This window comes from Winogradskyella eximia (genome assembly GCF_003386165.1).
GTDB lineage: Bacteria > Bacteroidota > Bacteroidia > Flavobacteriales > Flavobacteriaceae > Winogradskyella > Winogradskyella eximia.
In genome coordinates, this window is record NZ_QRDV01000007.1 from 1 (window position 1) to 57671 (window position 57671).

Consider the following 57671-nt stretch of genomic DNA (forward strand, 5'->3'; position numbering starts at 1 on the left):
AACGCAACTAAATGTTTTTGTTTCGGGGTGCAAATATAAAACCCTTTTCTTATCCCACAACACCTTTTTTACTTTTATTTTAATCTTTTTTGTAAAACCTTAATTCCGTGAGATTTAACAACCTTAAAAAGACATTGTTTTATTCTACCTCTAGCCTATACTAGATTTTAATACGGAAAATGCTTTTTAATTACACCATACCTCTCTAAGTTATATCTGCATTAGTGGTAGTAGCGGCATCCTTTTTTCTATATCTATACATTATGATATAATAAAGACATAGTATATAAGATAACATATTCTCCCCTTAAGTGAACTTAATAAAAAAAGATATAGTGGATGACACGACGCTTTTGCTTATAAAAAGCAAAAGCGGAATGCCCTAAAATGACAATACAATATTTATAGAAACTTCACTTTGTCTATTCCTTATATAGGTATATCTTTGTAGGCTAAAATTTATACTATATATAATGATACAAATTACTCTACCAGATGGTTCGGTTAGATCTTTTGAAAAAGATGTAACTCCTTATGAAGTGGCTGTAGACATTAGCGCAGGATTTGCCCGTAATGTTATTTCAGCAAAATTCAATGATACAGTTGTTGAAACCACCACTCCACTAACCACTGATGGTAGTCTTACCTTATATACTTTTAAAGATGATGCAGGAAAAAAAGCTTTTTGGCATTCTTCTGCCCATGTGTTGGCACAAGCTTTAGAAGAATTATACCCAAATGTAAAGTTATGGGTTGGCCCAGCTATTGATAATGGTTTTTATTATGATGTTGATTTAGGTGAAGAAGGCACTATTTCTGAAAAGGATTTTAAATCTATAGAAAATAAAATGATAGAAATAGCTAGAGGTAAACACGACTTTAAAATGCGTGATGTTTCTAAAGCTGAAGCCTTATCATATTACAAAGGAAAGAATGACTACAAAGTTGATTTAATAGAAAACCTTGAAGACGGTACGATTAGTTTCTGTGATCACTCTACTTTTACCGATCTTTGTCGTGGTGGCCATATACCAAATACAGGTATTATAAAAGCAGTTAAAATTTTAAGTGTTGCTGGAGCTTATTATAAAGGTGACGAAAAAAACAAACAATTAACTAGAGTTTATGGTATTTCATTCCCTAAACAAAAAGACCTAACAGAATATCTTCATCTTTTAGAAGAAGCTAAAAAAAGAGATCATAGAAAACTAGGAAAAGAACTTGAGCTTTTTACCTTTTCTCAAAAAGTAGGTCAAGGTTTACCTCTTTGGTTGCCAAAAGGTGCTGCGTTACGTGAACGTTTAGAGAATTTTTTAAAGGCTGCACAAAAGAAAGCCGGATACGAAATGGTAGTAACTCCACACATTGGAAGTAAAGAGTTATATGTTACTTCTGGTCACTATGCTAAATATGGAGAGGATAGTTTTCAACCCATAACTACACCTGCAGAAGGAGAGGAGTTTTTATTAAAACCTATGAACTGTCCTCATCATTGTGAAATATATAACAGTAAACCGTTTTCTTATAAAGAGCTACCTAAACGTTTTGCTGAATTTGGTACTGTATATAGATATGAACAAAGTGGAGAACTACATGGATTAACAAGAGTAAGAGGTTTTACACAAGATGATGCCCATATTTTTTGTACACCTGACCAATTAGACAAAGAATTTAAGGATGTTATAGACTTAGTGCTTTATGTTTTTGGATCTTTAGGATTTGAGAATTTTACAGCACAAGTTTCATTAAGAGATCCTGAAAATCCGGATAAGTATATTGGAAGCGATGAAAATTGGGAAAAAGCAGAAAAGGCTATTTTAGACGCAGCTAAAGATAAAAACTTAAACTATGTCGTTGAAACTGGAGAAGCTGCATTTTATGGTCCAAAATTAGATTTCATGGTAAAAGATGCGCTTGGAAGACAATGGCAACTTGGAACTATTCAGGTGGATTATAACTTACCTGAACGTTTTGATCTGACTTACAAAGGTAGTGATAACGAGATGCATAGACCAGTTATGATTCATCGTGCACCTTTTGGGAGCATGGAACGTTTTATAGCAATATTATTAGAACACACAGGTGGAAACTTCCCGCTTTGGTTAATGCCAGAGCAAGCAATTATTCTCTCAATAAGTGAGAAATATGAAAAATACGCCGAAAAAGTTTTAAATGTGCTAGAAAATGACGAAATTCGCGCCCTTACAGACAATAGAAATGAAACTGTGGGTAAGAAAATTCGCGAAGCTGAAATGCAAAAGTTTCCGTTTATGATTATTGTCGGTGAGCAAGAAGAAAAGGATAATACAATAACTGTACGCGAACATGGTGGTGAAGACCTAGGTACAATTAAAGTAGAAGACTTTGTGAAAATCGTAAATGATAGAATAAGTAAAAGTTTAAAGACTTTTAAATAAGATAAAAATTAAGTTTAATTTAAATTACAGAAGCCATAGCAATACGTAGAAACAGAAAGAATTATACAAGACGTGTATCTCAAGAAGATAAACACCGTATAAATTCTAAAATCAGATCTGAAGAAGTAAGACTTGTCGGAGATAATGTCGAAATAGGTGTTTATCCTGTTAAACAAGCTTTATCCATTGCCGATGAACAAGGTTTAGATCTTGTAGAGATATCGCCAAATGCGACGCCTCCTGTTTGTAAAGTTATGGATTATAAAAAATTCCTTTACGAACAGAAGAAAAGAGAAAAAGTGTTAAAATCTAAAGCAACTAAAGTAGTTGTTAAAGAAATTCGTTTCGGTCCTCAAACAGATGATCACGATTACGAATTTAAAAAGAAACACGCTGAAAAATTCTTACAAGACGGAGCGAAGTTAAAAGCTTTCGTATTCTTTAAAGGAAGATCCATTGTATTTAAAGAACAAGGTCAAATTTTATTATTAAAATTAGCCCAAGATCTTGAAGAATATGGAAAGGTAGAACAAATGCCTAAACTTGAAGGAAAGCGAATGATTATGTTCATCGCACCTAAGAAGAAGTAATACAATGCTGATATTCAGCAAGAAGATAATAAGCGAAACGTAAATTTAAAAGAGGAGAAAATGCCTAAAATGAAAACAAAATCGAGTGCTAAGAAACGTTTCAAACTAACTGGCACTGGTAAGATTAAAAGAAAGCACGCTTTTAAGAGTCACATATTGACTAAAAAATCTAAAAAGCGTAAGCTTGCATTAACTCATGATGCTTTAGTACATAAAGCAGATGAGAACAATATTAAAACAATGTTACGTTTAAAGTAATACGGTTTTAATCGGTTAAAACAATTTATAAACCCTGGAGTTAGGCAAAACAATTTAGCAAGTGTCAATTATTGACCGCCTACTACAAAAAAACAATTAAAAGAAATGCCAAGATCAGTAAATTCAGTTGCAAAAAGAGCCAGAAGAAAAAAGGTTCTTAAGCAAGCAAAAGGTTACTTCGGAAGACGTAAAAACGTTTGGACAGTAGCAAAGAATGCGGTTGACAAAGCGATGCAATATTCGTATAGAGACCGTAGAAATAAAAAGAGAACATTCCGTTCGTTATGGATTATGCGTATAAACGCAGGTGCAAGACAGCATGGAATGAGCTATTCAAAATTTATGGGAGGATTAAAAGCTAACAATATTGAGTTAAACCGTAAGGTACTTGCAGATTTAGCAATGAATCACCCAGAAGCTTTTGAAGCTATCATAAACAAAGTTAAGTAAGGCTTTTAGCCAAATTAATAACAACATTTCGCTTATAAAATCCGGTTCATTAATTTGAATCGGATTTTTTATGTTTAATAAAAAAACTAAACCGTTTACATAAGCACCTGTAAATACAAAGTTCCATTTTTATTTTTAACTTACACTTCAAATAAAACAAATTCCATGAAGCGTATTCAACTCATCGTAACCCTCATTCTACTTGTTACTTTTAACTCTAATAGTCAAGAAAAAGATAAAGCCAAACCTTGGGATGTCTCTAATCCCATAGGTGATTGGAATTTTAAAAACCTCAAACTATCAACTGACGAAGGTACTTGGATGAATCTCGATGTAAGTCCTGATGGAACATCTATTGTTTTTGATTTACTAGGCGATATCTACATCATGGACAGCAATGGTGGTAAAGCGAAAATACTAAGAGAAGGTTTGCCCTTTGAAATTCAACCACGATTTAGTCCTGATGGTAAACACATTTCATTTACTAGTGATGCTGGTGGTGGTGACAATATATGGGTCATGAATACTGACGGTTCTGATGTCAAGCAAGTCACAAAAGAAAATTTTAGATTATTAAACAATGCTATTTGGACACCAGATGGCGATTATCTTATTGCCCGAAAGCATTTTACCTCTGGTCGCTCTTTAGGAGCTGGCGAACTATGGCTATATCATAAAACTGGTGGTAGCGGTTTACAGCTTACTAAAAAAAAGAATGATCAGCAGGATGTGAACGAACCGACTATATCACCAGATGGAAAGTATTTATACTACAGTGAAGATGTTTATCCTGGAGGTGTTTTTCAATACAACAAAGACCCAAACAGTCAAATTTATGTGATCAATCGCTACGAGATAAAAACTGGTAAAACTACAAGAATCACCGGAGGTCCAGGTGGTGCGGCACGTCCTCAAATTTCTAGAGACGGAACAAAACTAGCTTTTGTAAAACGTATTCGAACTAAAACTGTTTTATACATTCACGATTTGGAAACAGGAGAAGAATGGCCTGTTTATGACCAACTTAATAAAGACCAACAAGAAGCTTGGGCTATTTTTGGAGTGTACACCAACTTCAATTGGATGCCTAATAATGAAGACATCGTAATTTGGTCTGGCGGAAAAATTAATAAAATCAATATCAATTCGCTTAACGTATCCGACATTCCGTTTGAAGCTAATGCAACTATTAAGATTGCTAAAGCGGTTGAATTTGATACTCCTGTAGCACCTGATACCTTTGACGCTAAAGTGATTCGTCATGCGACCACGTCTCCTGATGGAAAATCAATTGTCTTTAATGCTCTTGGATATTTACACATCCAAAAAATACCGAATGGAAAAGCGACACGTTTAACTACGGGAACTGATTTTGAATTTGAACCGACCTTCTCACCTGATGGAAATACCATTACTTATGTGACTTGGAATGATCAAAACCTAGGTGCTATTTATTCAATTCCTTCAACTGGTGGTACTGCTACAAAACTGACTTCAAAAAAAGGCATTTATAGAAATCCGTCGTATTCACATAAAGGTAAACATATTGTCTACAGAAAAGAAGGAGGAAACAACGAACAAGGTCGAACGTTTTCAAAAAAGCCAGGTTTGTATTTAATGAATAGTGATGGGACAAACACCAAATTTGTAAACAAAGAAGGAGATTTCCCAATGTTTAATGCTGATGATACACGAATTTTTCACCAAAATGGCGGACAATTTTTTGGGGCTTTAACTAAAGAATTAAAAAGTGTTGATCTTAATGGTTTTGACGAACGCACACTCGTAAAATCAAAACATGGTAATATTTTGGTACCAAGTCCTGATAGCAACTGGATTGCTTTTGTTCATTTACATAAAGTGTATTTAGCACCAATGCCTAAGTCTGGACATACTTTAGACTTAACTGATAAAAGTAAATATGTTCCAATTACGCAACTTTCAAAAGATGCAGGTATCAATTTACATTGGTCTAAAGACAGCAAAACATTGCATTGGACATTAGGCAATCAATATTTTTCAGCTAAAGCTTCCGAAGATGCTAAACTTGTTGAAAAAGGTATAAAAATAAATTTAGAAGCTAAAACCGATAAACCTTCAGGAAGAATTTTTTTAAAAGGAGCACGACTGATTACTATGGAAGGTGATGAAGTCATAGAAAATGGCACCATCGTTATTAATGAGAATATAATTGAATCTATTGGAAATACTTCAGACATCACAATTCCTTCCGATGCAAAAGTCTATGATGTTTCAGGAAAAACAATAATGCCAGGCATGGTAGATGCTCATGCACATATAGGTGGCTTTAGATATGGATTAACCACACAAAAACACTGGCAATTTTACGCCAATTTAGCTTATGGTGTGACGACGTCTCATGATCCATCTGCGCATTCCGAAACTATTTTTGCGCTTTCAGAATTACAAAAAACTGGAGAACTTGTTGGACCACGCCTCTACTCTACAGGATTTATTCTTTATGGAGCTGATGGAGATTTTAAAGCAGTAATAAACAATCTTGAAGATGCGCGTTCATCTATTAGAAGAACCAAAGCTTTCGGTGCCTTATCGGTTAAAAGTTATAATCAACCAAGACGAGAGCAGCGACAACAAGTATTACAAGCCGCTAGAGAGGAAGGTATTTTTGTTGTTCCAGAAGGAGGCTCAACATTTTACCACAATATAACCATGGTAATGGATGGCCATACTGGTGTAGAACACAATATTCCTGTGGCACCTGTTTATAAAGATGTTTTAGAACTTTGGGGAAATAGTAATGTGGGTTATACACCAACACTTATTGTAAATTATGGAGGTATGAATAGTGAAGTCTATTGGTACCAAAAAACTAATGTTTGGGAAAATGAAAAGCTTTTAAAGTATACTCCAAGAGGCATTATCGATTCACGTTCTAGACATCGTGTTATGGTTCCGGATGAAGAATATGAGAACGGACATATTTTGGTTTCTAAAACCACTAAAGCACTTAGTGATGCAGGCGTAAAAGTCAACCTTGGTGCACATGGTCAGTTACAAGGTCTTGGAGCGCACTGGGAATTATGGTCACTTCAACAAGGAGGCATGGCCAATCATGACGTCTTAAAAGCTGCCACTATAAATGGAGCTAATTATATAGGTGCAGGTAATGATATTGGTTCGCTGAAAAAAGGAAAATTAGCCGATTTGATAGTAATGGATAAAAATCCTTTAGAAGACATTAGAAATTCTGAAAGTATTATTTACACCATGATTAATGGTCGATTATACGATACTGAAACCATGAATGAACTTGGAAATCACCCAAAGGAACGTACCAAATTCTACTGGGAAAATAATAAATATAACCAAGCGTTTCCGTGGCATGAGGAATCTCAAAGTTTTACTCGAGAAACCTGCGGTTGCCATGTAGGCGCTCACTAAAAATAAAAACCGATTCATAATGGAATCGGTTTTTTATTTTACTTAATTTGAATAAAATTTTTAATAATACAATATGAAGGACGTTAAAATGGTAGTTACAGATATGGATGGTACCTTACTAAACTCTAATCACGATGTGAGTTCCAAATTCTTTGAGCTATTTAAAGACCTAAAACAACAAAATATTCAATTTGTTGCCGCAAGTGGACGGCCTTATTATAGCATTGTAAAAAAACTTCAACCTATAAAAAATGATATTATAATCATTGCAGAAAATGGTGGTTTAGTTATTCAAAATGAAAACGTACTGCTTTCTAATCAGCTAAATCCAAATAGAGTATTAGAACTTTATACCTTGGTTTCAACGATTCCAGACACCTACCCTATTTTCTGTACGCAACATCAAGCATTCATTCTTAGAGCTTCAGATGATTTGGTAAAGACGTTTTCTGAATATTACTCAGATTATACCATTATTGATTCCTTTGAAGACATCACAGATGATGTCATTAAAATAGCTTTGTATCACACCACAAATTCTGAAAAACATATATTTCCCTTTGTGAAACACCTAAAACCAGAACTCAATGTTGTGGTTTCTGGAAATCATTGGGTCGATATTTCTGAAGCGATTACTAATAAAGGAAATGCGCTAAGCTTTCTACAAAAACAACTCAACATTAGTCCTTCTGAAACTATGGTCTTTGGAGATTATAATAATGATTTAGAAATGTTGACATGCGCCAAATATAGTTACTCAATGGCAAATGCACATCCTAATGTTAAAAATCTGGCTAATTTTGAAACAGAATCTAATGATAATAATGGTGTAGAATTGGTTTTAGAACAACTAATTACCGAAAGCCGTAAGCACTAATTGCCTACCGCCTGCTCTATTTCTATGCTCACAGAGATAAATACCTTGCCAAATCCCGAGATTTAATTGACCATTTGTGATAGGAATTTGAATAGAAGTTCCCATTAATGATGCTTTTATATGTGCAGGCATATCATCAGAACCTTCATAAGTATGTTGATAATAAGCCTGATTTTCTGGAACCATTTTATTTATGTGGCTTTCAAAATCTATCCTAACCGTTGGATCTGCATTCTCATTTATAGTTAAACTCGCAGATGTATGTTTAATAAACACTTGTAATTGCCCTACATTAATTTGGTTTAACTCTGGAAGCGCAAGTAAAATATCTGAAGTAATCAGATGGAAACCTCGTGAAAACGCTTGTAGTTTTATCTCTTTTTGAAAAAAAATCATATGGCTATAACATTTTTTTATTTAGATTCCTCTGTAATTTCATCAATAGCAGATTTAAATTCTTTCCAACTGATAAGGTCATCACCATCTTTATCGTAGCCTTCGATTAATTTTGAAGAGACCATACCACGAATAAATCCGGTAATTTCAGCATCCTTTAATAGTTTTACGATTTCAGCTTTATTGAGTTTACCATCACCATCCTTATCAAAAAAAGCAAAAGCATCTTCAGGGGTTTCAAAGTGATTAGTAATTAAGATTTGAATTTTGTGGAGTATGGTTTCTTTTGATAACATTTGTTTTGAGAGTTTTATTAAATAAGTAATACTACACGTTTAAGTTAATAAAAAAAGGTCACTTTAAAGCGACCTTATAGTTAATGATTATAGTTCTAACGTTTTGATTATCCTTATTAAAATTAAAAGTATTTAATATTGATTCACTAAATAAATTTTATATTATGTTTTCTGCTTTTTCTTTTTAGCTGCAGGAAACAATACATTATTCAATATCAATCGGTATCCTGGAGATGTAGGATGTAAATCTAATTCTGTTTTTGGATCACCTACGCGATGTGTATAATCTTCAGGATCATGACCACCATAAAAGGTAAAAAAGCCTTTTCCCTTTATACCATGAATATATTTAGCTTCTCCATTCGTTTTATTTTCACCCATAACTAAAACATTCGATTTTATTTGGTCTCTTGTAAATGACGTTGTTTGTCCCATAAATCCTTTAACTAATGCCGTATGATTTTGGGTTAACATAGACGGAATTGGATCCCATTTTGCAGAATATTCCATTAAAGAAAAATAATCTGTTGTCTTAGGGATTTTACGTTTCTGAGTCATATCTATTGATGAAAACTCATAAACATTTGGACTTCTCTCCAAAATATAGTCTTTAAATGCGAAGGTTTTAGAATAATCAATTTTATTCTGATACGCAGCATCACTACCATCACCATCAAACATTGGTTCACAAATATCTACACCTTCTGCAGACAAGGCTATATCAAAACTATCAGTTGCCGAACACATGGCAAACATAAATCCTCCACCAACTACATAATCTCGTATTTTAAGGGCTACATCTAATTTTTCATCTGACACTTTATTATAACCCAATCGTTTTGCTAAATCTTCTGCACTCTTCTTTTCTTCAATATACCAAGCTGCAGAACGATACGCTCTATAAAATTTTCCGTATTGACCTGTAAAATCTTCATGATGTAAGTGCAACCAATCATAGAGTAACAATTCATCTTTTAAAACTTCTTCATCATAAATGGTTTCATAAGGAATTTCAGCATATGTTAAAACCATGGTTACTGCATCGTCCCAAGGTTGCTTACCATTAGGTGTATAAACTGCAATTTTTGGTGCTTTTTCTAATACAACAGCTTCTTGGTTTACTGAAGGACTAGCAATGTCTTCTAGTATTTGAGCGGCTTTAGCATCTGAAATTACTTCAAAAGATACTCCTCTAATCTGACATTCGCGCTGAATAATTTCGGCATCTGGCAATAAGAAAGAACCTCCTCTGTAATTGAGTAACCATTTTACTTTAAGTTCTCGCTCTAAAGTCCAAAATGTAACTCCATAAGCTTTAAGATGATTTTTTTGTGTATCAGCATCCATTGGAATAAGGATATAGGATGCATAGGTATTCGCACTTAAGAATAGTGTGAAAATTATAAAAAATATTTTTTTCAAGGTCATAAATTTAGAACGAAATATAACCAATTTTTAGTCTGTATAGACTTAATTTAATATTCTTTTAAGACCAATTGGTTAGAATAAAATATAGAAATGTTTATCTAAACTACATTCTAGCTTTTAATAATTAAGACTAAAACTTAATCTAATTGCGTCTCATTTCCAGAAAGTAAACTAGCTATAATTTTGGTCCCTTGAAACTGTTCTAAAATAATTTTGATAAAAACCGTTATCGGAATTGCCATTATTAATCCTGGAATTCCCCAAAGAAAACCCCAAAACATCAACATTACTAAAACTGCAATAACGTTAATGGAGAACGATTTCCCCATAAAAATTGGTTCTAAAATAGCACCAAAAGTAACTTGAACCATAGAGATTGCAAAAATAAAGAAGAATAGCGTACTCGTTGGATCTAACTCTACAAAAGCAAAAATAGACAACAAAATAACAGAAACAAATGAGCCTACCATTTGTACAAAATTAATGGCAAAGGCAAATAATCCCCAAAAAATAGGAAAACTTACATCGAAAAACACACACATTAAACCAGTAAATAGACCTGTTAATGCACTCACCAAAACCTTTACCTTAATGAATTTAATTAAGTCTTTCTCAATCTTCATAAAGGTCTTAACAGATGTGTGCTTTCGCTTAAGTAAAGTACTATTTAATAATTTATGAACGTTAATAGACTCTGCCAACCAAAGTACTACAAAGAACACTGTCATTAATAAAGTAGTTAAAAACGAATTTAGAAAACCTATAGTTGATCCAAGATTTTCTTTCTGAAAGAACTGTCCTATAAAACTATGTTCTTGTTCAAATTCAATACCAAAATTATCAAGTAAATAGACCTTAAGATCAGCTAATTTTAGTTCAGCTTTAGCTAAAAATTCGGTATTATTTGCGAGTATTTGTCGGCTAGACAATTGTACCAATTCTATACCTATTTTTAAACCAATTGCAACCAACAATAAAACAATAATGATACTGAAAATTTTGGGTATGTTTCTACGTCCTAACCATCGCATTAAAGGTAAAAACAACAAAGCGATAAACATTGAAAAAATCAATGGAATAAATATAAAAGACAAGATCTTTAGTAGGTAGAAGACTAAAGGAACTACAATAATTAACAACAAAACGTTTGTTGTACGTCGTTGGTCTAACATGAGGTAAATTTGGTTTTAAACAGTACGTTTACAAAGATAAGTTAAAATTCAGTTCTTTATTCTTTAAAAAGCTATTAAAAAGGTACACCATCGTCTTCTGGCCCTCCAAAAGCATCTGATGGAGATGGGAAACTATTTGGTTGAAATGTATTGTCATTAGGAGATTCATTCATTTTAGAATGGAATTCTCCAAAAGGTGTATCAAAATCGTCTAAATTATCAAACTTACCTAAGTGACCGATGAACTTTAATCTAATATTTTCTAGTCCACCATTTCTATGCTTTGCAACAATAAACTCACCTTGTCCTGCAGTTGGTGAGCGTTCTTCATCATCCCATTCGTCAATTTTATAATATTCTGGTCTATAAATAAATGATACAATATCGGCATCTTGCTCAATCGCACCAGATTCACGTAAATCTGATAAAAGTGGCCTTTTACTTCCTCCACGCGTTTCAACAGCACGCGATAATTGTGATAATGCAATTACAGGAATACTTAATTCTTTTGCCAAAGCCTTAAGGTTACGAGAAATCATGGAAATTTCTTGTTCACGATTACCACCTTTTTGACTTCCACCTGCTGTCATTAATTGCAAATAATCAATCATTATCATCTTAATACCATATTGAGATGCTAAACGACGTGCTTTTGCTCTTAAATCGAAAATGGATAATGAAGGAGTATCATCAATAAATAAAGGTGCCGTTTCTAATGTTTTTACTTTAACATTAAGTTGCTCCCACTCGTGTTTTTCAAGTTTACCTGTTCTAAGTTTTTCTGAAGACAACCCAGTTTCACTAGAAATTAAACGTGTTATTAATTGCACTGAGGACATTTCTAATGAAAAGAAAGCTACAGGAGTATTACTATTTACAGCAACATTACGAGCCATTGTTAACGTAAATGCGGTTTTACCCATACCAGGACGTGCAGCCACAATTACTAAATCACTAGGTTGCCAACCAGACGTTAACTTATCTAATTTATCAAAACCAGAAGGAATTCCACTCATTCCTTCTTTATTAGAAATCTCTTCAATTTTCTTTTTAGCCTGAATAACTAAACTCTGAGCAGATTCTGTAGATTTCTTTACGTTACCTTGAGTAACTTCATACAATTTAGCTTCAGCTGTATCTAATAAATCAAAAACATCTCTAGTTTCATCATAAGCTTCTTCAATAATTTCGTTTGAAATTTTAATTAAACTACGTTGAATATATTTTTGAAGAATTATACGTGCATGAAACTCAATATGCGCAGAAGAAGACACACGTTGCGTTAAAGAAATCAGATAAAAATCGCCTCCAATTAAATCTAATTTTTGATCTTTCTTTAATTGACTAGAAACGGTTAATAAGTCTACAGGCTCTGAGTTTTCAAACAACTTAAAAATAGCCTCAAAGATATGTTTGTGAGCCTCTTTGTAAAATGCATCCGGACTTAAAATATCAATAACTTCGTCTACACCCTTTTTATCAATCATCATAGCACCCAACACAACCTCTTCTAAATCAGGTGCTTGAGGTGGTATTTTACCTTTTTCTAGGCTAATAATTGTGCCTTTATCTACTTTGTAGCCTTGTATTGGATTAGGTTGTTTCATAAGTAACAAAAGTAGTTAAATAGTGTTGAGAAAATAGCCTTGATTGATTTACAATCTTAACATGTCTTCAACAATTTAACTGTTAATAACTTGATTTTATTGTTAATAGTGCCAAAAAAAACCGAAGTTAAAACTTCAGTTTTTTTTAGTTCCTTATGTTTAGTGGATTTAATCTTTGTAGACTCCCATTTGATCGTATTTTTCCATACGTTGGTTCACTAAATCTTTTGGTGATAAGTTTTTAAGCTCTTCATAAGACTTCTCAATAGCATCTTTTACAGCTGAAAATGTTTTTTCTCTATCTGTATGTGCACCACCAAGAGGTTCTTTTATAATTTGATCCACAAGTTTCATGCGTTTCATATCTTTTGCTGTTAACTTTAAAGCTTCAGCAGCCTGTTCTTTATACTCCCAGCTTCTCCATAAAATAGATGAACACGATTCTGGTGAAATTACAGAATACCATGTATTTTCTAACATCATTACACGGTCTCCTACTCCAATACCTAATGCTCCACCAGATGCTCCTTCACCAATAATGATGGTAATAATTGGAACTTTAAGACGTGCCATTTCTAAAATGTTTCTGGCAATAGCTTCTCCTTGTCCTCGTTCTTCTGCTTCTAAACCAGGATATGCACCTGGTGTATCTATTAAAGTAACAACAGGTATTCCGAATTTCTCAGCAGATTTCATTAAACGTAACGCTTTACGATAACCTTCTGGATTAGACATTCCGAAATTTCGGTATTGTCTTGTTTTGGTATTAAAACCTTTTTGTTGACCAATAAACATATACGATTGGTCACCTATTTTACCTAAACCACCAATCATGGCTTTATCGTCCTTTACATTTCTATCTCCATGTAGTTCTAAAAAAGTATCTCCACAGAGTGCTTTAATATGATCTAATGTATAAGGTCTGTTTGGGTGTCTAGACAGCTGAACACGTTGCCAAGCTGTAAGATTTTTATAGATATTCTTTTTAGTTTCAGCTAACTTTTTATCTATCTGTTTACAGGTTTCAGTAACATCTACATCACTTTCTTTTCCTATAATCTGACATTTATCTAGCTGCTCTTCTAATTCTTTTATTGGTAATTCAAACTCTAAATATTCCATACAATTTGAAGTTGTTTTTTGTTTAGTTAGTTTACAAACCTACGGCTTCTAAATTTATTTCTAATCACTAAATTTACAGTAAGTTTTCTTATTGCGGATACAAAAATACAGATTATATAAGAAAATATAAAGACTTTAATCTGTTATACTTTTAGTTTGCCTTTCCTAATCTTATAATTTTTAAAAACTGCATCAAATAAAACTGTGATTAACACAAGAATAGCTCCTATATAAAATTGAGGAGACATCTTTTCTGTTTCTGGAAATAAAAATAAAGCTATTGCAATTCCGTATAGCGGCTCTAAGTTATAACTTAAAATAACCGTAAATGGACTTATATAACGCATTACATCTACAGAACCAATAAATGCATATGCTGTACAGATAGATGCTAAAATGAATAAATACATCCAATCTGAATTTGATAATGTAAAGAACTCCGCATTGAATGTTTTACCTGACAATAAAATAAAAACCGTTAAAAAAAGCACTCCACTTATAAACTCGTAAAACGAAATAACCGTGGCATTATGTTTCTCAATAAAACGACCATTAATAACTGCAAATAAAGTAGAAAATAAAGCTGAAAACAGTCCCAAAATAATGCCGTTAACATAACCCATCTCGCTACTGGTGATTAAAACCACTCCAAATACTACTATAATACCAAAGATAATTTCGTAGCCTAAAATACGTCGTTTAAAAAATAAAGGCTCAATGAACGAAGCAAAAAAGGCACCTGAAGAAAACATTGCCAAAGCTATAGAAACGTTAGCTTGATTGATAGCTTCAAAAAAGGTAATCCAATGTAGCGCTATAATAACGCCTGCTGCTGAAAACTGCAAAAATGTTTTTTTTGAAATTTTTATGTTAATCCTTACAATTTTTATGTAAACAAACATTAAAATTCCAGCGATAGCCATTCTATACCACACCAACTCAAGAGCACCAATAGTAATTAACTCACCTAATATAGCGGTGAAGCCAGCAATTAAAACTAGAAAGTGTAAATGTAAGTAATGCTTTAGTTTAGCGTTTGGCATTTTGTAATAAGTATACCGCTAAAATACCAAATAATACATTAGGAAACCATACGGCTACAACTGCAGGAAGACTAGACTGACCAGCCATAACTCCAAACACCTTATCAAAGAATACATAAATCATGGCAATAGAAATTCCTAAAGCGAGATTAACACCCATACCACCACGTCGTTTTACAGAAGATACTGCAACAGCTATAATTGTAAGAATAAAAATAGATGTTGGTAAACTCCATTTTTTTAGTTTCACAACTTCATAACGACCAATATTTTTTGAGCCTTTTCTTTTTTCGGAAGCAATAAAATCTAGAAGCTCACCATAGGGTTTGGTTTCTGCAGCATACTCTACAGGAGTTAAATCTTCGAGTTCAAATGGTAAATCCATTTGTATACGGTTTTCTTTTTCTACAGTTTCAACACCATTGTCAAAAGAGCGCTTTATATAACGCGTAAGTTGGTAGGCGCTATCTTTATCTATAAAGCGAATATTATCAGCTAAAATTTTATACTTCAGCTCATTACCTTCAAAATGTTCGTAAGTAAAGTTTTGACCCGAATTAGTTTTGGGACTAAAACTACTTACATAAATATAATCATTGTCATTAATTTGCTGATATACATCTCTTGTTTGCTGAACGCTTTTATTCTTTCTTAAATACTTAAACTTGAATTCATTAAAGCCCTGACTAGCAATTGGTGCTAAATACATACCCAAAAACATAGCAAAACTAGCAACAATAGTTGCACCTATTATATAAGGTCTTAAAAAGCGAGTAAATGAAACACCAGAACTTAAAAAAGCAACAATCTCAGTATTATTTGCCAATTTAGACGTAAACCATATCACTGACAGAAATAAAAATAACGGAAATAACAAATTGGCAAAATAAACGGTGAAATTTAAATAGTAAAAAGCGACCTCTCCAAATGGTGCATCATTTTCTATTATTCTACCTACTTTTTCTGCTAAATCTACAGTAATTCCGATAGGAACAAACAGCAATAACATCATTAAGAATGTAAACAAATACCGTTTTAATATGTACCAATCTAGGATTTTCAATTTTCTTATTTAGTTATTTATTCCTAAAGTTCAGCTAAGGAAATATTTAGTTATTTAATCTTTCAAATTCAATTACAAACGCTACAAACGGTTATCCATTTGTTTTACCATTTTCTCTTTCCAAGCTCTAAAGTCACCTGCAATAATGTGTTTTCTTGCCTCTCTTGTTAACCAAAGATAAAATCCAAGATTATGAATAGTAGCTATTTGTTTTCCCAATAGTTCATTTACTGTAAATAAATGTCTTAAATAGGCTTTACTATATTCTGTATCTACAAAAGTAATAGCCATTTCATCTATTGGAGAAAAATCATTAGCCCATTTTAAGTTTTTGATATTAATTGAGCCATGAGCTGTAAATAGCATACCGTTTCTGGCATTTCTAGTTGGCATAACACAATCAAACATATCTACACCTAACGCAATATTTTCTAATATATTGATTGGTGTACCAACTCCCATTAAATAACGTGGCTTATCTTCTGGTAAAATACTACAAACAACATCTGTCATAGCATACATTTCTTCTGCTGGTTCGCCTACAGAAAGTCCACCAATAGCGTTACCTTCTGCACCTGCGTTTGCTATATATTCTGCAGATTGTTGTCTTAAATCTTTATAGGTACTTCCTTGAACAATCGGAAAAAATGTTTGATCGTAATCGTAAGTTAAAGGTGTCTTTTTCAGATGTGTTAAACAACGCTCTAACCAACGATGCGTCATATGCATAGAACGTTTTGCATAATTATAATCACATGGGTAAGGTGTGCACTCATCAAAAGCCATAATAATATCTGCTCCTATTTTACGCTGAACCTCCATCACATTTTCTGGTGTAAAAACATGGTAGCTACCATCTATGTGAGATTTAAACTTTACACCCTCTTCCTTAATCTTTCTGTTTGAAGACAAAGAGTATACTTGGTAACCACCAGAATCGGTTAAAATATTACGATCCCAATTCATAAATTTATGCAACCCACCTGCTTGCTCCAAAATTGGTGTTTGAGGTCTTAGATATAAATGATAGGTGTTTCCAAGAATAATATCTGGATTAATATCATCTTTTAATTCTCTTTGATGCACTCCTTTTACAGAAGCTACAGTACCAACTGGCATAAAAATAGGAGTTTCTATAGTCCCGTGATCTGTAGTAATAGATCCTGCTCTTGCCTTGGTTTGTTTATCGTTTGCTACTCTTTGAAATTTCATGTGTTGTACTTATTGTTTTTCAGAAGACACATGTTGTTCGCTATTAATCATTCCTTTTATCATTAATAATTTTGGCATGCTCGTTTCATGAATTGTAAGTCAGACGGCAAATATAAATAACTATATAAGATTCCTTCTTAAATTAAATTTAAAAAATGGGCTTTTAAAATTTAGATGTAATGTTTTCAATTCACTTTTAAGATTTACGAATAGCTATTGGCATTTTCTACATATTGTTAGCAAATCATCTATTTCGTTAATAAGTGCATCATTTCAACTTTTGAAAGACCTTAGTAAAAAGTTACTTTTGTAGCATAAAACTTAAGCAACATAACATGCCAAACATTAAAGAATTAACTGATTTAACTACTCAAGTTCGTAGAGATATTATACGAATGGTACACAAAGTAAACTCTGGACATCCAGGTGGATCATTGGGCTGTGCCGAATTTTTTGTTTCACTTTATCAAGAGCTATTAGAAACCAAAGAAGGTTTTAATATGGATGGCATTGGAGAAGATTTATTCTTTCTTTCTAATGGTCATATTTCACCAGTATACTATAGTGTATTGGCAAGATCTGGATATTTTCCTGTAGAAGAATTAAACACTTTTAGACTTTTAGACTCTAGACTACAAGGACACCCAACAACACATGAAGGTTTACCTGGAATAAGAATTGCTTCTGGCTCTCTTGGTCAAGGTATGTCTGTTGCAATTGGTGCAGCACAAGCTAAAAAATTAAATAATGATAATCATTTAATTTATAGTCTTCATGGTGATGGTGAATTACAAGAAGGACAGAATTGGGAAGCTATAATGTATGCTTCGGCTAAAAAAGTGGACAATCTAATTTCAACAATTGATTTAAACAAACAGCAAATCGATGGTTCAACAGACGATGTTTTACCTATGGGAAGTCTGAGAGCAAAATTTGAAGCTTTTGGTTGGACAGTATTAGATATTGAAAAAGGTAACGATATTGAAGCTATATTAAAAGGTATGGCTAAAGCAAAATCCTTAACGGGAAAAGGAAAACCTGTTTGTGTTTTATTACATACCGTAATGGGTAATGGTATCGATTTTATGATGCATACGCATGCTTGGCACGGAAAAGCACCAAACGATGAGCAGCTTGCTATCGGTTTAGCTCAAAACCCTGAAACTTTAGGAGATTATTAATTACCAATCAAAAGAAAAATGAAAACATATACATACACAGAAAAAAAAGATACAAGAAGTGGTTTTGGTGCTGGCTTAGCAGAATTAGGACGTACAAACCCTAATGTAGTTGCCTTATGTGCAGACCTTATTGGATCTTTAAAGATGAATGAATTTATTGACGAAAATCCAGAGCGATTTTTCCAAATAGGAATTGCAGAAGCAAATATGATGGGAATTGCAGCGGGTTTAACCATTGGAGGAAAAATCCCTTTTACTGGTACTTTTGCCAATTTCTCAACGGGTAGAGTTTATGATCAAATTCGTCAATCAATTGCATATTCTGGTAAAAACGTAAAAATTTGTGCATCTCACGCAGGATTAACTTTAGGTGAAGATGGTGCAACTCACCAGATATTAGAGGATATTGGTTTAATGAAGATGTTACCAGGAATGGTTGTTATTAATCCTTGTGATTATAACCAAACAAAAGCTGCAACTATTGCTATTGCAGACTATGATGGCCCTGTATATTTAAGATTTGGTCGTCCTTCTGTGCCAATTTTCACACCTGCTGATCAAAAATTTGAAATTGGAAAAGCTATTAAATTTACTGAAGGAACAGATGTAACTATTGTTGCTACTGGTCATTTAGTTTGGGAAGCATTAGAAGCGTCAAAAGTTTTGAACGAAGCTGGTATTTCTGCTGAAGTGATTAATATTCACACCATAAAACCTTTAGATAATAAAGCTATTTTAGATTCTGTTGCTAAAACAGGATGTATTGTTACTGCAGAAGAGCATAATTTTCTAGGTGGCCTAGGAGAAAGTGTCGCTAGAGTTTTAGCCCTACACCATCCTACTCCTCAAGAATTTGTTGCTACCAACGATACTTTTGGTGAATCTGGAACACCAGTTCAACTTATGGATAAATATGGTTTAAACAGTGATGCTATTATAAAAGCAGTTCTAAAAGTAATAAAAAGAAAATAATTTCATTTTGGAAACGTTTTTGATATAGTACTTATATATAACTCATTTGAATAATTATTTAAATGAGTTTTTAATTTAAAAAAACGAACATTATGAGAAATTTACAAAAATCAGTTATTTTAACTGTAGTCTTGGCTTGTATTGGATTTACAATTAATGCCCAAAACAATAGTTCCTTTGGTTTTAAAGGTGGTTTAAATTATAGTGCCAATGGAGATTATTTTGAATCAGCAAGTACAAATGCAGAAACTCCCGATCGCAATATTGGATATCATATTGGTGTTTTCGGCAAAATAGGAGACAAACTATACCTTAGACCAGAGTTAGTCTACACGGCTACAAAAAGTGATTATGATAGTGATGCATTTTCTATAAAGAAAATTGATGTACCTCTATTAGTAGGTCTTAAAGTAATTGGTCCTATTAGTGTTTTTGCAGGACCTTCTTTTCAATATATATTAGAAACAGAATTTGAGGGTATCGATATTGATACAGTTAAAAATGATTTCTCTGTTGGATTCAATTTTGGTGTTGGATTCAATTTAAATAAAATTGGAATTGATTTAAGATATGAAAGAGGTTTCAGTGAAAATGAAGCTACATTTATTGACACTAATATAGCTACAGTAAATAGTAGAATTGATACAAGACCAGATCAATTAATCTTAAGCTTATCTATAGGTTTATAATAATTTATAAAACAAAAAAAGCCGCTCAGTTAATGAGCGGCTTTTTTATTGTTAGTATATAGAATAATTACTATTCATTATAATTAATTTCGATAGAAGGATCTAAATAATCTGGTACACCATCGTTGTTAGAATCTGCTATGGTCACAGTTTTAAATGTAATAGAACCATCAGTATTCACCACTCTACTTCTTATAAACTCATTTTCGGCTAAAGTAAGATCATTTTCACTAGCCATTGGAGGATAAACTGTTGTAATCAATTCATCAATTGTAAATACGTTATCTCCATCATCATTGTTATCAATGTAATTGAAAAATCCATCTTCGTCAGTATCATCATCTTCAATATTCAAATTTTCATTTAAATCCTCAATGTAAGAAGGTACACCATCATCATCATGATCCACTGTATCTGTTTGTAATAATTCAAATTTAAAAATAAGATTGTCATAAGAAGAACCTGTCGAAGTTCCGGAGAAATAACCTAATCCAGAAGGGACAAACATTATTCCTAAGCCAGGATTAGTAAAATTAACATTACCATCCACACCAATATCAAAACTTTCTGCTGCTGAAAATGTTGGTAAAACCAATTGCCAAGCTTTAATTACTCCTACTATTGAAATAAAATCGGTCTGTAAGTTAAAGCCTGCTGCTGTTATTGCCGAGTCAAAAACAACTTCTTCTCCACCCACTTCTTCATTAATAGAGCTTCCCTCATATCTTGCACGTACAAAATCTGTAAATTTAGGAAATTCAGGAGTATCACCACCACCTTGGTTTAAGCTTAATACATAATACTTATATTCAACGTCATAATATGTTGCAGTACGCGTTTCTACAGCGTCAATGAGTAATGTATTGTTTGTTGGATCTGGCATAGCTTCATATTCACCATTAAGATCTACAGGTAATTCTGAAATATTGATATCCGTATATTTAAAATCGGAACCTGTTTCAAAAAAACTTGAATTATAATAATGTGAGCTTAGATATTGCAATATTACTGCATCATCTATAACTTGCTGTTCTGTTCTATCTGCTGCAACAAAGGTTGAGCCATTATCATCATCACTAGAACAAGAAATTAATACCATTGTTAGCGTCAGTAAAATAAGACTAAGTCTTAACATTTTAATTTTCATAGAAATTTATATTATCCGTAATAAACCACCATAGTTATGTTACGAAGTTCATTATTGCTTATTTTTAAGCCGCAAGATACAATAATATAATATTTTTGTACTATAACATTAACGTAGTTTTTAGTAAATAAGGTATGCGAATTGATAAATATTTATGGTGTGTTAGATATTATAAAACACGTAGTATTGCCACAAAAGCATGTAAAAAAGGGCAAGTAAAAGTTAATGGTGATGCGGTAAAACCCTCAAGAGAAGTTTTTCCAACAGATAAAATTGAACTTAGAAAAGACCAAATTATTTACCAACTTACGGTTAATGATTTACCACCTAATCGTGTTGGCGCAAAATTGGTAGACATTTATAGGGTAGACACCACACCAAAATCTGCTTTTGAAGCTAAGGAGCTTTTAAAATATAGCAAAGATTATTATAGAAAAAAAGGTGCCGGAAGACCAACAAAAAAAGACAGAAGAGATATTGATGATTTTTATGATGACGAGGAAGAATAAAATTAAACAAAATAATAAGATGCCCTTTTAATGATAAATCAACTCAACAAATCCTATTGGGAAAATAGATATACAAACAACCAAATTGGTTGGAATATCGGTTATATTTCTACTCCGCTAAAAACATATATTGACCAAATAAAAGATAAATCATTAAAAATTCTAATTCCTGGTGCTGGTAATAGCTACGAAGCCGAATATTTATGGAACCAAGGTTTTAAAAATGTTTATGTATTAGATTTTGCGCATCAACCCATAGACAATTTTATAAATCGCCTCCCACACTTCCCAAAAAATCAACTTATAAATGCTAATTTTTTTGATTTAGATAAATCCTTTGATCTCATTTTTGAACAAACATTTTTCTGCGCACTAAATCCAATTTTAAGAAAACGGTATGTTGAACAAATGCATCAACTATTAAAACCTAAAGGAAAACTTGTTGGCTTATTTTTTAATTTTGAATTAACTGAAGCTGGACCACCATTTGGAGGTACTAAATCTGAATACAAATTACTTTTTCACTCTAAGTTTTACTTAAAAGTCTTAGAACCTTCAATTAATTCCATAAAAGAAAGACAAGGTAAAGAACTGTTTTTTATCTTTGAAAAAAAGAGCTAATGGCACTTACAAAAAACACCATATTAAGTCATAAAGAAATTGAGCACAAAATAAAACGCATTGCCTACCAAATTTATGAAAGCAATGTAAATGAAACAGAACTCATTATTGCTGGTATTGAAAGTAACGGCTACCTGCTAGCTAAAAAGATAAAATCTAATTTAGATAAGATTTCAGATATCAAATCTACTTTATGCAAAGTCACTATAAACAAATCTGAACCTACAGAGCCCATAAAAACTTCTATTTCTAAAGAAGATTACACTAATAAATCTCTAGTATTAATTGACGATGTTCTAAACTCTGGCAGTACATTAATTTATGGTATTAAGCATTTTCTAGATGTACCTCTAAAACAATTTAAGACTGCAGTATTAGTAAATCGTAATCACAAAAAATATCCTGTAAAGGCAGACTTTAAAGGCATTTCTCTTTCTACATCATTATTTGAGCATGTGCATGTAAATTTATCCAAACAACCTTACGAAGCTTATTTAGATTAAGTGAACTAAAAGATCCTCTAAAATTTCTTTTTGTGTTTTATGATCTGTATTAATTGTAAACTGAGCTTGACTATAATAATGTGAGCGCTCAAAAAGATGTTTCCCAATAAACTCTATAAGATCTTCTTCTGTATTAAGATGACTTATTAGAGGTCTATTCTCACGTTCTAAAAACAAACGTTTAGCTAAGAGCGGAATGGACAGCTTTAGGTAAAATGATTTTATGTTAGGATTATTGATTAATGCATTCATATTGTTTCCATAACAAGGCGTACCTCCACCTAGCGCAAGTACAATATTTTTAGAAGAAGAAATAATCTCTTTTAAATATTCAGTTTCTTTTTTTCTGAAATAAATCTCACCTTTCTTTTTAAAGATATCGGATATTGAAGCCTTTTCTTTCTCTATAATATAATCATCTATATCTAAAAAACTGTATTTAAGCACTGTAGCTAATTCCTTACCAAGAGTCGATTTTCCCGATCCCATATACCCTAATAAAACTATAATCATAGTACTTATAAATTGATTATTAAACCCATAGGTTTGTTCTCAACAAAAAAACAAAAAAAAAAATAAAAAAGTGTTGTTAAATTAAAGAAAGCTTATATATTTGCACCCTCGTTAGAGAAAAGCATAATGACCAGTTAGCTCAGTTGGCAGAGCATCTCCCTTTTAAGGAGAGGGTCCTGGGTTCGAGCCCCAGACTGGTCACTAAAAAAAGTTAAGCATTACGCTTAACTTTTTTTTTTTGCATAAATTTTATTTAAACCCAAAAGAATAAGCAATTATATCAACTTGATGAAATAAAAAATCAAGATTTCCAATAGTAACTTTTTAAAAAACAAATCATTACACATATAAAAAAATTCTATTTATTAAACTTAAAATCTTGATCTGATAAAAAAAAATTATTTTTTTAAATTCTATTCTTTGTATTTGTATAAAGGTTTTATATTTGCATCCTCGTTAGAAAAAATCATAACGACCAGTTAGCTCAGTTGGCAGAGCATCTCCCTTTTAAGGAGAGGGTCCTGGGTTCGAGCCCCAGACTGGTCACTAAAAAAAAGTTAAGCACAATGCTTAACTTTTTTTTATATTTACTTCACTATTATGCGCACGTGGCGGAATTGGTAGACGCGCCAGCTTGAGGGGTTGGTGGACATTAGTCCGTGGAAGTTCGAGTCTTCTCGTGCGCACTTTTTAGTATACCAAAACACTATTCTAATCTTTCCTTAATCTAATTATTAAGAAGCACTTTTAATCAAGCCTTCCAGATTTCAACACCATTGAGTTCAGATATTGTTATTTATTTTTTATATTTTTTGTTAATTCTAGTTATCATATAATATAAATTCATATTTTTGTTTAAAGATTTTTTAAAAAAAATGAACAATATAAAGAATACGTTTAGTATTAAGGATCTAGAGAACCTAACCGGAATTAAAGCACATACCATTAGAATTTGGGAAAAAAGGTATAATCTTCTAGAACCAAAACGTACAGATACCAATATTAGATATTACGACTTAGAAAGCTTTCAAAAATTACTTAATGTAAGTTACCTCAATAATAATGGTTATAAGATTTCTAAGATTGCCACTATAGATGAGCATGAAATTCCGCAACTAGTTAAAAAAATTGCAGTTGAAACAAATACCGAGAGCCATGCTATTAATGCCTTTAAATTGGCAATGCTTAACTTCGATCAAGGTATGTTTTATAAGACATATGAATCTTTATTAGAAGAAAAAGCATTTGAAGAGATTTTCTATACTATTTTCATTCCATTACTAACAGAGATTGGATTATTATGGCAAACAGGTACTATAACGCCTGCACACGAGCATTTTATTAGCATGCTCATTCGTCAGAAAATATTAATTAGTACTGAAAAAATTCAATCTAAACAGATTAATAAATCTACTAAAACCTTTGTCCTTTATTTACCAGACAATGAAATACACGAGATTGGCCTAATGCTAATTAACCATCAACTCGTTAGCAAAGGCTATCACTCTATCTTTTTGGGCCAAAGTGTGCCTATAGAGAGTTTAGTTGAAATTCAAAACTATTATGACGAAATCACGTATATTTCATATTTTACAGTGAAGCCTAAGAAAGAAAAACTCCTAAAATATATTGAAAAATTCGATAGCCTCTTATTAAAAAAGCCAAGCACAAATTTTTGGGTACTTGGACAAATGCTTAATCATATAGACACAGACCAGCTTCCTAAAGGCATAACAACGTTTAAGTCTATTGAAAACTTAATTAAAGAATTATAATATTAATGGGGAAATCAATTTCTATAATAGGTTCAGGATTTTCAGCCTTATCAGCTTCTTGCTATTTAGCGAAAGCCGGTTTTGATGTTTCAATTTATGAAAAAAATGATACTGTTGGAGGCAGAGCCAGACAACTTATTAAGGATGGTTTCACCTTTGATATAGGTCCAAGTTGGTATTGGATGCCTGATATATTTGAAAAATTCTTTAATGATTTTGGAAAAAGCACAAGTGACTATTACCAACTCGACAAATTGAGTCCTGCTTATAAGATTTTCTTTTCAGATGATGTTATAACCATTGGTGATCACATGGATCAAATATGTAAAGAATTTGAACGTATTGAACTTGGAAGCTCCATCCCTCTGCGCAAATTTATTACCAGAGCACAAGATCATTATAATATTGCGATTAATAAAGTGGTTTTAAAACCTGGTCTTTCTCCTTTTGAATTAGTGACAAAGGAAACCATAATGCGCTTAGACCGATTCTACAAAACAATTAGTTCTGAAGTCCGAAAAAATTTTAAAAACCCTAAATTAATTTCAACTTTAGAGTTTCCTGTATTGTTTTTAGGAGCAAAACCAAACCAAACTCCATCATTTTATAGTTTTATGAACTTTGCAGATTTTGGTTTAGGCACATGGCACCCAAAAGGTGGCATGTATGAAATTGTTAAAGCAATGAAAAGTCTCGCTGAAAGTTTGGGTGTTTCAATACATGTTAATAGCAACGTTGAAAAGATTGGTGTAAAAAACGGACAAGCACAAAGTATTACTGTTAATGGAAAAGAAATTTATTCGGATGTGATATTAAGTGGAGCAGATTATCACCACTCTGAAACCTTGTTAGATCTAAAATATAGACAATATAGTGAAACGTATTGGGAAGGTAGAACATTTGCACCTTCTTCCCTACTCTTTTATGTTGGTTTTAATCAGAAATTAAAAAATGTAGAACATCATAATTTATTCTTCGATACTGATTTTGAAAAACATGCTGAAGAAATTTATGACAATCCTAAATGGCCAAAAGATCCATTATTCTATGTTAACTTTCCATCAGTAACAGATAAAAGTATGGCTCCTGATGGATGTGAAACAGGTTTTTTCTTAATTCCTATTGCTCCAGGACTAGAAGACACACCAGAGTTACGAGAACAATATTTTAATATCATCATTAATAGATTCGAAAAAAGAACACAACAAGATGTTCTTAAAAACATTCTTTTTAAAGAATCTTATTGTGTTAATGATTTTGTTGAAGATTACAATTCATACAAAGGGAATGCATATGGCATGGCAAATACGCTGATGCAAACAGCATTTTTAAGGCCAAAATTAAAAAGCAAAAAGGTAGATGGACTCTATTTTACAGGACAACTCACCGTACCAGGACCAGGAGTGCCTCCTTCTTTAATTTCAGGAAAGCTAGTTGCTGAACTGATTGAAAAACACTAATTTTAATAACAACGAATCACTATGAAATCAATTTTTGACAATGTCTCCAAAGAATGCAGTAAGGCAGTTACTAATGCCTACAGTACGTCATTCTCCTTGGCTACAAAAATGTTATCGCTTAGCATAAGGCAAGATATTTACAATATTTACGGTTTTGTAAGATTTGCTGATGAGATTGTTGATACATTTCACGATTACGATAAAGAAACACTTTTTAATAATTTTGAGAGAGACCTAGAAGCCGCTTTAAGAGATAAAATCAGTTTAAACCCTATTTTAAATGCATTTCAAGAAACGTATCACAATTACGGTATAGATAAGCATATGGTAGATTCTTTTATGAATAGCATGCGTTTAGACCTTCATAAAACAGACTATTTAACAAATGACGAGTATAAAGATTACATTTATGGTTCAGCTGATGTCGTTGGCTTAATGTGCCTTAAAGTTTTTGTTAAAGGTGATAACGATAAATATAATGATCTAAAAGATTCTGCGATGAGCTTAGGCTCTGCATTTCAGAAAGTAAATTTTTTACGAGATTTAAAAGCTGACTTTGAAGGACTGAACAGAACTTATTTTCCAAATACCGATTTAAACCAATTAGACGAAACTTCTAAGCAAACTATTATTTTAGATATTGAAGCTGATTTTGAAAGAGGTTTAGAAGGTATTAAACGGTTGCCATTAGAGGCCAAATTTGGTGTATTTATGGCTTACCGTTATTACAGTAAATTATTAGAAAAATTAAAAAAGACACCTGCATTACAAATAAAATCTACAAGAATTAGAGTTCCTAATTACAGAAAAATAGAATTATTAACTAGAAGCTACGTTAAATACCAACTCAACTTGCTTTAAACTTTTAAGAAAACAAATATGCAAACCCTTTTTTGGATACTAATATTTTCAGGTACATTTTTAATAATGGAATTTAATGCTTGGTTTACACACAAGTATGTAATGCATGGATTTTTATGGAGTTTACACAAAGACCACCATCACAAAGACCACGATAGTTGGTTTGAGCGAAATGATGCTTTTTTTATATTTTATGCCATTGTAAGTATCACTTGTTTTTACTTATGGAGTTATGAAGATATATGGTATACACTTCCTATTGGCTTAGGTATTTTAGCCTATGGTATCGCCTATTTTGTTGTCCACGATATTTTTATTCATCAACGTTTTAAATGGTTGAGAAATATAGATAATAAGTATGCTAGAGGCTTAAGACGTGCTCACAAAATTCACCATAAACATTTGGGTAAAGAAAAAGGTGAAAACTTTGGGATGTTGTTTGTTCCCTTTAAATACTTTAAATAAATTATTCTGAAAGTAGTTGATCTAGTTGGCTTCTCACTTTTTCACTATTCCAATCAATAGCACCAGACTCATCTACTACAATTTCTCCGCGCTTATTAATAATAAAAGTTCTTGGGATAGTCGTTGTTGATAATTCTGTAGGCACTTGACTTAAAGTATTGTAGACTGCAAAATTATATCCTTTTTCTGTTTTGAATTTTTCTGCAACTTCAAAATCATCACTAGTGATAAATAAAAACTCAACGTCATTGTTATAATCATTATAAAGAGCCTGAAGGCTTGGCATTTCTGCTATACATGGAGGACACCATGTTGCCCAAAAGTTTATAAACACTACTTTTCCTTTTGTAGCTTCAAAATTTAGGGTTGTATTGGCGTCAGATTTTAATTGAAAATTAGCATAACTCACAGATACTCTATCTTCTTTATCAATAAGCGAAGATTGATTAATGTAACTCAAACCCTTATGAAGACCAATTTGAATTACCTTTCTTGTTTGAGGAATAATTAGTAAAACGATGATTGCAACACTAATTATATTAAAAATTTTAGATTTTCTCTTACTTGTTTCTGTCATAGCCGAATTATTATCAATAAAGAAGCGCAACACCAAAAGTAGGTATTACGCTTCACATCTAACAAATTTAATCTAATCTTAACTTTTTGTTACAATCCCAGAAATTTCAGAAACTGGACCTATTCCCATAGAGATAGCTGTATGTACTGAGGCATCGGTAGGAACTGCGTGTGCCAAAGGTTTTAATGTAAAAGGTAATGCACTATTATCTGGACTTGGTTCAACTGAAATTACAATTGTCGCTCCCCTTAAATCTGTTGGAAACGTCATTCCTGCTGGTGCATTTTGTAAATAATCTTCACCTGGAAAACCAGGACCATTTCCTACATCACCTTTAAAAACTGAAGTTGCTGCATTGTCGTCTGCTACTGTTGGGTTCGTAAATGTACCTGTACTAATTGGAGTTCCATCTAATACAGCCCATCCTTCATATTTCCAGCCATCTGTTAATGTTGGTAAATCTAATCCTGCTACTGCTGTTCCTGTAGAATTATCTAAAAACCAAACACCGCTCTCTTCATTTGTATCATCGGCATCTGTAGGAGTCGCCAAAATATAAGTACCTGTTGAAGCACTAAAATTCCCAACAATACCATTAGAATCTACATTAGCAGAGGCACCAGAAAAATCACCAGCTAAAATTTTGGTAGCTGCTGGATCTGGATCACTATCTATTGCTGGCTCAATAGATAACACAAAAGTGGTCGCTTCATTTAATTGAGTTGTGTTCACAGAAAAAGTCTGTGGAAAATCTATACTACTAAACGTACCTGTAGATACCGGAGAACCATCTACAATTAGCCATCCTTCGTAAACAAAATCACTCCCTAAAGCTTCTAAACCATTAAGATTAAGGGTTAAATTTGAATTTACCGAACTAGTGTTGTCATCATCACTACTGCATGAACTGGCAAAAATTCCTAATGCCAATACTGCTAAAATCATTTTTTTCTTCATTGCTTTTTTAATTTTAAAATTATATTTCAAAATTAAGCGATCAAAGCTCCATGAAATGTTAGATAGCTAACACTAAGCTGATTTTTTTAAGATTCTTATTTCTTTTCTGTTAAAATCTAAGTAATTCTCTTCTTTAAGTTCATTTAGTAGAATATTTATTGTTGGTCTTGAGGTACCAATGAGTGAAGCAATATCTTTCTGAGTATATGGATGTCTAATAACATGATCACCCGTTTTGTCACAGTCGTAACCAAAATCAACACAAAGCTCATCTAAAAATTCAATTAAACGTGTTTTGGTATCCTTAAATAACAGCAACTGTAACCTACGCTCTAATTTTTTAAATTTAAAGCCAATAAATTTATAGACTTTAAAACTAAAGTTTTGATTTTCTCGCATTAAATCGTGCATAATATCAACACTGATAGGACATATGGAAGTTTCGTTATCTATGGATTGTGCAAATTCATCGCGCTTTTCATCACCTAAAATAGCTTTTTCACCAAATAATTCTCCCTTTGTAAGAATGGCTTTTACGACTTCATTTCCATCTTCGCTATAATAGCCAATTTTAACTTTTCCATTTTCAATTAAATAGACTTTGTTGGCCGCATCTGCTTGAATATATATGTAATCCTTCTTTTTGTAAGAACAAAAACTGTGTTCATTTTTATAAATTTTAACTTTATGAGGACAAAGCACCTTAAAAAGGTTAACATTGTCAAAGAACCACAGTGACTGCATTAGTAAGTGTATTTGTTAGATGACTTTATAGTCGAAAAAAAACTATCATCCTAACATAAAAAAGCCCTTGAATATTTTCAAGGGCTTTTTTTTTATAGAGATTTCAGGTATTACTCTTTAATAATCTTTTTCGATTCAAGTTGTCCTTCTTCATTTTTTACTTTCACAAAATAAACACCATTTTCTAATGCTGAAATATTTAGATCAATTGAAAAAACTTGTTGCGCTTTGTGTGTTAAAACCATTTTTCCTAAAATATCAAAAACAGTAACTTCAATACTAGATTGAGCAGATTTAAAACTTAAACTAACCATATCTTTTGAAGGATTAGGAGATAATAAGTAATCACTTTTAATACTATTTTCTGTGATACTTAAAGGTGCTATAAATTCTGTATTAAAAGTATTTGTTATTACTGGTGTATTAAAATCGAATATAATACTCGCTGTATTTGGTATAATATCACCTATTTCATATCCTGCTAATGGTTTTATTTTATAGTATACAAAACCATGACTATTAGGTTCGTCAGTAGTTTCATCAGCTAAGTTTATATTATTAAATTGCCACGTTAAGGCGTCAAAATCGCGCTCAATGCCATAAGAATGACTTGCTCTTAACATTTGAAATGTAGTTTTATCTAACTTTGGGTCTAAAACATTGTCTATAGTTACATTTATTGCACTAGCAGTTCCCACATTTTGAAACCTAATGGTATAATACAAATAATCATCTTCAGTAAAACTTACATGTTCAATTTCTGGTCCATGTGACTCATTAATATCGTTGGGATCATAAGAACCTATAATAATTTCTGATAAACTAGAGGAATTATTTTCAATTACTACATCATTTGCCACTGTTGTATACTCAGCAACATTAGTAATCATACTACCTAAATTCGCAGACGTGGATACTAATAAATCAATATAAATTACTTCACTTTCTCCTGGTAGTAAGTTTATAAAATCTAAGGTGAATCCATCTGCTGTAGTTGTAATGGAATTATCTGTACTCAACCCTGTTGCTCCAGAATAGGTTACCAAAGGATCCTTAGTAAACTCTAAAGTACCGGAACTGACTGTGGATTCTCCATTATTTTTTATAACAAGCATATTTCTATATGTAAATCCTGGTCTAGGAGCTGACCAATATGATAGTAAATTCACTGAAACATCATCACAAGTATCTTGTACTATTAAATTCATCTCTGAAATTTGAACACACTCTGAGTTTATACTGCTCTCGACTCTAACATAGATTACCTCATTACTCCCTATATAATTATTTGGAGATGCAATAGAATTGGTATTAGTATCTGCATCAACTAAAGTATTATAATAACTTATATTATACTGATACGTACTTAAGCCAGATAGTATTAACGTATTTCTGCTCGTTAAATCAAAAGCACCAATGCCATCAGTAGAGGAGCCGCTTGTATTATCACAAACAATATAATCTAATTCTGTATTTGGAGTTGGTTCTGAAATTGATAATAATTGAAATTGGGTAATGCTTAGATATGGATCGCAATTAAAATTAGTGTTATTTGGATCATATACCCTGGCATAAATAGTTTGATTCGGCGACAATGCCGTATAATTAGAAGCATTCGTTATTGGATTATTTAGATTACTAGCATCATTATAGCTAACAAAATAATTAACCACTGCTAACTGTTGTCCTCCAATAATTTGAGCATCATTTGTAGTTAAATCAAATACGTTGTCCGTTGCATCAATAGAACAATCTCCCATATTAGGAACCCAATTAGCAAATAAAGTCGGAAAATCGGGAATAACCTCTAAAGGAATAATATCTAAACATGAACCATCATTTTCTTCAATACGTAGATATAATATAGTTACATAGTCATATACTTGATAATAAGTAATATTGTTATTATTACCTAGAATAGCGTCACTCTCAGTAACATAATATCTAGTTGTTATATTAGAAGCGTTAAATAAATAGTTATGGCTCTGCAAATCATCAATAAAAAAATCATTACACTGAACAAATTCATAGTTGTTATTGGATAGGTAGTCACTCTTTAAGATTTGAACCCAACCTATAAGATTACTATTATCAGAGAACGTTGCTACAACTTTATAATATCCAAGTCCATTGCTATTTCCAGTGATTGTTAATAAAGGATCCGTTGCACCAACAATTTCTTCATTTGCAGAACTAATTGAAAATCCATAATACCATTGATAAGTAATATTTGTATCAGTCGTATTTATTACAGTTCCTTCAAGCTCAAGAGAACCAGTTTCACATAAATATAAAGTAGATGGTAGTTCAATGGTTTGTGCCAAAATTTCATTGGTTTGTAATAACAAGATGAAACTTAAAAAGAGTAGTGTTTTTTTCATAAAATTATATTATAAGAACGAATATACTCTTTTTAATTTAGCATTAATCCTTTATTAATTGGCATAAAAAAATCCGTTAGAATTTCTAACGGATTTTTATTAATTATAATTTAACAACTAAGCGTTGTTCTCTTTTTTAATTAAATTAAGAGCAGAGCCTTCATTATACCATTCAATCTGTGCATCATTATAAGTATGATTCAACGCTATTACATCTTTACTACCATCTGCATGAACAATTTCTAAATGCAATTGCTTATCTGGTGCAAATTCATTTAAATCTGTAAAGTTGAAGGTATCATCTTCTTGAATTAAATCGTAATCTGCTTCATTAGCAAACGTTAAACCTAACATCCCTTGTTTCTTAAGGTTTGTTTCGTGAATACGAGCAAAAGACTTTACAATCACGGCTACAACACCTAAATGTCTTGGCTCCATTGCTGCATGTTCTCTAGAAGAACCTTCACCATAATTATGGTCACCAACCACTATAGACTTTACACCTGCTGCTTTATAAGCTCTAGCCGTATCTGGCACACCGCCAAACTCTCCAGTTAATTGATTCTTAACAAAGTTTGTTTTCTTACCGAATGCATTAACAGCACCTATTAAACAATTATTAGAAATATTATCTAAGTGTCCTCTAAAGCGCAACCATGGTCCTGCCATAGAAATATGATCTGTTGTACATTTCCCAAAAGCTTTAATTAATAATTTAGCTCCATCTATTTTATTTCCAATAGGCTCAAAAGGAGTTAATAATTCTAATCTTTCAGAAGTAGGACTTACCTTTATCTCTACACCACTTCCATCTGCAACTGGCTCTAAATAACCATTCTCTTTTACCTCAAAACCTTTAGGTGGTAATTCCCATCCTGTTGGTTCATCGAACATAACTTCTTCTCCATTTTCATTAATTAACTTATCCGTCATTGGATTAAAGTCTAAACGACCCGCAATAGCAATGGCAGCTGTTATTTCTGGTGACGCAACAAAAGCATGTGTGTTTGGATTACCATCAGCACGCTTAGCAAAGTTTCTATTAAATGAATGCACTATACTATTCTTTGGTGCATTTTTAGGGTCACTATATCTCGCCCATTGTCCAATACATGGACCACAAGCATTGGTGAATATTTTAGCATCTAATTTTTCAAAAATCCCTATAATACCATCACGATCTGCTGTGTAACGCACTTGCTCAGAACCTGGATTAATTCCTAATTCTGATTTCATCTTAAGTCCCTTATCTATAGCTTGTTGTGCAATGGATGATGCTCTTGACAAATCTTCGTAAGACGAGTTGGTACAAGAACCAATTAATCCCCATTCTACATTAATAGGCCATTCGTTTTTTGTAGCGATCTCCGTCATTGACTTTCCGACTGGTGTTGATAAATCTGGCGTGAAAGGACCATTTAATAAAGGACCTAATTTAGATAAATCAATATCTATAACTTGGTCAAAATATTGCTCAGGGTTTGCGTATACTTCTGCATCACCAGTTAAGTATGGTCTAATCTTATTGGCTTCATCTGCAACATCTGCTCTATCAGTGGCACGTAAATAACGTTCCATTGAATCATCGTAGCCAAAAGTTGAAGTTGTTGCTCCAATCTCAGCTCCCATATTACAAATTGTTCCTTTACCTGTACAAGACATAGATATTGCTCCAGGTCCAAAATATTCTACAATAGCACCTGTTCCACCTTTCGCTGAAACTATACCTGCAACTTTTAATATAACATCTTTTGGTGCTGTCCAACCCGAAAGTTTTCCTGTTAATCTTACACCAATTAACTTAGGAAATTTAAGTTCCCAAGCCATTCCTGCCATAACATCTACAGCATCTGCTCCACCTACTCCAATGGCAACCATTCCTAAGCCACCTGCATTTACAGTATGTGAATCTGTCCCAATCATCATTCCACCAGGAAATGCATAATTCTCTAAAACTACTTGGTGAATAATACCTGCACCTGGTTTCCAGAACCCAATACCGTATTTATTAGAAACCGACTCTAAAAAATTAAATACTTCACTACTTGTATTATTTGCATTTTTTAAATCTGTTGCAGCACCATCTTTGGCTTGTATTAAGTGATCACAATGCACTGTAGTTGGTACAGCTACTTTTGGTTTACCTGCTTGCATAAATTGCAATAAAGCCATTTGCGCAGTTGCATCTTGACAAGCTACACGGTCTGGTGCAAAATCCACATAATCCTTTCCTCTTCTGAAGGCTTTATTAGGTTTTCCATCCCACAAATGTGAGTATAATATTTTTTCAGAAAGTGTCAACGGCTTACCAACAATGTCTCTCGCAGCATCAACGCGCTCTTTCATGTTAGCGTAAACACCCTTAATCATATCAATATCGAATGCCATAGTATTTTTGTTTTATAAATTTAATTCTACTAATATACAAAATGCAAGATGACTTTAAAAGCCCAAATAGCATATAAATAATGATAGTGGAATAAGTTTTTTCAATACTTGAATTGTAGTAAATAAAATGAGCTATTGTTTTAACCGTATGTCTTTTTTAAATACAAAAAAGCCTGAATCTAAAATTCAGGCTTTTACTTATATAAAATAATATTTTAATTATCTCACTAATTGCTTTGTTGAAGGCTTAAACTTCGTTAAAACAATACCATCTACAGCAGCTTCATATTCTGCCAAAGTTGGTGTTCTACCTAATATTGTAGATAATACTACTACTGGAGTTGACGATAATAATGACTCCCCTTTTTTCTCACCAGAATCTTTTACAACTCTACCTTGAAATAAACGTGTTGATGTGGCCATAACCGTATCGCCTGGTTCAGCTTTTTCTTGGTTACCCATACACAAGTTACAACCTGGACGCTCTAAGTATAACATGTTTTCGTATTTAGTACGTGCTAATCCTTTAGGAGCATTATCATCGAATTCGAAACCAGAATATCTTACAAGGACTTCCCAATCACCTTCAGCTTTTAACTCATCTACAATATTGTAAGTTGGAGGTGCAACTACAAGAGGCGCTTTAAATTCAACTTTACCATGTTGTGCTTCAATGTTCTTTAACATCTGCGCTAATATTTTCATATCACCTTTGTGAACCATACAAGATCCAACAAATCCTAAGTCTACTTTTTTAGTGCCACCATAGAAAGATAAAGGTCTAATATTATCATGTGTATAACGTTTAGAAACATCCTCGTTATTTACATCTGGATCTGCTATCATAGGTTCAGAAATTTCATCTAAATCAATAATAACTTCTGCATGATACTTTGCATTAGCATCTGGTCTTAAAGAAGGTTTAATTCCTGTTTTAAGTTCTGTAATTCTAGTATTTGCTTTATCCACTAACCCTTTAAGAACTTGCTTGGCATTATCCATACCCTTATCAATCATGATTTGGATACGACCTTTTGCAATCTCTAAAGATTCAATCAACGTGTCATCTTCAGAAATACAGATAGACGCTTTAGCTTTCATCTCAGCTGTCCAATCCGTAAATGTAAAAGCTTCATCTGCAGTAAGTGTTCCGATATGAACCTCGATGATTCTACCTTGGAACACATTTTCGCCTCCAAATTGTTTTAACATTTGTTGTTGTGTAGCGTGAACGACATCACGGAAATCCATATAAGATTTCATTTGTCCTTTAAACGTCACTTTTACTGATTCTGGAATTGGCATTGTAGCTTCACCTGTAGCCAATGCTAAGGCAACGGTTCCTGAATCGGCTCCGAAAGCAACACCTTTAGACATACGTGTGTGTGAATCTCCACCAATTATAATATCCCAATCACCAACAGTAATATCGTTAAGTACTTTATGAATAACATCTGTCATTGGGAAATACTTCCCTTTAGGATCACGACCCGTAATTAAACCAAAATCGTTCATAAAACTCATTAACCTTGGTATGTTAGCTTTAGACTTATCATCCCAAACAGACGCTGTATGACAACCTGATTGGTAGGCACCATCAACAATTGGAGAAATAACTGTAGCTGCCATCATCTCTAATTCTTGAGACGTCATTAAACCTGTAGTATCTTGCGAACCTACAATATTTACTTCTGCTCTAACATTAGAACCTGCATGTAACGTTTTACCTGGTGTAGTTCCTACAGCATTTTTATTGAATATTTTTTCAACAGCGGTTAAACCTTGTCCCTCAATAGACACTTCTTTAGAAGCGGCATATACTTGAGGAATATCTATTCCTAATATTTTACAAGCTAATGTTTGTAATTTTTTACCAAATACAACAGCGTAAGAGCCACCTGCTTTAATAAACTCCATTTTTGGTGGAGTTAATGCAGTAGAAATATCTTTTAATTCTACACCGTCTTTGTATAATTTTTTTGTTTTTGTATTAATTGTTAATACTGTACCTGTATCAACAGAATACGTTTGCTTTAAAATTGGTTCGCCATCTTCATCTACAATAGTATTTCCTTCTGCATCTTTTTGCTTAACCCAGTTTTTTAAATCGATACCAATACCACCAGTTACACTAACCGTTGTTAAGAAAATTGGTGCAATTCCATTTGTACCAGCAATAACCGGAGCATAGTTTATAAATGGAACATATTTACTAAATGGAACACCTGTCCATAATGCGACATTATTTACACCTGACATTCTTGAAGAACCAACTCCCATGGTTCCTTTTTCAGCAATTAACATCACACGTTTATCTGGATGCTGCTCTTTTAATGCCAACAATTCACTTTGCATCTCTTTATTATGCTCAAACATACATTGCCCATGCAATTCTCTATCTGATCTTGAGTGAGCATCTGCACCAGGAGATAATAAATCTGTAGAAATATCACCAACACCAGCGATATAAGTCACAACTTCAATCTCTTCTTCAACATCTGGTAACTTCGTAAAGAATTCAGCCTTAGCATAACTTTCTAAAATATCTTTTGCAATGGCACTGCCTAATTTAAAAGCATTTTCTAAACGCTCAGTATCTGCTTCATATAAAAACACTTGTGTTTTTAACACTTTTGCAGCTTCTTCTGCAATAGTAGCATCTTCTCCTAAAGCTAAATCTAGTAACACCTCTACTGAAGGTCCACCCTTCATGTGAGATAATTGCTCTAAAGCAAATGCAGGAGAAATCTCTTTTACCACTGACTCACCTAAAATAATTTCTTTTAAAAACTTCGCTTTAACACCAGCAGCACTAGTTGTTCCAGGTAGCACATTATAAATAAAAAAGTTTATTGAGTCGTCCCTGTTTGGATTATCTATATCTTTAATTTGTGCAATGATCGCACTTAGTAATTCTGCACCATCAATTGGCTTTGGGTGAAGTCCTTGATCTTTACGATCTGCTATCTCTTTAATGTAGTCTTGGTAAATGTTCATATATGTAGAGTTATTTCTTTTTAAAAGGACACAAATCTACAAATTTTAAGGAGGATTAAAAAATATGTAACAAAATAGAGATTACGTTGTAAAACCACAGCTGTATCAGCAAAAATTAAGACAAAAAAATAAGTATTTAACAAAAAAAGCACCTAATAAATATTAATTTAACAAAATTCGTTATTTAGAATAAATATGAAAACGGTCCATTATATCAAATTTTATAATATTAAAAAACATCATTTGAAGTAATGTCTAATTTTTGATGAATCTCTTAAGTTAGTCATTGGTTTTTCAAAAAAGCGATACACCAAATATGATATAACAATGATTAAGCAGAGATAAGTTATAATGTATATTAAAATATCCATTTTCGGCAAGTTATCTGAAGCCCATTTATTTTTCATTAGCTGTAAAATAATAGAATAATGAAACACATAAATGGCATAAGAAATTACACTAATAAATGTAATTGGCCTACTTATGAGTTTATGCGCTTTTTTAAGTTCACTCAATATGGGCAAAACTAATAGTACAGCTACTGAATTTAAAGGTAAATACCACAAGTTCCAAAAGACAGGATGTGTTTCTATAAAGATATATTGCAAAGGCACTATAAGGTTTAAAACAAACAATAAAAGCGCACCCAAAATAATACCTATGTATTTACTATGTTTCCAAAATTTTGGTTTAACCATAGAAATGTAAGCTCCAAAAACACCATAATAAATAGCATCAATTCTATAAATGACAACCGCTTTTAAGTGAGAATTCCAATAACGCATCGATTTTATATCATCATTAATAGAATAGAACCATTTCGTTATTGTAAACATCATTATAATAAGGAGTGTAATAATCAAAAACTGTTTCGATTTAGACCACTTTGTTTTTATAAATAAAGTACCATATAACAATAAAGGTCCAATGATGTATGCAAATTCTTCAATAGATAAGCTCCAAGATTCAACAAAAAAAGAAGGCATTTCTGTGGCGAAATTTTGAAGAAACACAACGTATGTCCAAAGATTATCTGGTAAGCTATAGCCCAAATAAATGGCAATACCTATATTTAGAATTAAGGCCAAGTAATAAGTAGGTAACGTTCTAAACCAACGCCTTACCCAAAAATAAGAAATTGATTTAAAGCTGAAATCATCTGATAGATATAGTTTATAAATGATGCGTCCAATAAGAAAACCACTAAGCACAAAAAATATTTCAACACCTAAAACACCTGCAATTCCCATCATATCAGGAATAATGCCTTGTGCATTTGGAACGATCCAAGACACATGAGAAAAAACAACTAGCACTATTGCTATAGCTCTCATTAGATCTAAACCAAAAACACGGCTTTTGCTATGTGCTTGCATAAAAAATGTTACATTTATTGTGTGAAGTCTAAAATACTAAAATATTCAGTTTTATTAGTGCTTATAGCCATAAGTGTTGGTGGTATCTATTATTTAAACCTACCTAATAGACATAAAGCCATTATAAAAACACGCATTAATCATAGTTTAGGCTTGGTAGATAATACTTGGAATATAAACACCAAAAACAATACACTATCTCTAATTACACCTACATTGGTAGTAGATCAGGTATACAAATCTATGGAAGGTCCAAAAGTGATGCGCTCTTTTCAAATTGATCCTAAAACTGATGATTTATTATGGATAACTTCTTTTGAAACCAAAGCAATCAGCACCAACGAAGTTGATGCGCTATCTAATGATTATGTGTGCCATACAAATATTGATTTTTATGATGGTGAACATTATGCACGATGGAATTTAAATGAACGCATTGGGCAAAATTATCCAAGATTAACTTCAATGAGTAATGGTATAGAAAAATATAAATTTCCCGAAGGATTTGGATTTCCTGTTTTTGGTAATGAAAACTTATTTCTGTCTACACAAACTCTAAATCATAATATAAAGAGTGATCCATTCTCCGTAAAGCATGAAGTTAGTTTGGGTTATAAACCACATAGTGATGCAATGAAACCGCTTCAAAGTAAAACGGTCTTTATAATGTTACCTTATGATGCAGACAATCCTTTTAAAGGACCAACGGAAGCTAATCCCAATATGTGTTTACCCGTAGAAACAGGAAATCATAGCTATAGCGATGAAGATGGAGAAAGTCTGTCTGGTCATTGGGTCGTTTTCCCTGGAGAGAAACGGTATCGTTATGATATTACACATCAACTTCAATTAAAAGATAGCACTACCATGCATCACATTGCAACACATGTGCATCCTTTTGCAGAAACCTTATCTTTTAGAGACAAAACAACGGACTCTATACTTTTTACTTCCATTGCTAAAAATTACACTGATAAAATTGGCTTGAAACATGTGTCTTCTTTTTCTAGTAAAGCAGGAATAATGTTATATCCAGATCATAATTATGAACTAATACTTGAAACAAATAATACTTCTGGTGTACAACAAGATATGATGGCTAGCATGTTTGTGTTTTTATATGATAAAGAAATGCATAAAAAACTGAAAGCTTATAACTCTAAAAACTAATGCGTTTACAAATTTGTTTACTCATATTATTATGTATTGGATGCCAACCGAATGTTGAAGAGTTACCTATATTAAGCTATAAGATTAATACTGAAAACGAAAAGGAATTCTATAGGGTTTCTTATTCGGGTTTTACAAACCAAGAAGGGAAACAGATGACTTCCCAAACCATTCAAAATAAAATTGTAGTCGCAAATTTCTTTTTTACACGTTGTCCTAGTATCTGCCCACCAATGCGTACATTACTTATTGATATTTCTAAAACTTTTATAAATGACGATGCTGTTATACTTATTTCGCATAGTATAGATCCAAAAAATGATACTATTGAAGTTTTGAAACAATATTCTGAAGCTACAGAAATACCAAGTAGCAAATGGCTGTTTCTGAGATCTAATGAAGAAAACACTAAAGCATTAGCGTCTCAATTTATGACTAATTTTAAACCTAATGAAGCTGGCACAGATTTCTACCACAGTAGTTACATCGCCATTTTAGATCACAACCAAAACATACGTGGATTTTACAACAGTTTAATTCCTGAAGAAGTTACCCGTTTAAAAAAAGATATCAAAACACTTTTGACTTCTATTAATTAAAAACAGCATTTAAATTCACTCCACAAAAAAAGCCCTTCATTTCTGAAAGGCTTACTACTTTTGGGTGGAAGACCGGGTTCGAACCGGCGACTTTCGGTACCACAAACCGACGCTCTAACCAGCTGAGCTACAACCACCATTTTAAATTGGATTGCAAAGATAATTTATTTGTTATCTCTTGCAAACAGTTTTTGAAATTATTTTAAATCAAATAAAGAATCTACAGCTACAAAACGCTCAACTGTGTAACCCTCAGCATGTTCCACACCAATTAATCGCCCTAAATTTCTTGCTCTGTAATCAATACTATCTGTAAAATTTTTGCTAGAAATCGGAGTTTCAGGCTCTTTACTATTAGGATCAAAAAACTGCGTCTTGTACGCTAATACAGATTCTACTTTCTTTTCCATAAAACCAGATACGTCAACTACAACATCTGGTTCAATATCTTTCCATTGTATATAATGGTAAACTACTTTTGGTCTCCAACGTTCTTGAGGTTGAGTTTCGTCCTTATATATAGTCTCTATTTTTTTTAGGCCACTTAAAAAACAAGCATCACTTACTAATTGACTTCCTTTAGGGTGATCAATATGTCTATCATCAATAGCATTACAAATAATAATTTCTGGTTGGTAATACCGTATCATTTTAATAATCTCAAGTTGATGTGCTTTATCATTAATAAAGAAGCCATCCGCAAATCTCATATTAACTCTAGAATGTATGCCTAAAATTTTAGCAGCATTAAATGCTTCTTCATCTCTAGATTCTGCCGTACCTCTTGTTCCTAATTCTCCTCTTGTTAAATCTATTATGCCTACTTTTTTTCCTTTCGAAATTTCTTTAGCTAAGGTGGCACCACATCCTAATTCTACATCATCTGGATGTGCTCCGATTGCTAATATGTCTAATTTCATCTTCTTTTTAATTTTTCTGAATGTCAAAAATATTAAAAAGAAGGCATATAATCGCTTTCTTTTTAATGCGCAAACGGTTTCGATTGAAACAATCTATTATTTTCTCAAAATTTACTAGTCAAAATTGAAAAATTCGCAATATTTATAAAGTATGACTTTCGTCATAAATATTACTTCTTATTGATTCTACCTTTATACTATAATTAAAACATAGTGTTTCTCAGAGCTAACTGACAGCTATTTAATTATAATTTATGACTCTTAAAAAGAGTCATTTTAACTAGAACGTAGAATTAAGAAATTATAAATTATGGAAAATCTATTAAAACAACCAATTATGAAAACTAGAGACCTAACGAAGTACGGATTAAAAGACACAAATGCACACTGGAACCTTTCTCCAGAAAAATTACAAGCCATTACTATTGAAAAAGGAATGGGAAAAGAAACAGCTAATGGCACACTAGCAGTAAATACAGGAAAATTCACAGGACGTTCTCCTCAAGACCGTTTTATTGTGAAAGATGATTATACAAAAGATCGTGTTTGGTGGGGAAAAACAAACAAAGCTATTTCTCCTGAAAATTTCGACCTTTTACAAACTAAAATCACAGACTATTTAAGCGGAAAAGAAATTTATGTAAGAGATGCTTACGTATGTGCCGATCCTGCATATAAAACAAATGTTAGAACGGTTACTGAGTTACCTTGGTCTAATATGTTTGTTTACAATATGTTTTTAAGATTAGACGAGTCTGAATTAGAAAATTTTGAAGAAGATTGGTTAGTACTATGTGCTCCTGGTTACGTAGAAGCAGACCCTAAAAAATATGGTCTTCGTCAAGGCAATTTTTCACTTTTAGATTTCACAAGAAAAATAGCTTTAATTGGTGGTTCTGCTTATACAGGTGAAATCAAAAAAGGTATATTCTCTTCTCTTAATTTTGTACTACCTGTAGAGAAAAACGTTCTACCAATGCACTGTTCTGCTAACGTTGGTGAAGATGGTGACACTGCTATTTTCTTCGGATTATCAGGAACTGGAAAAACTACATTATCTGCCGATCCTACACGTAAATTAATTGGTGATGATGAACATGGCTGGACAGCAGACAATAATATCTTTAATTTTGAAGGAGGATGCTACGCAAAAGTTATTGACTTATCAGAAGAAAAAGAGCCAGACATTTTTAGAGCGATTAAGCCAGGTGCTATCCTAGAAAACGTCGTTTTTAAAGACAATGGTGAAGTTGATTATATGGATAGTAGTATTACACAAAACACACGTGTAAGTTACCCTATTTATAATATTGATAATATTCAGGTACCATCTTACGCTGGGAATCCTAAAAATATTTTCTTCTTAACAGCAGATGCATTTGGTGTATTACCTCCAGTATCAAAATTAACTCCTGGTCAAGCTGCATACCACTTTATATCTGGTTATACTGCTAAAGTTGCAGGTACAGAAGCTGGTATAACAGAACCAGTACCTTCATTCTCTGCTTGTTTTGGTGAGCCTTTTATGCCATTACACCCAACAGTTTATGCTGAGATGTTAAGCAAAAAAATGCAAGATGCAAAAGTTAACGTGTGGTTAATTAACACAGGTTGGAGTGCTGGACCTTACGGAACTGGTTCTCGTATTAAATTAAAATACACAAGAGCAATGATTACAGCGATTTTAAAAGGTGGCTTAGATCATGCAGAATTTGCACAACACCCAATATTTGGTTTATTTATGCCAAAAACGTGTCCTAATGTTCCTAATGAAATATTAGATCCAATGAACACTTGGGCTGACAAAGGTAATTATATCAGTAAGTCTATACAATTAGCACATTCATTCCACTTAAATTTTGAAAAATTTGCGAGTGAAGCTTCTGAGCAAATCATTGAAGGTGGTCCATTAATTGATGAACACCATCACTTAAACGATCATGTTTAATAATAAGTTTTCCATGACGGAAGAGAGCCTAGAAATAGGCTCTTTTTTTTTTGCTTTTTTTATAATTTACAGCAATTAAATATTCTTGTAATGCGACTTAAACAAATTAAAAGAAGTATAAATTTACTGCAAAGCTGCAATTGCTTGATTAATATCGCATTTTAAATCCTTTATGTTCTCTATACCAACTGAAAAGCGTATTAATTGATTACTAAGACCAATAGCATCGCGCTCTTGTTGAGTTAGCAGCGCGTGTGATGTTAAATAAGGAGAGAGCATTGTACTTTCTACTCCTGCTAAACTCATGGAAGATTTAATGAGTTTTAGTTGTTTTTGAAACTGTTGTGAATCTAAATCGTTTGTTAACTCAAAAGATAACATGGCTCCAAAACCTTTCATTTGTGATTTCGCTAAATGATACTCTGGATGTGATTTTAATCCAGGATAATACACTTTAGAAATTTTAGGATGCTGCTCTAGCCATTTAGCCAATTTCTTCGCATTCTTAGTTTGTGCTTTTACACGCAATCCCAATGTTTTCATACTGCGTTCTAACATCCAAACCGTCATATCACTTAGATTACCTCCGAGATTTTTACCAACATTCCAAATGCGCTCAATATGTTCCTCAGAACTTGCTACTGCACCAGCTAAAATATCACTATGTCCACCAAAGTATTTTGTAGCAGAATGCATTACCATATCAATACCTAAATCCATCGGATTTTGGTTTACAGGAGATGCAAATGTATTATCTATAGAAGTTAAAACTCCCTTAGACTTACCAAGCTTTGCTATCGCTCTAATGTCTGTAATAGTTAATAAGGGATTGGAAGGTGTTTCAATATGAATTAGTTTAGTGTTCTTTTGAATAGCAGCTTCAAAATCTTCAACTTTATAACCGTTAGTGAATGTAAATTCAATTCCATATTTTGGAAACTCTTCCTTTATAAAATTTACTGTTCCACCATATAGTGTATTCTGAACCACTAAATGGTCACCTTGTTTTAAAAAGGCTAAAAACATAGTACTAATTGCAGCCATACCAGAACCAAATATTAAAGCTGATTCTGTATGCTCTAAAGCAGCAATTTTCTTTGCTAAAAATTCTTGATTAGGAGTATTAAAATAACGTGGATAACGTTTTACATCTACATCTAAAAACTCATAGGATGAGCTTAAATACATGGGTGACACAGCACCTTTAAACTGTTCATCTTTAACTTCACCAACGTGAGTGCAAATAGTATTTAAACCTAATTTTTTATTTTTAGACATGATCTTTCTATTAATTTAATCAATAAAATTAATAAAAATAGTCCGTTGAAATTTATTTCCCTAAACAAACTTTTGATGTATGAGCGAATACATCTGATTCAATTTTTAGAATATAAACACCTGCCGAAATATTAGAAGTCTGCAGTTTTATTAAATCTGTGAGGCTAGGATTAAAAATTTTTTCTTTCATAATCTGTTTTCCATCCAAACTATACAATACTATTGATAAAGAATGATTAGAATCTGAAACACCTTTTATATTCAATTCATTTTGTAGGCTTGAATGCCAAATTTTTAAATCTTCTACTTTCGTTTCTGCTACAGATAACAAGTCTTCATTAATTGCAGCACCTACAGAATTAGAGAAGGTGATATAAAACCGGTTTAAATAGATATCTGCAGTTAAATTACTACTGTAATCCACATCATTCAAAAGTGTATAAGTGTCTAACGTTACATCATATAAATACACCTCTATAGTTTGGTCAAAATTTTCTAAAGAATCTAAGGAAATATGAACATCTCCTGAATCAGCTAAAAACATACCTAATGGGTAATACTTATTGGTATTAAATTCCCCTACTCCTTGAATTATATAACGCTGTTCTTCAATAATCCAATTTAAATCATTTGGAAGGTCGTCAATATTTAAAGCATCGTAACCATAATCAGTTCCGTCTGTAGCAGAATTGTCTGGTACAAAACCTAATAATAATTGTCTTGTGTAGCCTTCTAGATTTTGAAAATTCACTCTTACTAGCTGAATTTCGTCTTGAGCTTCTATAATGTTAACAGAAGCAATTAGTAGTATAAGGCTAAATAGTATTGTTCTCATTAGATTTGGGTTTTAATGATTTTTAAAAATAGAAAAATCAATTAAAATAATCCACTAAAAACATATTTAAACGATAAAATACATTTTTTATTAACATTTAGCCGCTAAAACCTACAAATTCATATTAAAAAGTATAGAAGCATTTCACTATAAAAATGACTTAATTAATAGAATTTTCCAAAATAAAATCTCGTTGTCTTTGATATAGAAAACAATAAATTCGACTTTATTTCTTATAATACATTCTATATTTTCGATAAGAGAAAAAGCCCAGAACAGCAATAATACTTAAAGTAATTGCTATAAACTTAAAGCTTAATATTTGATCTCCACTCGCATAAGAGTGTAAACCTGACAGGTAGAAATTAACTCCAAAATACGTCATTAAAATACTACCAAAAGCAAGTATTGACATAAAACTATATATCCAACGGCTTCTTAATCCTGGTACTAAACGCATATGAATGACAAAAGCATAAATCATTATACTAATAAGTGCCCAAGTTTCTTTAGGATCCCAACCCCAATATCTTCCCCAACTTTCATTTGCCCACATGCCACCTAGAAAGTTTCCAATGGTTAACATTACCAAACCTACAGTTAAAGCCATTTCGTTAATAATAGTAAGCTCTTTTATATTGACATCCATGCGCTCTTTATTCTCCTTAGTCGTAAATATCATTAACAATAGAGCCACTACTCCTAATATCATACCAAGTGTGAATGGTCCGTAACTTGCTACAATTACAGAAACATGTATCATTAACCAATAACCTTGCAACACTGGTTGAAGATTTGCAATTGCAGGATCCATCCAATTCCAATGTGCTATCATTAGTATCATAGAGGTAACAAAAGCTCCTGCAGCAACTGTTAAACTAGAAGTGCTTATTTGACCAATAAAGCTTTTTGAAATCCCATTAGCATCTTCTTTAACTGTGCCTTTTTTCCTCTTAGTAACACCAACAATAAAACCAAAAAGCATAGTAGACCAAGCGACATAGATCATAGATTCGTAGGCATCACTCCAAGGTGCATGGCCAGATAAATACCATCTCCAAATTAAACCTACGGTGTGCAGTACAAATAACAAAGCAATAATTCCGATGAATATATTAATTGCAACCTTAATTCCCTTGCTCTTATATTTAAAAATTTGAATGATTATTAAAACGAATAAGACCGTTCCGGCATACATATACCAACTAAATAATCGCTTAAAAATATCGTAATCGTTGTATAAAATCTCAGATTTTATTTTGTCATCAGCCAACATGACTTCGCTTCCAAAACGTTGTTGCGTTTTTTTAATGCCTTGCAGTAATTCTTCTGCTTTAGAAAAATCGCCAGTTTGCTTTGCATTATTTAAGGTCACTAAATAAGCACTAAACCCATTATTAATAAAATTACCATAAAGCGTATCTTCTATTCTTTCTCTATATCCTTCCTCTCTAAATTCTAATGCAGAAATCCATTTATTGCCTTCATCACCAGGAATAGGAAATATTTTATTAGAACGACCTTCGATAGTATTATATAATAAATTAACTCTAGAATCTGCTTCTTTTACTTCTTTCTGAAAGCCATTTGGTACTTGTGCTTTGTATGCCTCTTCTAAATAAGGCGCTAATTTATAACGACCATCTGGCGTAAAATAATCAACAAGTTTGGTATGTTCTTCGTCATAACCTACACCTATAATATTTCTTATAGAATCAGCCTTTCTAGGTTTTAAATAAATGATAGGTACGTTGTACCAAAGCATAGGACTTTCTTGAATTGAAAGAAAAATTTGATCTGCGTTAAAATCTTCATATGTTTCTTTTTTACTCAACTTACGAAGCATCTCTGAAGCATAAGTATGCATTGGCATCATACGACCACTATAATCTTGAACCACCATTTCAGAAAATTTAGCAGCATGCTCCTTTGGTGTAATATGCACCTTAAGAATAGAGTCTATCTGTTCTTTCCCTGTTTTGTTGGAGTGATCATGACCATCATTTTCAGAGTGTTCTTGGGCAAAACCAGAGAAACTCAATAAAAGCAAAATCATAGTCATCATTTTTGCTTTTTTGGTCTTAATTTTTTCTAATCGATTTCTAAGATCATCGAAGCGTGTATTCTTTGCAAATAGAATTGCCATAAGTCCAAAATATAATAACATATAACCAGCGTATGTAATATATGTTCCCCAAAAATCATGATTAACCGATAATACTGTCCCTTTTTCATCAGGATCAAAACTTGCTTGAAAAAAGCGATAACCTCCATGGTCTAATACATGATTCATATAAATATGATAATCAAATTCACCTTGGTCTTTATCCTTTACTGTAACTTTACTTTCGTAAGACGAATAGGCTTTTTCTGTACCAGGATACTTTTCAGCTATAAAATCATTCAGTTTTATTTCAAAAGGAAGTTTCAAAATTTTAGGACCATATTTTAAAGCAATCTCTAATCCGCCTACCTCAAATTCTTCATATCCACTATTGGTACCTGGTCCTCCTAAAACACCTACTTCTTTAGTTTCTCCATTCGCGGTCACTTCAAATATAATTCCATCAGAATCATTTTTTAAGAATGATGCTTTTTTTACAACACCAAATTCACCTTGTACAATAGGATTGGGAAGCACAATTTGCATATTACCTATAACATACCGAGATCTCAACACTAATGGTTGTAGGCTATCTTTAACTAATTTACCTGTTTCTCGTGTGGCCATTGTCATATAATCACCATCATAAGGAGATTGAATATAAAGACCGTTTTCTGTTTCGGTAATATTAATAGCTCCTTCCTGAAATTTATTTAAAGAAAATAAGACATTATGCAAATCTGCTATTTTACCATCTTCTAAAAAGTGGTTATGTGGTGCACCACTACCTGCTTCAACTATCTTTAAATAACGACTACCTGTATCTCCAGGAATAACATCTTTTTCAGCACCTTCAATTAATTCTTTCAGTTTTATGGTCACATTTGTGTCTCCATAATCAAAAGTCTTATCAAAACTATTATCTAAACGATGAGAAAAATCTACATGTTCTTCTATTCTTCGTTGTTGTAATTGACCATCTATTTCATAATCACCAATTATTCGTCCACTGATATAGGTCTTTTGAGAGAAAAATTCACTTTCAGTTTCTCCTTCTCTAATAGGCATCATGCCTTCAAAACCTATATAACGCGTAATAAATGCACCTAAAAGGATTAAAACAAAGGATAAATGCAAAATTAATGTTGCCCATTTTTCCTTTTTATATAAGCGATACCTAAATATGTTACCCGCAAAATTGATAATAAAAAACACCATAATAGTTTCAAACCACCATGCATTATAAATTAAAGTTCTTGTATAAGGTGTTGGTGAGGTTTCCATGTTTCTATCTAAAATAGTACCAACTGCCATGGCAACGGCAAAGGCAATAAATAAAAACGCAGTAAGTTTTGTAGAGAATAGGAAATTAGCGATTTTCTTTTGCATAGCTATAGGCTTTTTTAAGCTCGCGCAAAGATATGGTTTTTTAGTGATTAGAAAATCCGATAATACTACTAAAACATGTTAAAATTATGAATAAGTAGTAGGTTAATTCATTGAATTGCTCTTAAGCATTTTATTTTGCTCTTCCATTAATTCCTTTAAATCAGACAGCAACTGAATATCCTTAGGAGTTACTACAGTTTCGTCCTTGGTGTCATGAGCTTTGTTACGTAACTTATTCATAAATTTTACAATGATAAAAACTGTAAAACCAATAATTAAAAAGTCTAAAAACACTTCTGATAATTTACCATAAGCTACCGCAACCTCAGTAACTGTAGTTGTGCCTGAAGCATCTACTATAGCATCTCTTAATACTAATTTCTTTTCACCAAAATTAACTCCGTCTGTTAACAAGGATAATGGTGGTAAAATTACTTGTTTAGCTAAAACATCAATAACTTTATTAAAAGATGCACCAATGATGATACCAATGGCCATATCCATCATATTTCCTTTAACAGCAAATTCTTTAAATTCTTTTATAAGTTTCATTTGTGATATAATTTTAGATTTTTAAAAACACAAATTTATAAAGAAGCTTGTTAAGGATTATGTATTTCTTGCTGCAAAAATATTCATGTACATAAATGTGCCCATTTTACGTGCACGTCGTTTGGCATTTTCGGCATAATCGCCTACAAATAATTCATCTATAGTTTGAAACCACAAGTTAAGCCATAATCCAAAATGTAATTCTGTAATACTATGATTAAAAGCTTTATCTACTCTGGTATGTGCTTCTAACGGATTGCCCGTAAATTTTGTTTTCAAGAATAAACTCGATTCCCAAAACGTAGTAAGATGCTCTAAATGTGCGTCCCAATCTTTTATGGTTTCATTGAAAAAGGGCCCTAATTTTTCATCTTTCCTAACTTTTTCGTAAAATTTGGAAACCAATTGATAAACATCTTCTCTGGTTTTTATATCTTTCTTACTCATAGATTCAAAGTTATTCTTTTAATCGCTTTCTTGTGTTTCTAAGATAAGAAATCTTAGTATTTTTACAGCATGATTTCAGTAATATTACTTGGTGCTGGCAATGTGGCCACACATTTATATAAAGCATTTTCAAATTCAGAAACCGTTTCGGTTACGCAGTGGTACAACCGTACACGCACTTCAATTTCTTCTTATGCAAATGAGGTTGATATAACGGATTCTTTAGATGAATTAAAAGAAGCAGACGTTTATATAATCGCTGTTAGTGATGATAGTATTGCACAATTGTCTGCGGATTTACCTTTTACAAACCGATTTGTAGTGCATACTTCAGGCAGTGTTGCAATGCATGATATAGATAAAAAAAATCAGATTGGTGTGTTTTATCCTTTACAGACTTTTTCTAAAGATGCAGATATTGATTTTTCTGAAGTTCCGATTTGTGTTGAAGTTTATGAAAAAGAAAATCTCGAACTTTTAAGAGATTTAGCAAGAGCTGTAGGTTGTAAACCACATAAAATTACCACCGAACAACGGCAAACACTTCACTTAGCAGCTGTTTTTGTAAATAACTTCACAAATCAACTCTATAGAATTGGTCATGAAATTTGTGAAACCAAGAATATAGAATTTGAAATTTTACATCCTTTAATTGAAGAAACGGCAAAAAAAATTCAGCAAATGTCACCCTTTATGGCTCAAACTGGTCCTGCAAAACGCAATGACAAAAAAACCATTAAGCGACAATTAAAACTAATTGAAAAGGAGGAGCATGAAGCCATTTATAAAATGCTAACCTCCTCTATTAAAAAGACGCATAATGTTTCAAGCTTTCGATCAAGAAAAGGAAAATCCGAAACGAACTAAAAAAGAAAACAACCTATGAGCGACGATAAAAGTTATAAAGAATATTTAGCAAACATTACAACATTTATTTTTGATGTTGATGGTGTACTTACTGATGGTACAATCACAGTAACCACTGAAGGAGAAATGTTAAGAACCATGAGTATTAAAGATGGATTTGCCTTAAAAACGGCTATTGATGCTGGGTATAATCTCTGTATTATTTCTGGAGGTTCTAATGAAGGTGTCCGCAAACGTTTAGCTGCTTTAGGTATAAAAGACATTTTTTTAGGTGCTCATAATAAAATTGAACAGCTTAATAGTTACTTAGAACAATACAATATTTCAAAATCTCAAGTGTTGTATATGGGAGATGATATACCAGATTTTCCTGTTATGGAATTAGTAGGTCTACCATGTTGTCCGCAAGATGCAGTGCCTGAAATTAAAGCGATTTCAAAATATATTTCTCATAAAACTGGTGGAAAAGGTGCCGTAAGAGATGTTATTGAACAAGTGCTCAAAGTACATGGCAAATGGAATGGTAATTTTAATGCTAAATATGATTAGCATAAAGTATAACTATCTAAATATTCATAATTTTAAAATTCAAAATAATAATAATAATAATAATAATAATAATAATAATAATAATAATAATAAAAGTGTCAGGCAACAGAAGACATAGTACAGGGTTTGGATATATAGGTTTTGGTAATAGTCAGGCGACATTTAACCAAAGATCATCAAAGCCTTTTTCTAAATACAAGGAAAAACTAGATCTTGAAGCTCATTTACACTATAAAATGCATTTTCTTCACAAAGATTTATCTAAAGAAGACAAGCAAAAAATTAAAGACAAAATAAGACAACAAGAACGTAAACTCTTAAAAAAAACAGCACTTATTAGTAGTATTGTTTTTATCATTGTTGCATTATTAGCTTATTATTTAATTACTAAAATTTTATCTCACTAAACCCTCAAATGATTCACTTTCTCAATTTAATCCGTTGGAAAAATTTATTAATGATTGCTCTAATGCAATACTTAATTAAGTATGCTCTTTTACTTCCATTTAAAGAAAGTCATGGTGTTTTAACTTCCTTAAGTGATTTCAACTTTTTTCTCTTAGTTTTAGCCACTCTTTTAATTGCTGCTGGTGGATACATTATTAATGATATATATGATGTTGAAACGGATAAAATCAACAAACCAAATAAACTAATTATCAATAAACACATTACTGAAAATAATGCAACAGCACTGTTTATGGTGTTTAATATTATTGGTGTTGGTATAGGTTTTTATTTAGCTAATGGCATAGGCAAAGCTGGGTTTTTCTCCATCTTTTTTATTGCTTCTGCTCTACTCTACGTTTATTCAACCTCATTAAAACAAATTGCTGTTGTGGGCAATGTGGTTGTCTCAATCGTCGTTGCATTGAGTATTTTGTTGGTTGGCATTTTTGAATTGGTTCCGGCAATCAACGCTAATAACAAAGCCGTGCAAATGACTTTTATAAATATTATAAGAGATTATGCAATCTTTGCTTTTTTAATAAATCTTGTTAGAGAAATGGTAAAAGACCTTGAAGATATCGAGGGAGATCAAAAAGCCGGAATACAAACCTTACCTGTACTTTTAGGCAGAGAACGTGCCACAAAAATTGCATTCATAGTATCGTTAGTACCCATTTTATCTATAACATACTATGTAATCACCTATTTATTTAAACAGCAAATTGTTGTCGGTTACTTTTTAATTTTAGTCGTTGCACCTTTAATCTATATAAGCCTAAAACTATTTAATGCGCAACAGAAAACACAATACAAGCATATTAGTTTGGTTTTAAAATTAGTAATGCTTTCTGGTATGGGATCTATAATAATTTACAACTTCATATTAAAATAAGATGCTAAAAGACCAACTCAAAAACTTTAATATTATTCTAGCATCTGCGTCACCACGTCGCCATGCATTTTTAAAGGACATGCATCTGGATTTTAAGATTCAATTAAAGCCAGTTGAAGAAATATATCCGAAAGATTTAAAACGAGAAGAAATCACAGACTTTTTAGCGAAATTAAAGGCTGAATCTTTTACTAATACGCTTCAAGATAACGATATTCTTATTACAAGCGACACCATTGTTTGGTTAGAAGATAAAGCCATTGGAAAACCTAAAGATGAAGACGATGCTTTTAACATGATAAAATCGTTAAGCAACAAAACACACGAAGTGGTTACCTCTATTTGTTTCACTTTAAAAACCGAACAACGCATTGTAAATACCATTACAAAAGTGACATTTAAAGCTTTAACAGATGAAGAAATCTGGTACTATGTTAAGCATTTCAAACCATTAGATAAAGCTGGTGCCTATGGTATTCAAGAATGGATTGGAGCTATCGCAATTACAAGTATTGAAGGTTCTTATAACAACGTTGTTGGCTTACCTACACATTTACTTTACGAAACGTTAAATAGTATTGCCAACGATTTTTAGAGCCTTATCTTTATTATAATTTAATGCATAGATTATGATAAAGATTATAAACACCAATTTAAAGTTTGTTTTAATAGCCTCTTTAGTCATGTTATGCTTTTCTTGCAAAGACAAGGAAAGTAAAACCTCGGAGCTTGTTGTTACTCCAAATTCTAAAACTGAAGTATTAGCGCCAAAAACAAAATTATCTAAAAACTTTAGAGACTATTGGTATAATGGTGAAGCTGAAATCACCTCTTACAAATTAGAACAAGAACGTTATGGCGAAATTAGAGAAGGCCAAGCATTATTATTATTTGTAACGGAAGATTTTCTTCCAGAAAAACAAGTTAAAGCAGATAATTATAGCGATAGTAACACACCTATTTTAAAGATGAATGCTACCAAAAACTTCGTTACAGGTATTTACCCATATTCTATAATGCAAAGTACTTTTTATCCTGTGGCAAATAATCAGCATGCTTTAAAGATTTCGGCATCAGTACAAGAATGGTGTGGACATGTGTATACACAACTTAATAATCGTGATGATTTTGAGGTAGTAACGCACTCTTACTTTCAAGGAGAAGCAGATTCTACATTTAATTTAGAAAAAAGCTGGACAGAAAATGAACTTTGGATAAAACTAAGAATCGATCCTAAAAGTCTTCCTGTTGGAGAGATAGAGATCATTCCTTCTTTGGAATATATTAGATTAAACCATGATGAGTTAAAATCTTACAAGGCTTTTACTAGTTTAGAAAATGGCAGTTACACAATCTCTTATGAAGATTTAGATCGCGTATTAAAGATTAACTTTAATCCGAACTTCCCATATGATATTTTAGGTTGGGAAGAAACTTCAACTAGTAGTTCTGATGCATCTGAAGAGGTGTTAACTACAAAAGCCACGAAATTAAAAACTCTAAAATCGGACTATTGGAACAAAAAAAGCGTTTCAGATATCAAGCTTAGAGAAACTTTAAAATTGCAATAAACTTTATTAGTTTCTCAAGTATATTTGCCAAGCTAAACAAGCCTTACATGAGTTCAATGCTTTCAATAGACCAAGATAAAATTATTTATACCGTTGTATTATTAGTTATACTTCTAATAATTAGAACCATTATTGTTATTACCGTAAAAAAAATTGGTAAAAAAAGTGGTACTACAGAAGCAAGAGCCGCATTAATTGGTCGTTATGTTACGGTAATCCTAGTGCTTATCGCTGTTTTAATAGAAACCTTTATACTTGGTGTAGAACCTGAAAAGGTTATTGTAGTGTTTTCATCTGTGTTTGCTGTCATAGGAGTTGGTCTATTTGCTATTTGGTCTATTCTAAGTAATGTTACTTCTGGCGTTATCATGTTTTTTTCGTTTCCGTATAAAGTGGGTGATAAAATAAAAATTCATGATAAGGACGATTCAATAATAGCTATTATTGAAGATATTAGAGCTTTTCAAATTCATCTTAGAGATGATCATGGTAATTTGGTTACCTATCCTAACAATCTTATTCTTCAAAAAGCTGTAACTTTATTGCAAAAGGATGCCTTAGACGATACTAGTATTTTATAACCCATCGGTTAATTTATCGTCTTATTTAAAACTCTTATAATACATGGTGTTAAAACGTAAAGCAAAAAAAAGAACAGAACATTATAAAAAACATGTTGGAAAAGCACCTGGTACTTTAATATATACTGGAAAAAAATCTGACAAAAACCTCCATATTGAATGTTTTGATTATACCAAAGACTCCATTAACGAGAGTGTACTCACCAATATTGAAGATGCCAAATCCTTTAAAGATACCGAATCCATCAGCTGGATTAATATTGATGGACTAAACTCTATAAATGAAATTGAGAGAATAGGAAAACAATATGATTTACATCCTCTAGTTTTAGAAGACATTGTAAATACAGGCCAACGTCCAAAAATTGACGAATACGATGATTACCTGTTCGTCGTTTTAAAAATGCTCTATTACGATAATGACGAAAATATTGTTATCGAACAAGTCAGTTTGGTGTTAGGAAAGAATTATGTATTGTCTTTTCAAGAATCTGAAGGAGACGTATTTAATACCGTAAGAGAGCGCATTCGCTTAGGAAATGGACGAATTAGAGGTCTAAAATCCGATTATCTATTATACGCCTTAATCGATGCTGTTGTAGATAACTACTTTAGTATAATTGAAACGTTAGGTAATAAGATTGAAGATTTAGAAACAGATTTATTTGAAGGTCATACAAAAGACAATATTAATATTGAAGTGCAACAACTTAAGCGCGAAATATTAAAAGTTCGTCGTGCTATTTTTCCGCTAAGAGAAATTATAAATAGAATTGAAAAGGGAGAGCACGAGCTAATATACAAACGTACAATAACTTATTATAGAGACATTTACGACCACCTAATTCAAGTATCCGAAAATATAGATATCTATCGTGAAATGATATGGAGTTTAATGGATATGTACATGACAACTATTAGTAATAAGATGAATGAAGTGATGAAAGTACTCACCATAATATCTACTATTTTCATACCACTCACCTTTCTTGCTGGTATCTATGGAATGAATTTTGAATTTATCCCAGAATTAAAATACCGTTATGGGTATTTTGTGCTTTTGGGTGTTATGCTTCTTATGTTTATTGCATTGTTGTTTTATTTTAAGCGAAAAAAGTGGTTATAAATTACTATAATTGCCTAGAAACAAGTAAACTTTGATATGACTAGGCAAGAACACCTTAAATTTTGTAAAACATGTATTAATCGCGACATGGATTTAAAAGTCGGGATTATATGCAAATTGACAAATAATATTGCTGATTTTGAAGGTGAATGCGAATCATTCAGTTTAGACAATGTAGCCGTTGCCAAAATAAATGACGACATAGAATTGCAAGGCTCTGAAATTACAAGTCAAATTTCTAATCAAACACTCGAAAAACTTAAATCAGAACAAAGTCTGCCTGCAGCGATTTTTGCCGGAATTTTCATAGGAGTTTTAGCTGCCATTGGTTGGGCAGCATTCACGGTCGCAACCAACATGAAAATAGGATTAATTGCAATTGCAATTGGAGCTCTTGTAGGTTTAGGCATGCGTTATTTTGGAAAAGGATTAGATCCTATATTCGGAATCTGTGGAGCCATTTTAGCCATTTTGAGTTGTGTATTTGGAGATGTGTTAAGCATTATTGGCTTTATTGCTAACAATGAACAATTGGGTTATTTTGAAACATTATTGCTTTTCGACTTTTCTCAAACATTTAATATCATGTCTGAAATAGCAGGTCCAATGGATTTAATTTTCTATGCTATTGCAGCTTATGAAGGTTATAAATTTTCATTTAGGCAGTTTACAAAAAAGGATTTGTACGAATTAGAAAATAATAGCATTCAATAAACCGTTAAACAAAACCTAAAAAAAGGCAATAAGTTTCTAACTTTCCTATATTTGAAAAGTAACAAACTAACAACCTCATGTACCAACTTAGGCTTTGTCTATTGCTTCTAGTAAGCACATTTTTTTCTTTACAAGCACAACAACCAAAAACCTATAATTCTTCAGAAATTTATGAAGCTGTTCAAAAACTCAATGTTTTAGGCTCAGTG

At 32.3% G+C, this 57671-nt stretch carries 53 protein-coding genes and 4 tRNA genes (1 of these 57 running past the window's edge); 32 read left to right on the forward strand and 25 right to left on the reverse strand.

Annotation, left to right across the window (positions count from 1 at the left end; all coding sequences use genetic code 11):
- Positions 1 to 473: 473 nt before the first annotated feature.
- The 6 genes from thrS to DFQ10_RS13735 all read left to right on the forward strand — a co-directional run bounded on the left by thrS (position 474) and on the right by DFQ10_RS13735 (position 8015).
- Complete coding sequence (thrS, locus tag DFQ10_RS13710; RefSeq protein ID WP_115818015.1) at positions 474 to 2417, forward strand: threonine--tRNA ligase; 1944 nt, start codon at positions 474 to 476, stop codon at positions 2415 to 2417.
- A gap of 41 nt (positions 2418 to 2458) precedes the next feature.
- Entirely contained in the window at positions 2459 to 3007 is a 549-nt protein-coding gene (gene infC / locus DFQ10_RS13715; protein WP_115818016.1) for a translation initiation factor IF-3, read from the forward strand.
- 60 nt (positions 3008 to 3067) lie between these two features.
- Complete coding sequence (gene rpmI, locus DFQ10_RS13720; RefSeq protein ID WP_115818017.1) at positions 3068 to 3265, forward strand: 50S ribosomal protein L35; 198 nt, start codon at positions 3068 to 3070, stop codon at positions 3263 to 3265.
- A 105-nt stretch (positions 3266 to 3370) separates the two neighbouring features.
- Positions 3371 to 3715: a 50S ribosomal protein L20 gene (rplT, locus tag DFQ10_RS13725; protein ID WP_115818018.1), complete on the forward strand. Its 345-nt coding sequence runs from the start codon at positions 3371 to 3373 to the stop codon at positions 3713 to 3715.
- Between the two features lie 165 nt (positions 3716 to 3880).
- The gene (locus tag DFQ10_RS13730) at positions 3881 to 7138 is read left to right on the forward strand and encodes an amidohydrolase family protein (protein ID WP_115818019.1); all 3258 of its coding nucleotides are present in this window, start codon (positions 3881 to 3883) and stop codon (positions 7136 to 7138) included.
- A gap of 73 nt (positions 7139 to 7211) precedes the next feature.
- Positions 7212 to 8015, forward strand: a complete 804-nt coding sequence (locus tag DFQ10_RS13735) for an HAD family hydrolase (RefSeq protein ID WP_115818020.1) — start codon at positions 7212 to 7214, stop codon at positions 8013 to 8015.
- Here DFQ10_RS13735 and DFQ10_RS13740 read toward each other — a convergent pair.
- The 9 genes from DFQ10_RS13740 to tgt all read right to left on the reverse strand — a co-directional run bounded on the left by DFQ10_RS13740 (position 7989) and on the right by tgt (position 17354).
- Entirely contained in the window at positions 7989 to 8411 is a 423-nt protein-coding gene (locus DFQ10_RS13740; RefSeq protein ID WP_115818021.1) for a secondary thiamine-phosphate synthase enzyme YjbQ, read from the reverse strand. The two genes, DFQ10_RS13735 and DFQ10_RS13740, sit on opposite strands and share 27 nt — an antisense overlap.
- A gap of 17 nt (positions 8412 to 8428) precedes the next feature.
- A complete protein-coding gene (locus tag DFQ10_RS13745) occupies positions 8429 to 8707 on the reverse strand; it encodes an EF-hand domain-containing protein (protein WP_115818022.1) in 279 nt (92 codons plus the stop codon).
- Between the two features lie 162 nt (positions 8708 to 8869).
- Positions 8870 to 10054 carry an asparagine synthetase B gene (locus DFQ10_RS13750; RefSeq protein ID WP_115818023.1) on the reverse strand — a complete coding sequence of 395 codons (1185 nt, stop codon included), beginning with the start codon at positions 10052 to 10054 and terminating at the stop codon, positions 8870 to 8872.
- A 218-nt stretch (positions 10055 to 10272) separates the two neighbouring features.
- Positions 10273 to 11307 (reverse strand): AI-2E family transporter, encoded by a 1035-nt coding sequence (locus DFQ10_RS13755; RefSeq protein WP_115818024.1) that lies wholly within the window; start codon positions 11305 to 11307, stop codon positions 10273 to 10275.
- A gap of 74 nt (positions 11308 to 11381) precedes the next feature.
- Complete coding sequence (gene dnaB, locus DFQ10_RS13760; protein WP_115818025.1) at positions 11382 to 12914, reverse strand: replicative DNA helicase; 1533 nt, start codon at positions 12912 to 12914, stop codon at positions 11382 to 11384.
- Positions 12915 to 13082: 168 nt separating this feature from the next.
- Positions 13083 to 14036 carry an acetyl-CoA carboxylase carboxyltransferase subunit alpha gene (locus DFQ10_RS13765; RefSeq protein WP_115818026.1) on the reverse strand — a complete coding sequence of 318 codons (954 nt, stop codon included), beginning with the start codon at positions 14034 to 14036 and terminating at the stop codon, positions 13083 to 13085.
- Positions 14037 to 14179: 143 nt separating this feature from the next.
- Entirely contained in the window at positions 14180 to 15079 is a 900-nt protein-coding gene (locus DFQ10_RS13770) for a DMT family transporter (RefSeq protein ID WP_115818027.1), read from the reverse strand.
- Positions 15066 to 16142, reverse strand: a complete 1077-nt coding sequence (locus tag DFQ10_RS13775) for an LptF/LptG family permease (protein WP_115818028.1) — start codon at positions 16140 to 16142, stop codon at positions 15066 to 15068. Before DFQ10_RS13775 ends, DFQ10_RS13770 begins: the two co-directional genes overlap by 14 nt.
- Positions 16143 to 16223: 81 nt before the next feature.
- Positions 16224 to 17354: a tRNA guanosine(34) transglycosylase Tgt gene (tgt, locus tag DFQ10_RS13780; RefSeq protein WP_115818029.1), complete on the reverse strand. Its 1131-nt coding sequence runs from the start codon at positions 17352 to 17354 to the stop codon at positions 16224 to 16226.
- A gap of 335 nt (positions 17355 to 17689) precedes the next feature.
- Here tgt and DFQ10_RS13785 point away from each other — a divergent pair, with 335 nt between their 5' ends.
- The 3 genes from DFQ10_RS13785 (at position 17690) to DFQ10_RS13795 (ending at position 20196) form a co-directional block, all read left to right on the forward strand.
- Positions 17690 to 18535, forward strand: a complete 846-nt coding sequence (locus DFQ10_RS13785) for a transketolase (protein ID WP_115818030.1) — start codon at positions 17690 to 17692, stop codon at positions 18533 to 18535.
- Between the two features lie 18 nt (positions 18536 to 18553).
- The gene (locus tag DFQ10_RS13790) at positions 18554 to 19507 is read left to right on the forward strand and encodes a transketolase family protein (protein ID WP_115818031.1); all 954 of its coding nucleotides are present in this window, start codon (positions 18554 to 18556) and stop codon (positions 19505 to 19507) included.
- Between the two features lie 92 nt (positions 19508 to 19599).
- Positions 19600 to 20196 carry an outer membrane beta-barrel protein gene (locus tag DFQ10_RS13795; RefSeq protein WP_115818032.1) on the forward strand — a complete coding sequence of 199 codons (597 nt, stop codon included), beginning with the start codon at positions 19600 to 19602 and terminating at the stop codon, positions 20194 to 20196.
- A gap of 70 nt (positions 20197 to 20266) precedes the next feature.
- On the opposite strand, the gene DFQ10_RS13800 is transcribed toward DFQ10_RS13795, so the two are convergent.
- Positions 20267 to 21343, reverse strand: coding sequence for an FKBP-type peptidyl-prolyl cis-trans isomerase (locus DFQ10_RS13800; RefSeq protein WP_147299226.1), 1077 nt, complete (start codon positions 21341 to 21343; stop codon positions 20267 to 20269).
- A gap of 134 nt (positions 21344 to 21477) precedes the next feature.
- On the opposite strand from DFQ10_RS13800, the gene DFQ10_RS13805 reads away from it, so the two are divergent.
- Genes DFQ10_RS13805 through DFQ10_RS13815 form a run of 3 tightly spaced genes read left to right on the forward strand, consistent with a single transcriptional unit; the run spans position 21478 to position 22976 of the window.
- The gene (locus tag DFQ10_RS13805; protein WP_115818034.1) at positions 21478 to 21852 is read left to right on the forward strand and encodes an RNA-binding S4 domain-containing protein; all 375 of its coding nucleotides are present in this window, start codon (positions 21478 to 21480) and stop codon (positions 21850 to 21852) included.
- A 30-nt stretch (positions 21853 to 21882) separates the two neighbouring features.
- Positions 21883 to 22473 carry a methyltransferase domain-containing protein gene (locus tag DFQ10_RS13810; RefSeq protein ID WP_115818035.1) on the forward strand — a complete coding sequence of 197 codons (591 nt, stop codon included), beginning with the start codon at positions 21883 to 21885 and terminating at the stop codon, positions 22471 to 22473.
- Entirely contained in the window at positions 22473 to 22976 is a 504-nt protein-coding gene (locus DFQ10_RS13815; protein ID WP_115818036.1) for a phosphoribosyltransferase family protein, read from the forward strand. Before DFQ10_RS13810 ends, DFQ10_RS13815 begins: the two co-directional genes overlap by 1 nt.
- Here DFQ10_RS13815 and DFQ10_RS13820 read toward each other — a convergent pair.
- A complete protein-coding gene (locus DFQ10_RS13820) occupies positions 22968 to 23489 on the reverse strand; it encodes a shikimate kinase (RefSeq protein ID WP_115818037.1) in 522 nt (173 codons plus the stop codon). The genes DFQ10_RS13815 and DFQ10_RS13820 overlap by 9 nt on opposite strands.
- A gap of 128 nt (positions 23490 to 23617) precedes the next feature.
- Between DFQ10_RS13820 and DFQ10_RS13825 the strand changes: the two genes are divergently transcribed.
- The 7 genes from DFQ10_RS13825 to DFQ10_RS13855 all read left to right on the forward strand — a co-directional run bounded on the left by DFQ10_RS13825 (position 23618) and on the right by DFQ10_RS13855 (position 28050).
- Positions 23618 to 23690, forward strand: a tRNA-Lys gene (locus DFQ10_RS13825).
- 272 nt (positions 23691 to 23962) lie between these two features.
- Positions 23963 to 24035: transfer RNA gene (locus tag DFQ10_RS13830), tRNA-Lys, on the forward strand.
- A 56-nt stretch (positions 24036 to 24091) separates the two neighbouring features.
- Positions 24092 to 24175 (forward strand) — tRNA-Leu (locus DFQ10_RS13835).
- 189 nt (positions 24176 to 24364) lie between these two features.
- Entirely contained in the window at positions 24365 to 25264 is a 900-nt protein-coding gene (locus DFQ10_RS13840; protein ID WP_115818038.1) for a MerR family transcriptional regulator, read from the forward strand.
- Between the two features lie 5 nt (positions 25265 to 25269).
- Positions 25270 to 26724, forward strand: a complete 1455-nt coding sequence (locus DFQ10_RS13845) for a phytoene desaturase family protein (protein ID WP_115818039.1) — start codon at positions 25270 to 25272, stop codon at positions 26722 to 26724.
- Between the two features lie 21 nt (positions 26725 to 26745).
- Complete coding sequence (locus DFQ10_RS13850; RefSeq protein ID WP_115818040.1) at positions 26746 to 27585, forward strand: phytoene/squalene synthase family protein; 840 nt, start codon at positions 26746 to 26748, stop codon at positions 27583 to 27585.
- A gap of 18 nt (positions 27586 to 27603) precedes the next feature.
- A complete protein-coding gene (locus DFQ10_RS13855; RefSeq protein WP_115818041.1) occupies positions 27604 to 28050 on the forward strand; it encodes a sterol desaturase family protein in 447 nt (148 codons plus the stop codon).
- A 1-nt stretch (position 28051) separates the two neighbouring features.
- Here the strand turns inward: DFQ10_RS13855 and DFQ10_RS13860 are convergent, their stop codons facing one another.
- The 7 genes from DFQ10_RS13860 to DFQ10_RS13890 all read right to left on the reverse strand — a co-directional run bounded on the left by DFQ10_RS13860 (position 28052) and on the right by DFQ10_RS13890 (position 39470).
- A complete protein-coding gene (locus DFQ10_RS13860) occupies positions 28052 to 28627 on the reverse strand; it encodes a TlpA family protein disulfide reductase (protein WP_115818042.1) in 576 nt (191 codons plus the stop codon).
- A gap of 78 nt (positions 28628 to 28705) precedes the next feature.
- Positions 28706 to 29584 carry an anti-sigma factor gene (locus DFQ10_RS13865; RefSeq protein ID WP_115818043.1) on the reverse strand — a complete coding sequence of 293 codons (879 nt, stop codon included), beginning with the start codon at positions 29582 to 29584 and terminating at the stop codon, positions 28706 to 28708.
- Between the two features lie 72 nt (positions 29585 to 29656).
- On the reverse strand, positions 29657 to 30328 hold the full coding sequence (locus tag DFQ10_RS13870; RefSeq protein WP_115818044.1) for a Crp/Fnr family transcriptional regulator: 672 nt from the start codon (positions 30326 to 30328) through the stop codon (positions 29657 to 29659).
- Positions 30329 to 30438: 110 nt separating this feature from the next.
- Entirely contained in the window at positions 30439 to 32709 is a 2271-nt protein-coding gene (locus DFQ10_RS13875; RefSeq protein ID WP_115818045.1) for a T9SS type A sorting domain-containing protein, read from the reverse strand.
- A gap of 117 nt (positions 32710 to 32826) precedes the next feature.
- The gene (locus tag DFQ10_RS13880) at positions 32827 to 35097 is read right to left on the reverse strand and encodes an aconitate hydratase (protein WP_115818046.1); all 2271 of its coding nucleotides are present in this window, start codon (positions 35095 to 35097) and stop codon (positions 32827 to 32829) included.
- A gap of 219 nt (positions 35098 to 35316) precedes the next feature.
- Positions 35317 to 38094, reverse strand: coding sequence for a bifunctional aconitate hydratase 2/2-methylisocitrate dehydratase (locus DFQ10_RS13885; RefSeq protein WP_115818047.1), 2778 nt, complete (start codon positions 38092 to 38094; stop codon positions 35317 to 35319).
- Positions 38095 to 38333: 239 nt separating this feature from the next.
- A complete protein-coding gene (locus DFQ10_RS13890; protein ID WP_115818048.1) occupies positions 38334 to 39470 on the reverse strand; it encodes an acyltransferase family protein in 1137 nt (378 codons plus the stop codon).
- A gap of 21 nt (positions 39471 to 39491) precedes the next feature.
- Between DFQ10_RS13890 and DFQ10_RS13895 the strand changes: the two genes are divergently transcribed.
- Both DFQ10_RS13895 and DFQ10_RS13900 read left to right on the forward strand, forming a co-directional pair.
- On the forward strand, positions 39492 to 40640 hold the full coding sequence (locus DFQ10_RS13895; protein ID WP_115818049.1) for a hypothetical protein: 1149 nt from the start codon (positions 39492 to 39494) through the stop codon (positions 40638 to 40640).
- Positions 40640 to 41239, forward strand: coding sequence for an SCO family protein (locus DFQ10_RS13900; protein WP_115818050.1), 600 nt, complete (start codon positions 40640 to 40642; stop codon positions 41237 to 41239). The genes DFQ10_RS13895 and DFQ10_RS13900 overlap by 1 nt, the downstream gene beginning before the upstream one ends.
- Before the next feature lie 62 nt (positions 41240 to 41301).
- Here DFQ10_RS13900 and DFQ10_RS13905 read toward each other — a convergent pair.
- Positions 41302 to 41377, reverse strand: a tRNA-His gene (locus tag DFQ10_RS13905).
- 59 nt (positions 41378 to 41436) lie between these two features.
- Entirely contained in the window at positions 41437 to 42159 is a 723-nt protein-coding gene (gene bshB1 / locus DFQ10_RS13910; RefSeq protein ID WP_115818051.1) for a bacillithiol biosynthesis deacetylase BshB1, read from the reverse strand.
- A 337-nt stretch (positions 42160 to 42496) separates the two neighbouring features.
- Between bshB1 and pckA the strand changes: the two genes are divergently transcribed.
- Positions 42497 to 44107, forward strand: coding sequence for a phosphoenolpyruvate carboxykinase (ATP) (gene pckA / locus DFQ10_RS13915; protein ID WP_245940718.1), 1611 nt, complete (start codon positions 42497 to 42499; stop codon positions 44105 to 44107).
- 123 nt (positions 44108 to 44230) lie between these two features.
- Here pckA and DFQ10_RS13920 read toward each other — a convergent pair whose 3' ends face one another.
- The 5 genes from DFQ10_RS13920 to DFQ10_RS13940 all read right to left on the reverse strand — a co-directional run bounded on the left by DFQ10_RS13920 (position 44231) and on the right by DFQ10_RS13940 (position 50712).
- Complete coding sequence (locus DFQ10_RS13920) at positions 44231 to 45385, reverse strand: trans-sulfuration enzyme family protein (RefSeq protein ID WP_115818053.1); 1155 nt, start codon at positions 45383 to 45385, stop codon at positions 44231 to 44233.
- A 52-nt stretch (positions 45386 to 45437) separates the two neighbouring features.
- Entirely contained in the window at positions 45438 to 46220 is a 783-nt protein-coding gene (locus DFQ10_RS13925) for a T9SS type A sorting domain-containing protein (RefSeq protein WP_115818054.1), read from the reverse strand.
- Positions 46221 to 46446: 226 nt separating this feature from the next.
- Positions 46447 to 49713, reverse strand: a complete 3267-nt coding sequence (gene ccsA, locus DFQ10_RS13930; protein WP_115818055.1) for a cytochrome c biogenesis protein CcsA — start codon at positions 49711 to 49713, stop codon at positions 46447 to 46449.
- Between the two features lie 102 nt (positions 49714 to 49815).
- Positions 49816 to 50265 (reverse strand): large conductance mechanosensitive channel protein MscL, encoded by a 450-nt coding sequence (gene mscL, locus DFQ10_RS13935; RefSeq protein WP_115818056.1) that lies wholly within the window; start codon positions 50263 to 50265, stop codon positions 49816 to 49818.
- Positions 50266 to 50322: 57 nt separating this feature from the next.
- Positions 50323 to 50712, reverse strand: a complete 390-nt coding sequence (locus DFQ10_RS13940) for a group III truncated hemoglobin (protein ID WP_115818057.1) — start codon at positions 50710 to 50712, stop codon at positions 50323 to 50325.
- Positions 50713 to 50781: 69 nt separating this feature from the next.
- Here DFQ10_RS13940 and DFQ10_RS13945 point away from each other — a divergent pair, with 69 nt between their 5' ends.
- The 10 genes from DFQ10_RS13945 to DFQ10_RS13985 form a co-directional block, all read left to right on the forward strand.
- On the forward strand, positions 50782 to 51579 hold the full coding sequence (locus DFQ10_RS13945; RefSeq protein WP_115818058.1) for a Rossmann-like and DUF2520 domain-containing protein: 798 nt from the start codon (positions 50782 to 50784) through the stop codon (positions 51577 to 51579).
- A gap of 15 nt (positions 51580 to 51594) precedes the next feature.
- On the forward strand, positions 51595 to 52128 hold the full coding sequence (locus tag DFQ10_RS13950) for a KdsC family phosphatase (RefSeq protein ID WP_115818059.1): 534 nt from the start codon (positions 51595 to 51597) through the stop codon (positions 52126 to 52128).
- 95 nt (positions 52129 to 52223) lie between these two features.
- Positions 52224 to 52535: a hypothetical protein gene (locus tag DFQ10_RS18610; protein WP_181897642.1), complete on the forward strand. Its 312-nt coding sequence runs from the start codon at positions 52224 to 52226 to the stop codon at positions 52533 to 52535.
- A gap of 8 nt (positions 52536 to 52543) precedes the next feature.
- Positions 52544 to 53470: a geranylgeranylglycerol-phosphate geranylgeranyltransferase gene (locus DFQ10_RS13955; RefSeq protein WP_115818060.1), complete on the forward strand. Its 927-nt coding sequence runs from the start codon at positions 52544 to 52546 to the stop codon at positions 53468 to 53470.
- A gap of 1 nt (position 53471) precedes the next feature.
- Positions 53472 to 54065: a Maf-like protein gene (locus DFQ10_RS13960; protein ID WP_115818061.1), complete on the forward strand. Its 594-nt coding sequence runs from the start codon at positions 53472 to 53474 to the stop codon at positions 54063 to 54065.
- 34 nt (positions 54066 to 54099) lie between these two features.
- On the forward strand, positions 54100 to 55041 hold the full coding sequence (locus DFQ10_RS13965) for a septum formation inhibitor Maf (RefSeq protein WP_115818062.1): 942 nt from the start codon (positions 54100 to 54102) through the stop codon (positions 55039 to 55041).
- Positions 55042 to 55088: 47 nt separating this feature from the next.
- Positions 55089 to 55622: a mechanosensitive ion channel domain-containing protein gene (locus tag DFQ10_RS13970; protein ID WP_115818063.1), complete on the forward strand. Its 534-nt coding sequence runs from the start codon at positions 55089 to 55091 to the stop codon at positions 55620 to 55622.
- A gap of 43 nt (positions 55623 to 55665) precedes the next feature.
- Complete coding sequence (gene corA / locus DFQ10_RS13975) at positions 55666 to 56748, forward strand: magnesium/cobalt transporter CorA (RefSeq protein ID WP_115818064.1); 1083 nt, start codon at positions 55666 to 55668, stop codon at positions 56746 to 56748.
- An 87-nt stretch (positions 56749 to 56835) separates the two neighbouring features.
- Positions 56836 to 57462, forward strand: a complete 627-nt coding sequence (locus DFQ10_RS13980) for a hypothetical protein (RefSeq protein ID WP_115818065.1) — start codon at positions 56836 to 56838, stop codon at positions 57460 to 57462.
- Between the two features lie 77 nt (positions 57463 to 57539).
- Positions 57540 to 57671, forward strand: partial view of a PIG-L family deacetylase gene (locus DFQ10_RS13985; RefSeq protein WP_115818066.1) — the start only. The gene runs 2388 nt beyond the window's last position; the window shows 132 of its 2520 coding nt (coding positions 1-132); it begins with the start codon at positions 57540 to 57542; its stop codon lies beyond the right edge, outside the window.

What these genes read in the sequence shown, in the direction of transcription:
- thrS (WP_115818015.1), top strand. Translation starts at nt 474, where the DNA reads ATGATACAAATTACTCTACCAGATGGTTCGGTTAGATCTTTTGAAAAA.
- rpmI (WP_115818017.1), top strand. Translation starts at nt 3,068, where the DNA reads ATGCCTAAAATGAAAACAAAATCGAGTGCTAAGAAACGTTTCAAACTA.
- rplT (WP_115818018.1), top strand. Translation starts at nt 3,371, where the DNA reads ATGCCAAGATCAGTAAATTCAGTTGCAAAAAGAGCCAGAAGAAAAAAG.
- DFQ10_RS13730 (WP_115818019.1), top strand. Translation starts at nt 3,881, where the DNA reads ATGAAGCGTATTCAACTCATCGTAACCCTCATTCTACTTGTTACTTTT.
- DFQ10_RS13735 (WP_115818020.1), top strand. Translation starts at nt 7,212, where the DNA reads ATGAAGGACGTTAAAATGGTAGTTACAGATATGGATGGTACCTTACTA.
- DFQ10_RS13740 (WP_115818021.1), bottom strand. Translation starts at nt 8,411, where the DNA reads ATGATTTTTTTTCAAAAAGAGATAAAACTACAAGCGTTTTCACGAGGT.
- DFQ10_RS13745 (WP_115818022.1), bottom strand. Translation starts at nt 8,707, where the DNA reads ATGTTATCAAAAGAAACCATACTCCACAAAATTCAAATCTTAATTACT.
- DFQ10_RS13750 (WP_115818023.1), bottom strand. Translation starts at nt 10,054, where the DNA reads ATGGATGCTGATACACAAAAAAATCATCTTAAAGCTTATGGAGTTACA.
- DFQ10_RS13755 (WP_115818024.1), bottom strand. Translation starts at nt 11,307, where the DNA reads ATGTTAGACCAACGACGTACAACAAACGTTTTGTTGTTAATTATTGTA.
- dnaB (WP_115818025.1), bottom strand. Translation starts at nt 12,914, where the DNA reads ATGAAACAACCTAATCCAATACAAGGCTACAAAGTAGATAAAGGCACA.
- DFQ10_RS13765 (WP_115818026.1), bottom strand. Translation starts at nt 14,036, where the DNA reads ATGGAATATTTAGAGTTTGAATTACCAATAAAAGAATTAGAAGAGCAG.
- DFQ10_RS13770 (WP_115818027.1), bottom strand. Translation starts at nt 15,079, where the DNA reads ATGCCAAACGCTAAACTAAAGCATTACTTACATTTACACTTTCTAGTT.
- tgt (WP_115818029.1), bottom strand. Translation starts at nt 17,354, where the DNA reads ATGAAATTTCAAAGAGTAGCAAACGATAAACAAACCAAGGCAAGAGCA.
- DFQ10_RS13785 (WP_115818030.1), top strand. Translation starts at nt 17,690, where the DNA reads ATGCCAAACATTAAAGAATTAACTGATTTAACTACTCAAGTTCGTAGA.
- DFQ10_RS13790 (WP_115818031.1), top strand. Translation starts at nt 18,554, where the DNA reads ATGAAAACATATACATACACAGAAAAAAAAGATACAAGAAGTGGTTTT.
- DFQ10_RS13795 (WP_115818032.1), top strand. Translation starts at nt 19,600, where the DNA reads ATGAGAAATTTACAAAAATCAGTTATTTTAACTGTAGTCTTGGCTTGT.
- DFQ10_RS13800 (WP_147299226.1), bottom strand. Translation starts at nt 21,343, where the DNA reads ATGAAAATTAAAATGTTAAGACTTAGTCTTATTTTACTGACGCTAACA.
- DFQ10_RS13805 (WP_115818034.1), top strand. Translation starts at nt 21,478, where the DNA reads ATGCGAATTGATAAATATTTATGGTGTGTTAGATATTATAAAACACGT.
- DFQ10_RS13810 (WP_115818035.1), top strand. Translation starts at nt 21,883, where the DNA reads ATGATAAATCAACTCAACAAATCCTATTGGGAAAATAGATATACAAAC.
- DFQ10_RS13815 (WP_115818036.1), top strand. Translation starts at nt 22,473, where the DNA reads ATGGCACTTACAAAAAACACCATATTAAGTCATAAAGAAATTGAGCAC.
- DFQ10_RS13820 (WP_115818037.1), bottom strand. Translation starts at nt 23,489, where the DNA reads ATGATTATAGTTTTATTAGGGTATATGGGATCGGGAAAATCGACTCTT.
- DFQ10_RS13840 (WP_115818038.1), top strand. Translation starts at nt 24,365, where the DNA reads ATGAACAATATAAAGAATACGTTTAGTATTAAGGATCTAGAGAACCTA.
- DFQ10_RS13845 (WP_115818039.1), top strand. Translation starts at nt 25,270, where the DNA reads ATGGGGAAATCAATTTCTATAATAGGTTCAGGATTTTCAGCCTTATCA.
- DFQ10_RS13850 (WP_115818040.1), top strand. Translation starts at nt 26,746, where the DNA reads ATGAAATCAATTTTTGACAATGTCTCCAAAGAATGCAGTAAGGCAGTT.
- DFQ10_RS13855 (WP_115818041.1), top strand. Translation starts at nt 27,604, where the DNA reads ATGCAAACCCTTTTTTGGATACTAATATTTTCAGGTACATTTTTAATA.
- DFQ10_RS13860 (WP_115818042.1), bottom strand. Translation starts at nt 28,627, where the DNA reads ATGACAGAAACAAGTAAGAGAAAATCTAAAATTTTTAATATAATTAGT.
- DFQ10_RS13865 (WP_115818043.1), bottom strand. Translation starts at nt 29,584, where the DNA reads ATGAAGAAAAAAATGATTTTAGCAGTATTGGCATTAGGAATTTTTGCC.
- DFQ10_RS13870 (WP_115818044.1), bottom strand. Translation starts at nt 30,328, where the DNA reads ATGCAGTCACTGTGGTTCTTTGACAATGTTAACCTTTTTAAGGTGCTT.
- DFQ10_RS13875 (WP_115818045.1), bottom strand. Translation starts at nt 32,709, where the DNA reads ATGAAAAAAACACTACTCTTTTTAAGTTTCATCTTGTTATTACAAACC.
- DFQ10_RS13880 (WP_115818046.1), bottom strand. Translation starts at nt 35,097, where the DNA reads ATGGCATTCGATATTGATATGATTAAGGGTGTTTACGCTAACATGAAA.
- DFQ10_RS13885 (WP_115818047.1), bottom strand. Translation starts at nt 38,094, where the DNA reads ATGAACATTTACCAAGACTACATTAAAGAGATAGCAGATCGTAAAGAT.
- DFQ10_RS13890 (WP_115818048.1), bottom strand. Translation starts at nt 39,470, where the DNA reads ATGCAAGCACATAGCAAAAGCCGTGTTTTTGGTTTAGATCTAATGAGA.
- DFQ10_RS13900 (WP_115818050.1), top strand. Translation starts at nt 40,640, where the DNA reads ATGCGTTTACAAATTTGTTTACTCATATTATTATGTATTGGATGCCAA.
- bshB1 (WP_115818051.1), bottom strand. Translation starts at nt 42,159, where the DNA reads ATGAAATTAGACATATTAGCAATCGGAGCACATCCAGATGATGTAGAA.
- pckA (WP_245940718.1), top strand. Translation starts at nt 42,497, where the DNA reads ATGAAAACTAGAGACCTAACGAAGTACGGATTAAAAGACACAAATGCA.
- DFQ10_RS13920 (WP_115818053.1), bottom strand. Translation starts at nt 45,385, where the DNA reads ATGTCTAAAAATAAAAAATTAGGTTTAAATACTATTTGCACTCACGTT.
- DFQ10_RS13925 (WP_115818054.1), bottom strand. Translation starts at nt 46,220, where the DNA reads ATGAGAACAATACTATTTAGCCTTATACTACTAATTGCTTCTGTTAAC.
- ccsA (WP_115818055.1), bottom strand. Translation starts at nt 49,713, where the DNA reads ATGCAAAAGAAAATCGCTAATTTCCTATTCTCTACAAAACTTACTGCG.
- mscL (WP_115818056.1), bottom strand. Translation starts at nt 50,265, where the DNA reads ATGAAACTTATAAAAGAATTTAAAGAATTTGCTGTTAAAGGAAATATG.
- DFQ10_RS13940 (WP_115818057.1), bottom strand. Translation starts at nt 50,712, where the DNA reads ATGAGTAAGAAAGATATAAAAACCAGAGAAGATGTTTATCAATTGGTT.
- DFQ10_RS13945 (WP_115818058.1), top strand. Translation starts at nt 50,782, where the DNA reads ATGATTTCAGTAATATTACTTGGTGCTGGCAATGTGGCCACACATTTA.
- DFQ10_RS13950 (WP_115818059.1), top strand. Translation starts at nt 51,595, where the DNA reads ATGAGCGACGATAAAAGTTATAAAGAATATTTAGCAAACATTACAACA.
- DFQ10_RS13955 (WP_115818060.1), top strand. Translation starts at nt 52,544, where the DNA reads ATGATTCACTTTCTCAATTTAATCCGTTGGAAAAATTTATTAATGATT.
- DFQ10_RS13960 (WP_115818061.1), top strand. Translation starts at nt 53,472, where the DNA reads ATGCTAAAAGACCAACTCAAAAACTTTAATATTATTCTAGCATCTGCG.
- DFQ10_RS13965 (WP_115818062.1), top strand. Translation starts at nt 54,100, where the DNA reads ATGATAAAGATTATAAACACCAATTTAAAGTTTGTTTTAATAGCCTCT.
- DFQ10_RS13970 (WP_115818063.1), top strand. Translation starts at nt 55,089, where the DNA reads ATGAGTTCAATGCTTTCAATAGACCAAGATAAAATTATTTATACCGTT.
- corA (WP_115818064.1), top strand. Translation starts at nt 55,666, where the DNA reads ATGGTGTTAAAACGTAAAGCAAAAAAAAGAACAGAACATTATAAAAAA.
- DFQ10_RS13980 (WP_115818065.1), top strand. Translation starts at nt 56,836, where the DNA reads ATGGATTTAAAAGTCGGGATTATATGCAAATTGACAAATAATATTGCT.